Origin of the sequence: Arthrobacter sp. zg-Y916, assembly GCF_020907385.1 — a bacterium.
Taxonomy (GTDB): domain Bacteria; phylum Actinomycetota; class Actinomycetes; order Actinomycetales; family Micrococcaceae; genus Arthrobacter_B; species Arthrobacter_B caoxuetaonis.
In genome coordinates this window covers 169,019-226,689 of the sequence record NZ_JAJJOD010000004.1, presented here as the reverse complement: position 1 = coordinate 226,689, position 57,671 = coordinate 169,019, and the positions used below count along the sequence as shown (strand labels likewise).

Annotated in this window: 48 protein-coding genes, 2 tRNA genes and 2 pseudogenes (2 of these 52 running past the window's edge); 35 read left to right on the top strand and 17 right to left on the bottom strand. The window is 63.2% G+C overall.

Annotated elements, in window-relative coordinates; translation table 11 throughout:
- The 5 genes from LOC59_RS09485 to LOC59_RS09465 all read left to right on the top strand — a co-directional run.
- A protein-coding gene (locus LOC59_RS09485; protein ID WP_229971642.1) for a hypothetical protein crosses the window boundary here: on the top strand, window positions 1-601 show its 3' portion. Its footprint begins 32 nt before the window's first position; 601 of the gene's 633 nt are visible here — the last part of the coding sequence; its start codon lies off the left edge, out of view; its stop codon occupies window positions 599-601.
- 47 nt (window positions 602-648) lie between these two features.
- Complete coding sequence (gltX, locus tag LOC59_RS09480) at window positions 649-2,169, top strand: glutamate--tRNA ligase (RefSeq protein ID WP_227916530.1); 1,521 nt, start codon at window positions 649-651, stop codon at window positions 2,167-2,169.
- 7 nt (window positions 2,170-2,176) lie between these two features.
- A complete protein-coding gene (locus tag LOC59_RS09475; RefSeq protein WP_229971640.1) occupies window positions 2,177-2,917 on the top strand; it encodes an HAD family hydrolase in 741 nt (246 codons plus the stop codon).
- 149 nt (window positions 2,918-3,066) lie between these two features.
- A tRNA-Gln gene (locus LOC59_RS09470) sits at window positions 3,067-3,138 on the top strand.
- A gap of 89 nt (window positions 3,139-3,227) precedes the next feature.
- A tRNA-Glu gene (locus LOC59_RS09465) sits at window positions 3,228-3,300 on the top strand.
- Between the two features lie 52 nt (window positions 3,301-3,352).
- On the opposite strand, the gene LOC59_RS09460 is transcribed toward LOC59_RS09465, so the two are convergent.
- Complete coding sequence (locus LOC59_RS09460) at window positions 3,353-3,889, bottom strand: DUF1697 domain-containing protein (protein WP_229971639.1); 537 nt, start codon at window positions 3,887-3,889, stop codon at window positions 3,353-3,355.
- A gap of 82 nt (window positions 3,890-3,971) precedes the next feature.
- Here LOC59_RS09460 and LOC59_RS09455 point away from each other — a divergent pair, with 82 nt between their 5' ends.
- Window positions 3,972-4,982 carry a thiamine-phosphate kinase gene (locus LOC59_RS09455; protein ID WP_229971637.1) on the top strand — a complete coding sequence of 337 codons (1,011 nt, stop codon included), beginning with the start codon at window positions 3,972-3,974 and terminating at the stop codon, window positions 4,980-4,982.
- Between the two features lie 30 nt (window positions 4,983-5,012).
- Here LOC59_RS09455 and LOC59_RS09450 read toward each other — a convergent pair whose 3' ends face one another.
- Window positions 5,013-5,435, bottom strand: coding sequence for a potassium channel family protein (locus tag LOC59_RS09450; RefSeq protein WP_229971635.1), 423 nt, complete (start codon window positions 5,433-5,435; stop codon window positions 5,013-5,015).
- Window positions 5,436-5,515: 80 nt separating this feature from the next.
- Complete coding sequence (locus tag LOC59_RS09445) at window positions 5,516-6,235, bottom strand: IclR family transcriptional regulator (protein WP_227895483.1); 720 nt, start codon at window positions 6,233-6,235, stop codon at window positions 5,516-5,518.
- 142 nt (window positions 6,236-6,377) lie between these two features.
- Here LOC59_RS09445 and leuC point away from each other — a divergent pair, with 142 nt between their 5' ends.
- The 6 genes from leuC to LOC59_RS09415 all read left to right on the top strand — a co-directional run bounded on the left by leuC (window position 6,378) and on the right by LOC59_RS09415 (window position 12,970).
- Window positions 6,378-7,841 (top strand): 3-isopropylmalate dehydratase large subunit, encoded by a 1,464-nt coding sequence (leuC, locus tag LOC59_RS09440; RefSeq protein WP_227916535.1) that lies wholly within the window; start codon window positions 6,378-6,380, stop codon window positions 7,839-7,841.
- A gap of 9 nt (window positions 7,842-7,850) precedes the next feature.
- Window positions 7,851-8,450 (top strand): 3-isopropylmalate dehydratase small subunit, encoded by a 600-nt coding sequence (leuD, locus tag LOC59_RS09435; RefSeq protein WP_227895485.1) that lies wholly within the window; start codon window positions 7,851-7,853, stop codon window positions 8,448-8,450.
- Between the two features lie 259 nt (window positions 8,451-8,709).
- Complete coding sequence (gene murA, locus LOC59_RS09430) at window positions 8,710-10,035, top strand: UDP-N-acetylglucosamine 1-carboxyvinyltransferase (protein ID WP_227895486.1); 1,326 nt, start codon at window positions 8,710-8,712, stop codon at window positions 10,033-10,035.
- A 12-nt stretch (window positions 10,036-10,047) separates the two neighbouring features.
- Window positions 10,048-10,806: a lysophospholipid acyltransferase family protein gene (locus LOC59_RS09425; RefSeq protein WP_229971633.1), complete on the top strand. Its 759-nt coding sequence runs from the start codon at window positions 10,048-10,050 to the stop codon at window positions 10,804-10,806.
- Complete coding sequence (locus LOC59_RS09420) at window positions 10,806-11,837, top strand: NAD(P)H-dependent glycerol-3-phosphate dehydrogenase (RefSeq protein ID WP_229971663.1); 1,032 nt, start codon at window positions 10,806-10,808, stop codon at window positions 11,835-11,837. Before LOC59_RS09425 ends, LOC59_RS09420 begins: the two co-directional genes overlap by 1 nt.
- The gene (locus LOC59_RS09415; RefSeq protein WP_229971631.1) at window positions 11,834-12,970 is read left to right on the top strand and encodes a D-alanine--D-alanine ligase family protein; all 1,137 of its coding nucleotides are present in this window, start codon (window positions 11,834-11,836) and stop codon (window positions 12,968-12,970) included. The genes LOC59_RS09420 and LOC59_RS09415 overlap by 4 nt, the downstream gene beginning before the upstream one ends.
- A 5-nt stretch (window positions 12,971-12,975) precedes the next feature.
- Here the strand turns inward: LOC59_RS09415 and LOC59_RS09410 are convergent, their stop codons facing one another.
- Window positions 12,976-13,449 (bottom strand): DUF3515 domain-containing protein, encoded by a 474-nt coding sequence (locus tag LOC59_RS09410; protein ID WP_227895489.1) that lies wholly within the window; start codon window positions 13,447-13,449, stop codon window positions 12,976-12,978.
- 104 nt (window positions 13,450-13,553) lie between these two features.
- Between LOC59_RS09410 and LOC59_RS09405 the strand changes: the two genes are divergently transcribed.
- The 11 genes and pseudogenes from LOC59_RS09405 (at window position 13,554) to LOC59_RS09350 (ending at window position 29,818) form a co-directional block, all read left to right on the top strand.
- Complete coding sequence (locus tag LOC59_RS09405; RefSeq protein ID WP_229971629.1) at window positions 13,554-14,567, top strand: LCP family protein; 1,014 nt, start codon at window positions 13,554-13,556, stop codon at window positions 14,565-14,567.
- 786 nt (window positions 14,568-15,353) lie between these two features.
- Complete coding sequence (locus LOC59_RS09400; protein ID WP_229971627.1) at window positions 15,354-16,559, top strand: glycosyltransferase family 4 protein; 1,206 nt, start codon at window positions 15,354-15,356, stop codon at window positions 16,557-16,559.
- Complete coding sequence (locus tag LOC59_RS09395; protein ID WP_229971625.1) at window positions 16,556-18,301, top strand: glycosyltransferase family 4 protein; 1,746 nt, start codon at window positions 16,556-16,558, stop codon at window positions 18,299-18,301. Before LOC59_RS09400 ends, LOC59_RS09395 begins: the two co-directional genes overlap by 4 nt.
- Entirely contained in the window at window positions 18,298-19,173 is an 876-nt protein-coding gene (locus LOC59_RS09390) for an ABC transporter permease (RefSeq protein WP_229971623.1), read from the top strand. Before LOC59_RS09395 ends, LOC59_RS09390 begins: the two co-directional genes overlap by 4 nt.
- Window positions 19,160-20,050 carry an ABC transporter ATP-binding protein gene (locus LOC59_RS09385; protein WP_229971621.1) on the top strand — a complete coding sequence of 297 codons (891 nt, stop codon included), beginning with the start codon at window positions 19,160-19,162 and terminating at the stop codon, window positions 20,048-20,050. Before LOC59_RS09390 ends, LOC59_RS09385 begins: the two co-directional genes overlap by 14 nt.
- Before the next feature lie 281 nt (window positions 20,051-20,331).
- Entirely contained in the window at window positions 20,332-21,957 is a 1,626-nt protein-coding gene (locus LOC59_RS09380) for a glycosyltransferase family protein (protein ID WP_331460433.1), read from the top strand.
- 476 nt (window positions 21,958-22,433) lie between these two features.
- Window positions 22,434-23,387, top strand: a complete 954-nt coding sequence (locus tag LOC59_RS09375; protein WP_229971616.1) for a hypothetical protein — start codon at window positions 22,434-22,436, stop codon at window positions 23,385-23,387.
- Window positions 23,384-25,045, top strand: coding sequence for a glycosyltransferase family protein (locus tag LOC59_RS09370; RefSeq protein WP_229971614.1), 1,662 nt, complete (start codon window positions 23,384-23,386; stop codon window positions 25,043-25,045). The genes LOC59_RS09375 and LOC59_RS09370 overlap by 4 nt, the downstream gene beginning before the upstream one ends.
- Window positions 25,046-27,595, top strand: coding sequence for a glycosyltransferase family protein (locus LOC59_RS09365; RefSeq protein ID WP_229971613.1), 2,550 nt, complete (start codon window positions 25,046-25,048; stop codon window positions 27,593-27,595).
- A 499-nt stretch (window positions 27,596-28,094) separates the two neighbouring features.
- Window positions 28,095-29,382, top strand: a pseudogene (locus tag LOC59_RS16860) (ISL3 family transposase).
- On the top strand, window positions 29,360-29,818 hold the full coding sequence (locus tag LOC59_RS09350) for a transposase (RefSeq protein ID WP_442860580.1): 459 nt from the start codon (window positions 29,360-29,362) through the stop codon (window positions 29,816-29,818). The pseudogene LOC59_RS16860 and the gene LOC59_RS09350 overlap by 23 nt, the downstream one beginning before the upstream one ends.
- A 13-nt stretch (window positions 29,819-29,831) precedes the next feature.
- Here the strand turns inward: LOC59_RS09350 and LOC59_RS09345 are convergent, their stop codons facing one another.
- A complete protein-coding gene (locus tag LOC59_RS09345) occupies window positions 29,832-30,572 on the bottom strand; it encodes a DUF6270 domain-containing protein (RefSeq protein ID WP_229971607.1) in 741 nt (246 codons plus the stop codon).
- Window positions 30,573-30,665: 93 nt separating this feature from the next.
- Between LOC59_RS09345 and LOC59_RS09340 the strand changes: the two genes are divergently transcribed.
- Together LOC59_RS09340 and LOC59_RS09335 are read left to right on the top strand one after the other, a co-directional pair.
- Complete coding sequence (locus LOC59_RS09340) at window positions 30,666-31,526, top strand: hypothetical protein (protein ID WP_229971605.1); 861 nt, start codon at window positions 30,666-30,668, stop codon at window positions 31,524-31,526.
- Window positions 31,527-31,730: 204 nt separating this feature from the next.
- A pseudogene (locus LOC59_RS09335) lies at window positions 31,731-32,021 on the top strand (leucine zipper domain-containing protein); the annotation flags it as partial.
- A 318-nt stretch (window positions 32,022-32,339) separates the two neighbouring features.
- On the opposite strand, the gene wecC reads toward LOC59_RS09335, so the two are convergent.
- From wecC to LOC59_RS09320, 3 genes are all read right to left on the bottom strand, one after another.
- Entirely contained in the window at window positions 32,340-33,596 is a 1,257-nt protein-coding gene (gene wecC / locus LOC59_RS09330) for a UDP-N-acetyl-D-mannosamine dehydrogenase (protein ID WP_229971603.1), read from the bottom strand.
- A 269-nt stretch (window positions 33,597-33,865) separates the two neighbouring features.
- Window positions 33,866-35,008: a non-hydrolyzing UDP-N-acetylglucosamine 2-epimerase gene (wecB, locus tag LOC59_RS09325; RefSeq protein WP_269440064.1), complete on the bottom strand. Its 1,143-nt coding sequence runs from the start codon at window positions 35,006-35,008 to the stop codon at window positions 33,866-33,868.
- A 106-nt stretch (window positions 35,009-35,114) separates the two neighbouring features.
- Window positions 35,115-35,333, bottom strand: coding sequence for a hypothetical protein (locus LOC59_RS09320; protein ID WP_229971598.1), 219 nt, complete (start codon window positions 35,331-35,333; stop codon window positions 35,115-35,117).
- Window positions 35,334-35,507: 174 nt separating this feature from the next.
- Between LOC59_RS09320 and LOC59_RS09315 the strand changes: the two genes are divergently transcribed.
- The 3 genes from LOC59_RS09315 to rsmD are packed head-to-tail and all read left to right on the top strand — an operon-like array spanning window position 35,508 to window position 39,394.
- Complete coding sequence (locus LOC59_RS09315; protein ID WP_423721574.1) at window positions 35,508-36,536, top strand: DAK2 domain-containing protein; 1,029 nt, start codon at window positions 35,508-35,510, stop codon at window positions 36,534-36,536.
- Between the two features lie 6 nt (window positions 36,537-36,542).
- A complete protein-coding gene (gene recG, locus LOC59_RS09310) occupies window positions 36,543-38,765 on the top strand; it encodes an ATP-dependent DNA helicase RecG (protein ID WP_229971597.1) in 2,223 nt (740 codons plus the stop codon).
- A 38-nt stretch (window positions 38,766-38,803) separates the two neighbouring features.
- Window positions 38,804-39,394, top strand: coding sequence for a 16S rRNA (guanine(966)-N(2))-methyltransferase RsmD (gene rsmD / locus LOC59_RS09305; protein WP_227895503.1), 591 nt, complete (start codon window positions 38,804-38,806; stop codon window positions 39,392-39,394).
- A gap of 2 nt (window positions 39,395-39,396) precedes the next feature.
- On the opposite strand, the gene LOC59_RS09300 is transcribed toward rsmD, so the two are convergent.
- The gene (locus tag LOC59_RS09300; protein ID WP_229971595.1) at window positions 39,397-40,182 is read right to left on the bottom strand and encodes a spermidine synthase; all 786 of its coding nucleotides are present in this window, start codon (window positions 40,180-40,182) and stop codon (window positions 39,397-39,399) included.
- Window positions 40,182-41,426: an aminotransferase class I/II-fold pyridoxal phosphate-dependent enzyme gene (locus LOC59_RS09295; RefSeq protein ID WP_227895505.1), complete on the bottom strand. Its 1,245-nt coding sequence runs from the start codon at window positions 41,424-41,426 to the stop codon at window positions 40,182-40,184. Before LOC59_RS09295 ends, LOC59_RS09300 begins: the two co-directional genes overlap by 1 nt.
- A gap of 41 nt (window positions 41,427-41,467) precedes the next feature.
- Here LOC59_RS09295 and coaD point away from each other — a divergent pair, with 41 nt between their 5' ends.
- Complete coding sequence (gene coaD, locus LOC59_RS09290) at window positions 41,468-41,935, top strand: pantetheine-phosphate adenylyltransferase (protein WP_227895506.1); 468 nt, start codon at window positions 41,468-41,470, stop codon at window positions 41,933-41,935.
- A gap of 1 nt (window position 41,936) precedes the next feature.
- On the opposite strand, the gene LOC59_RS09285 is transcribed toward coaD, so the two are convergent.
- The gene (locus tag LOC59_RS09285) at window positions 41,937-42,515 is read right to left on the bottom strand and encodes a YdcF family protein (RefSeq protein ID WP_227895507.1); all 579 of its coding nucleotides are present in this window, start codon (window positions 42,513-42,515) and stop codon (window positions 41,937-41,939) included.
- A gap of 227 nt (window positions 42,516-42,742) precedes the next feature.
- Here LOC59_RS09285 and LOC59_RS09280 point away from each other — a divergent pair, with 227 nt between their 5' ends.
- The 4 genes from LOC59_RS09280 (at window position 42,743) to mutM (ending at window position 45,293) form a co-directional block, all read left to right on the top strand.
- Complete coding sequence (locus tag LOC59_RS09280) at window positions 42,743-43,309, top strand: YceD family protein (protein WP_227895508.1); 567 nt, start codon at window positions 42,743-42,745, stop codon at window positions 43,307-43,309.
- Between the two features lie 2 nt (window positions 43,310-43,311).
- A complete protein-coding gene (gene rpmF, locus LOC59_RS09275) occupies window positions 43,312-43,515 on the top strand; it encodes a 50S ribosomal protein L32 (RefSeq protein WP_055240805.1) in 204 nt (67 codons plus the stop codon).
- Between the two features lie 82 nt (window positions 43,516-43,597).
- Window positions 43,598-44,323 carry a ribonuclease III gene (gene rnc, locus LOC59_RS09270; protein WP_227895509.1) on the top strand — a complete coding sequence of 242 codons (726 nt, stop codon included), beginning with the start codon at window positions 43,598-43,600 and terminating at the stop codon, window positions 44,321-44,323.
- Window positions 44,324-44,330: 7 nt separating this feature from the next.
- Complete coding sequence (gene mutM, locus LOC59_RS09265; protein ID WP_229971594.1) at window positions 44,331-45,293, top strand: bifunctional DNA-formamidopyrimidine glycosylase/DNA-(apurinic or apyrimidinic site) lyase; 963 nt, start codon at window positions 44,331-44,333, stop codon at window positions 45,291-45,293.
- Between the two features lie 7 nt (window positions 45,294-45,300).
- Here the strand turns inward: mutM and LOC59_RS09260 are convergent, their stop codons facing one another.
- Genes LOC59_RS09260 through LOC59_RS09245 form a run of 4 tightly spaced genes read right to left on the bottom strand, consistent with a single transcriptional unit; the run spans window position 45,301 to window position 50,762 of the window.
- A complete protein-coding gene (locus tag LOC59_RS09260) occupies window positions 45,301-46,119 on the bottom strand; it encodes a serine hydrolase domain-containing protein (protein ID WP_227895511.1) in 819 nt (272 codons plus the stop codon).
- A gap of 10 nt (window positions 46,120-46,129) precedes the next feature.
- Window positions 46,130-47,116 carry an NAD-dependent epimerase/dehydratase family protein gene (locus tag LOC59_RS09255; RefSeq protein ID WP_229971593.1) on the bottom strand — a complete coding sequence of 329 codons (987 nt, stop codon included), beginning with the start codon at window positions 47,114-47,116 and terminating at the stop codon, window positions 46,130-46,132.
- Complete coding sequence (locus LOC59_RS09250; RefSeq protein WP_229971591.1) at window positions 47,113-49,743, bottom strand: alpha/beta fold hydrolase; 2,631 nt, start codon at window positions 49,741-49,743, stop codon at window positions 47,113-47,115. The genes LOC59_RS09255 and LOC59_RS09250 overlap by 4 nt, the downstream gene beginning before the upstream one ends.
- Window positions 49,737-50,762, bottom strand: a complete 1,026-nt coding sequence (locus LOC59_RS09245; RefSeq protein WP_227895514.1) for a 3-oxoacyl-ACP synthase III — start codon at window positions 50,760-50,762, stop codon at window positions 49,737-49,739. The genes LOC59_RS09250 and LOC59_RS09245 overlap by 7 nt, the downstream gene beginning before the upstream one ends.
- Window positions 50,763-50,975: 213 nt before the next feature.
- Between LOC59_RS09245 and smc the strand changes: the two genes are divergently transcribed.
- Window positions 50,976-54,584, top strand: coding sequence for a chromosome segregation protein SMC (gene smc / locus LOC59_RS09240; RefSeq protein ID WP_229971589.1), 3,609 nt, complete (start codon window positions 50,976-50,978; stop codon window positions 54,582-54,584).
- 4 nt (window positions 54,585-54,588) lie between these two features.
- Here smc and LOC59_RS09235 read toward each other — a convergent pair whose 3' ends face one another.
- Entirely contained in the window at window positions 54,589-55,320 is a 732-nt protein-coding gene (locus tag LOC59_RS09235) for a glutamine amidotransferase (protein WP_229971588.1), read from the bottom strand.
- On the bottom strand, window positions 55,317-56,555 hold the full coding sequence (locus LOC59_RS09230; RefSeq protein WP_229971586.1) for an MFS transporter: 1,239 nt from the start codon (window positions 56,553-56,555) through the stop codon (window positions 55,317-55,319). The genes LOC59_RS09235 and LOC59_RS09230 overlap by 4 nt, the downstream gene beginning before the upstream one ends.
- Window positions 56,556-56,674: 119 nt before the next feature.
- Here LOC59_RS09230 and ftsY point away from each other — a divergent pair, with 119 nt between their 5' ends.
- Window positions 56,675-57,671, top strand: the 5' portion of a protein-coding gene (gene ftsY, locus LOC59_RS09225; RefSeq protein ID WP_227895518.1) for a signal recognition particle-docking protein FtsY. 194 nt of this gene lie beyond the right edge of the window; only the first 997 of its 1,191 coding nucleotides appear in the window; its start codon is at window positions 56,675-56,677; its stop codon lies beyond the right edge, outside the window.

The following is a 57,671-nucleotide window of genomic DNA, read 5'->3' as shown; positions in this document are numbered from 1 at the left end:
GCAGCCAGCGGGCTTTCCGGCTGCCGCTGCCGTGAGCGTGTGGTCTGCGGCGCTGCTTATCGCGCCCTTCCATGGGGAAGCCGGCGTGAGCGGTGAAGGCACCCCCTGGTTGTGGGGGATAGGCAGTGCCTTGCTGCTGTGCGTCTTCCCCGTGGTCCTGGTGGCCGTGCTCCAGCGACGGAACGATTTGAGCCGCTGGGCAGCAGCTGCACCAACGGGGCCGGTGGTGCTCGGCGCCGTCGCCTTGTGCTTTATTCTGCTGCGGCTGATTCTGTGGCTTGACGGACCCCTGGCGGTTGCCGCCGCCGTCTTTGCCTTTATAGCCTCGGCGGCGGCTGGCCTGCTGCTCCAGCGGGCCGCCGCCCTGGATAACGGACTGCTGGTTTTTTGCGGCGGTGCCGGTGCGGCCGCCATGCTGTTCTCCGGCCTTCCCCCAGTCGGTCCACTGGCGTGGATCGGATGGCTGGCCTTGGCAGCAGCCGCAGCTGCCGGAATGTTCTGGCCGGACCGGAAGTTCTCCAAGAGGAAACTGGCTGCCGCTGCGATTGGTGCCGTACTGGGCGCGGGCATACCTTGGGCGCTTCTGGCAGCCGTGGCGTGAACGCCGCCGCGGTTCCCTGGGTGGACGGCGGCTAGACTTGAAGGATCATGACTACTGAGCCTTCTTCCTTCGCTGATCTCCCCACCGTCGACGACAACACTCCGGTGCGGGTCCGTTTCTGCCCGTCCCCGACCGGCACGCCCCACGTGGGCCTGATCCGCACCGCCCTGTTCAACTGGGCCTACGCCAAGCACACCGGCGGCAAGATGATCTTCCGCATCGAAGACACCGACTCTGCACGGGACAGTGAAGAGAGCTTCCTGCAGCTTCTGGACGCACTCGACTGGCTGGGCATCACCTGGGACGAAGGCGTAAACGTTGGCGGTCCGCACGAACCGTACCGCCAGTCCCAGCGCGGAGAGATCTACCAGGACGTCATCGCCAAGCTCAAGGACGCGGGGCACCTTTACGAGTCCTACTCGACCCCGGAAGAAATCGAGGCCCGGCACCGCGCCGCCGGCCGTGACATCAAGCTCGGCTATGACAACTTTGACCGGAGCCTGACCGAAGAGCAGATCGCCGCCTTCAAGGCCGAGGGCCGCGAGCCCGTGCTCCGGGTGCGGATGCCGGATGAAGACATCACCTTCAACGACCTGGTCCGCGGCGAGATCACGTTCAAGGCCGGCACCGTCCCGGACTTCGTCGTCGTCCGTGCCAACGGTGCTCCCCTGTACACCTTGGTGAATCCGGTGGACGACGCCCTGATGGGGATCACCCATGTTCTCCGCGGCGAAGACCTGCTCTCCTCCACACCTCGGCAGATTGCCCTGTACCGGGCGCTGATCGACGTCGGAGTTGCGCAGTACATGCCGCTCTTCGGGCACCTGCCGTACGTCATGGGCGGCGGCAACAAGAAGCTCTCCAAGCGTGACCCGGAGTCCAGCCTCTTCCTGCACCGTGAACGCGGATTCATCCCCGAAGGCCTGCTCAACTACCTGTCCCTGCTGGGCTGGTCGCTCTCCGCCGATGAGGACATCTTCACGGTCGAGGAACTGGTGCAGAACTTCGACATTCACGATGTGCTCTCCAACCCGGCACGCTTCGACCTGAAGAAAGCCGAAGCAATCAACGGCACCCACGTGCGCCGGCTGGACGCCGCTGACTTCCGCGGCCGGCTGGTGCCCTACCTTCAGCACGCCGGATTGGTGGGGGAGCAGCTCACTGAGCGCCAGGAGGAGATCCTCACTGAAGCTGCGCCCCTGGTGCAGGAACGCATCACGCTGCTGGGTGAAGCTCCGGACATGCTTGGCTTCCTTTTCAAGGCGGACGACGCCATTGACGTGGCGGACGACGCGCGGAAGGGCCTTCCGGCCAACCTCACCGAGGTGCTCGATGCCACGCTCGCGGCGCTCGAGCCCGTGCAGGAGTGGACGGCCGAGAACATCCAGGCAGCCCTTCGCTCAGCACTGGTGGACGAGATGGGCATCAAGCCCCGGCTGGCATTCGGTCCCGTCCGTACGGCCGTCTCCGGCCGCCGGATCTCCCCGCCGCTGTTCGAGTCCATGGTGATCCTGGGCAAGGACTCGTCACTGGCACGGATCCGCGCGTTCCGCGCTGCCGAGGCCTGAGCCGTCCATGAGTGAAGTGCGGAGCAGCAGGCCCATGGGGGTGCTCTTTGATATCGACGAGACCCTCGTGGACCTCCGCACGGCCATGGGCAACACGCTGCGTGAAATCAGCGCCGCGGACCTGGCACACTTCACCGAGGAGGACTGGGCGGCCTACCAGCACCTCTACGCAGCCGATCCGCAGGGCTACTACGACAAGTACCTGACGGGGGAGCTGAGCTTCACCCGCCAGCGCCTGCTGCGCGTGGCACACGCGCAGCAGGCGTACGGCCTCCCGGTGTTCGACGACGACGCAGAGGCTGCCTGGAACGATGCCTATGACCGCGAACTGCCCAGGCATTTCAAGGCATATGACGACGTCGTTCCGGTCCTGGACGAACTGGACGCCCGCGGCATCCCCTACGGGGCCGTGAGCAACAACGTGCACGACTACCAGCGGGCCAAGCTCGACGCCGCCGGCCTGGAGCGGATTCGGATCCTGGTGGGCATTGATGCAGTCGATGCTGCGAAGCCGGATCCGGCGATCTTCCTTGAGGGCGTACGGTTGCTGGGCACTGATCCGGCCCGCACCCTGTACGTCGGCGACAACCCCGAGGTCGATGCCCGCGGGGCCTGCAATGCGGGGCTGCAGGGCATCTGGCTGGACCGCACCGGGATTGGGGAAGGTGCCGCGGCAACCAAGACGCTGGCCAGAATCGGGTCGTTGAATGAACTGGTCGAAGGGTTCCTGCCGCCGGTACTGGCGTGATCCTGACCTGTACAGCGTGCGTTCCTTGCCTCCGGGCCGAGTAAGCGGAGCCGTTTTGTACTCCGCCCCGAACCCGTGTATAGTAATAACTCGTGCTGAGGGGTTGCAGCCGGATGTTCAAGCTTCGGAAGCAGCCCGGATCAACACATTGGGATATGGTGTAATTGGCAACACATCGGTTTCTGGTACCGACATTCTAGGTTCGAGTCCTGGTATCCCAGCGCTAATCAAAGAAGGTTCTCGCCGGATTTGAGAAAGAATCAATGAGTATGGAATACTTATTGAGCTCACTTAGCAAGTGAAGCAAAATGGCCCCATCGTATAGCGGCCTAGTACGTCGCCCTCTCACGGCGATAACGCGGGTTCGAATCCCGCTGGGGTCACTAGGCAACAGCCCTGGACAGAAATGTCCGGGGCTGTTTTCTTTAACTCCGTTTATCCAGCATCCACTATTTTGTGCAGTGTCCGTAAATTGCGGGTCGTCGTCGCAGATTTATAGCGCGGTTTTCCAGTTGCCTTCGAAAGCGTGGAATCCAGCGTCAACCCTTTCCGGGCTGTCCACGCCACTGCCTCGGCCCCGAGCCGAACCTGTTCCTGTCCGGCAGCAGCTCCGAGTCCAACCAGTTCGTCCAGCACCCCCGGATCCGAGGAGAACGTGACGTAGGCGTGGACGGCGGGATCGTCTGCGGCATAGGGAACCGCATCGGCAAGCTCGGCTACGCGGGTCATGGGCAGCACAATCACCCACGCCTCATAGCCGAACTCCGTACGCAGCGCCTGCTCGACGCTGGCCTTGAGCACGACGGGTTCCAGGTCAGAAGTCACGACGGCGTTGCCGCTGGCCAGCAGTGTTCGCACCGCCTGGAGCCCCAGACCTTGGAGGACTGCACGCAGGTCAGCCATCTTGACCGTTATTCCTCCGACGTTCACGCCCCGCAGGAGGATGGCGAACCGTGTTACTGATCCCTTCATAGGGCGAGGGTACTCCGGTGCAGGGAAGCCATGAAGCATAATGAAAGCTCGGCAAGCGTGAGGCAAAGGACAACGGATTTTCGTGGCATACCACCCCCAGCACGTAGCGGAACTCAGTGAAGGGGAACTGCTGGCAAGGATCTTCCCGCGGCTGGGAGCCGGAAAGGCCCTCCTGGGCCCCGGAGACGACGCTGCGATGCTGGCAGCTCCCGATGGGCGGACGGTCATCTCCATAGACACTCTGGTCCAGGATCAGGACTTCCGGCTGCAGTGGCCCGGCGGGTACCGCACAACCGGCTTCGACGTCGGCTGGAAGTGTGCGGCGCAGAACCTTTCGGACATTAATGCCATGGGCGCCGTGGCGACGTCGCTGGTCGTTAGCCTGACGCTGCCGGGGGACACCCGCATTACCTGGGTAGAAGGCCTGGCAGACGGCCTCTCCGCGGCGCTGCGTGCACTGGGTGCCGAACAATGCACCGTGGCCGGCGGCGACCTTGGCCGCGGTCAGTCTCTGGTGGTTACGGCTGCGGTCACGGGCGACTTGCAGGGCCGGGCACCCGTTCTGCGCTCGGGAGCCCGGCCAGGGGACACCCTGGCGGTCTGCGGGGCGCTGGGCCATGCAGCTGCCGGGCTGGCGTTGCTGGACAGCGGCGCGGACTACGCGGCCATGGGCGGCTGGGAGCGGTCACTCGCGGCCTCGCAGTCCCGTCCGTGCCCGCCCTTGGCTGCCGGACCCGCAGCTGCCGGCGCAGGAGCCCGCGCCATGATGGACATTTCTGATGGATTAGTGCGGGATGCCGGCCGGCTGTGCGCTGCATCCGGTGTCCGCATAGACCTCGATCCTGAGGTGCTGCGCAGGGAAGCGGCTCTGCTGGCAGGTGCTGCAGAGAATCTCGGTGCCGATCCGCTGCAGTGGGTCCTGGCTGGGGGAGAAGACCACGGATTGCTTGCGTCATTCGCGGCCGGACAGGAACTGCCCCGGGGTTTCCGCAAGATAGGAAGCGTGCTGTCAGGCGGGGAACCCGGAGCCGGGAACGTCACAGTGGGCTGTAGGGAGCCGCAGGCAGCCGGATGGGATCACTTCGCCGGTTAGGCAGGAACCGCGGCAAATGGACCGAGGAGCTCAGCCCAGGATGTGCCGTTGCCGCACCCTGACCGCAAGATCCTCCAGCTCCTTCCTGGAAAGGTCCGGCAGGTGCTCCAGCTCGCCGATAAACTCGCGCAGGCTGTCCTTGGTGCGGGCACGGAGCAGCTCGTTGTAGAAGCCCACAATCACGCCCGTGGCCAGGGCGACCACCAAGATGCCGTAGAGGGCAACGAATACCGTGATGAGCCGACCGATGAAAGTGACGGCGACGTAGTCTCCGAACCCAATCGTCGTGAAGGACGAGAACAGGTACCACAGGGAATCGCCGAGGCCCGGAATCCCGCGTTCGAACCGGGGCAGAAGCAGGGCAGCGGACGCATAGACAATAAGGAATCCGAAGAGGACGACGTCGGCTCCAGTGAGGCGGATTATGTGCCAGAGCACCCTCATGCGTTTCATGGCCGCTCCTTGGACTCTTCCGGAGGCTCTCCGGACCGCTGGGTCTTCAGGATAGGCCGGGCACGGCCGGCAGGGCAGGGTCAGTCGGCAGCCTGGCGCAGGGTTTCGGTGAGCTGCTGCGCCGCCCGCGTCACGACTTCGGCGTGGATCCGGCCCGGTTGGCGGGTGAGGCGTTCAATCGGCCCGGAGATGGAGACGGCGGCGATGACCCTCCCGGACGGCCCCCGAACGGGAGCGGAGACAGAAGCTACTCCCGGTTCGCGTTCGCCCAGGCTCTGCGCCCAGCCGCGGCGCCGGACACCGGCCAGCACCGTGGGGGTGAAACGGGCATTCTGCAGGCCTTCGAGCAGCCTGTCGTGGTCTTCCCAGGCCAGCAGCACCTGGGCTGCGGACCCTGCCTTCATGGACAGCTGCGTTCCGACCGGGATGGTGTCGCGGAGGCCGATGGGCCGTTCGGCGGAGGCCACGCACACCCGCCATTCACCCTGTCGGCGGAACACCTGCGAGCTTTCACCGGTGGCATCGCGCAGGGCCAGCAGCACGGGTCCGGCTGAGGCGATGAGCCGGTCTTCGCCGGCTGCAGATGCCAGCTCCACGAGGCGGCTCCCGAGCACAAAGCGTCCCTGGATGTCCCGCCCGACCAGGCGGTGGTGAACCAGTGCCAGCGCCAGCCGGTGGACCGTGGGCCTGGCCAGCCCGGTGGCAGCTACAAGCTGGGCGAGGGTTGTCGGTCCCGCTTCCAGTGCGTCGAGCACCATTGCAGCCTTATCAATAACGCCCACGCCGCTTGAGTTGTCCATAGAATGATACTGCCGTCTCATTATCTGAGATGCAAGCTGAAAAACTGGCGCCGGCCGCTGCAATGCTGGTTGTCTTAAATCCATCAGTAATCCGCGGTTCGGCTGCACAGGCCGGAACCACATCGGGCGAGGAGCGCAGGTCATGGGAGAGCACGCAGCGAGCAGGACGCTCGCCGAGAAGGTGTGGGACGAGCACGTTGTCTCCAAAGGCCAGGACGGTGCTCCGGACCTTCTTTACATCGATCTCCACCTCGTCCACGAAGTGACCTCTCCCCAGGCATTCGAGGGGCTGCGTCTTGCCGGTCGGAAGCTGCGGCGGCCGGACCTGACCATCGCCACGGAAGACCACAACACTCCCACGCTGGAGATCGACAAGCCGATCGCCGATCCGGTCAGCCGGACGCAGATCGAAACCCTTCGCGCCAACTGCGCCGAGTTTGGTGTCCGCCTGCACCCGCTGGGCGACGCAGAGCAGGGAATCGTCCACGTCGTCGGTCCGCAGCTGGGACTGACACAGCCGGGTCTCACAGTGGTGTGCGGAGACTCGCATACGTCCACCCATGGAGCTTTCGGAGCGCTGGCGATGGGTATTGGCACCTCCGAAGTGGAGCACGTCATGGCCACCCAGACCCTGTCGCTCAAGCCATTCAAGACCATGGCCATCAACGTTGAGGGCACCCTGCGGCCCGGTGTGACGTCCAAGGACATCATCCTCGCCGTGATCGCGAAGATCGGCACCGGCGGGGGCCAGGGCTACGTCCTGGAATACCGTGGATCAGCCATCAGGTCCTTGTCCATGGAAGCGCGGATGACCATCTGCAACATGTCGATCGAGGCCGGAGCCCGTGCCGGCATGGTGGCACCGGACGAGACCACGTTCGCTTACCTCAAGGACAAGCCGCACGCGCCGCAGGGCGCGGACTGGGACGCCGCCGTCGAGCACTGGAAATCACTGGTTACGGACGAGGACGCCACGTTCGATGCCGAGGTTTACCTGAACGCCGATGAACTGGAGCCCTTCGTGACCTGGGGGACTAACCCGGGCCAGGGTGTCTCACTCTCCGAGAGCGTGCCTTCTCCTGAGGACTTCGGCGATGAGAACGCCAAGGCAGCCGCCGAACGCGCCCTGGAATACATGGACCTGCAGGCAGGCACACCCATGAAGGACATCCGGGTCGACACCGTCTTCCTGGGCTCCTGTACCAACAGCCGCATCGAGGACCTGAGGATCGCGGCAGACATTATCCGCGGACGGCAGAAAGACCCGAACGTGCGGATGATGGTGGTCCCCGGCTCCGCACGCGTTCGGCTGGAAGCGGAAGCCGAGGGTCTGGACCGGGTGTTCAAGGACTTTGGTGCGGAATGGCGTTTCGCCGGCTGCTCCATGTGCCTGGGCATGAATCCCGACCAGCTGGAACCGGGGGAGCGGTGCGCCTCAACCTCCAACCGCAACTTCGAGGGCCGGCAGGGCAAGGGCGGACGCACGCACCTGGTCTCGCCGGTCGTGGCGGCCGCGACGGCGGTGCGCGGCACCCTCAGCTCACCATCGGACCTCGATCCGCTGCCCGGTGCGGCCGCGGGCACCGCCGCTGCTGCGGCAGCCTAGGAGAAGAACATGGAAAAGATCACCACTCACACCGGGATCGGCGTTCCGCTGCGGCAAAGCAACGTGGACACGGACCAGATCATCCCGGCTGTCTACCTCAAGCGCATCACCCGAACCGGGTTTGAAGATGCACTGTTTGCCGGCTGGCGGAAGAATCCCGAGTTCATCCTGAACCAGGAGCCCTACAACGCCGGATCCGTCCTGGTCGCGGGCCCTGATTTCGGTACGGGATCTTCGCGCGAGCACGCAGTCTGGGCCCTGAAGGACTACGGTTTCCGGGCCGTGCTCTCCTCGCGTTTTGCCGATATCTTCCGCGGCAATTCAGGCAAGCAGGGCCTTGTTGCAGCTCAGGTCGCCCAGGACGACATTGAGCTCATCTGGAAGGTGCTCGAAAACTCTCCGGGCACCGAAGTGTCCGTTGACCTCGAAGCCCGGACGGTGATTTGCGGCACGGTCACGGCACCGTTCCAGATCGACGATTACACGCGCTGGCGCCTCCTTGAGGGCCTCGACGACATTGGCCTGACCCTGCGGCACGAAGCAGACATCACGGCCTTCGAAGCGAGGCGTCCAGCTTTCAAACCGACCACGCTTCCGGCCCGGTCCTAGCGGCCCCTGAGCTGACGTTCCGGACTCGGAGGCGCCCCCGGGGGCGGTTTTTGCATACGCAGGTCCCGGCATAGAATTGATAGGCCCTCCCGTCCGGAGGGCCTATCCGCTTTTGGCCCTAAAACCCGCTGCAAACAAGCCACGAACCCGCGCCCCGGCGTGAGTGGCGATATTTCGGTATCAGCGTGCTTGCTCCTATGCTGGGGGAGGCAGTCTCTAGTGGCCTTGGGGGCAAAACAGACGAAAGAAACAGGTGTTCATGGGCAGCGTTCTAACCATCCGTGGTGGTGTACCTCTCACAGGAAAAGTACCGGTCCGCGGGGCCAAGAACCTAGTCCCCAAAGCCATGGTGGCGGCCCTGCTGGGCAACACCCCTTCACTGCTGCGCAATGTTCCGGAAATCAAGGACGTCGACGTCGTCACGTCCCTTCTCCGGCTGCACGGTGTAGAGGTTTCCAAGGACCCGGTAACAGGGGACCTGCTGATGGATCCGCAGAACGCCAAGACGGCCGCTTCCCGGGACATTGACGCCCACGCCGGTGATTCACGCATCCCGATCCTGCTGTGCGGGCCGCTGATGCACAGCATCGGAGAAGCGTTTATTCCTGACCTGGGCGGCTGCAAAATAGGCGACCGGCCGATCGATTACCACCTGCAGATGCTCCGCAATTTCGGTGCGCTGGTGGAGAAGCGTCCCGGCGGCATTTCCATCTCCGCGCCGAAGGGCCTGAAGGGAGCCAAGCTTGAGCTGCCCTACCCCTCCGTTGGAGCGACCGAGCAGGTGCTGCTGACCGCGGTCCGCGCCGAAGGCATCACCGAACTGAGCGGCGCCGCCGTCGAGCCGGAAATCCTGGACCTGATTGCCGTGCTGCAGAAGATGGGCGCAATCATCACAGTCCAGACGGACCGCGTCATCCGCATCGAAGGCGTCCCGGAACTTACCGGGTACAACCACCGCGCGCTGCCGGACCGGAACGAGGCCGCCTCCTGGGCCTCGGCAGCCCTGGTCACCAAGGGCGATATCTACGTTGAGGGTGCCAACCAGCAGGACCTGACGGCTTTCCTGAACATCTACCGCAAGATCGGCGGCGCGTTCGACGTCGACGACGGCGGCATCCGTTTCTACCACCCGGGCGGCAGCCTGAACCCGCTGGTCCTGGAAACTGACGTCCATCCCGGCTTCATGACGGACTGGCAGCAGCCGGTCGTCGTCGCCCTCAGCCAGGCAGAAGGCGTGTCGATCGTGCACGAGACGGTCTATGAGAACCGTTTCGGCTTCACGGACGCGCTGATCCGCATGGGAGCGAATATCCAGGTGCACCGCGAATGCCTGGGCAGCATTCCCTGCCGGTTCGGGCAGCGCAACTTCCTGCACTCGGCTGTCATCTCCGGACCCGTGCAGCTCAAGGGTGCGGAGATCGACATTCCTGACCTCCGCGGCGGCTTCAGCCACCTCATTGCCGCCCTGGCCGCCGAAGGCACCTCCCGTGTCACCGGCGTTGAACTGATCAACCGCGGCTACGAGCACTTCCTGGACAAGCTTGAAGGTCTTGGAGCGGACTTCGACGTTACTGACGGGAAGTAGGGCTCCGGAGCCATGAGTGAATCTGCCAAGTCACGCATCACGTTCACCCTCCTGGCGGCCCTTGTCCGACCGGTCCTGAACCTGATGATGGCGCGGCGCTGGGAGGGGATCGAGAACCTTCCCAAAGGGCAGGGTTTTATTGCCTGTCCGAACCATGTGACCGAGATCGATCCGCTCGTGGTGGGGCACTTTTTCTACAGCCAGGGCTATTTGCCGCGATACCTGGCGAAGGCGTCACTCTTCAAGGCACCAGTGCTGGGGCCAGCACTGCGTGCCACCAAACAGGTCCCGGTTCAGCGCGGCGGCTCCGGGGCAGCAGCTTCCCTGGACAGCGCCCAGGCAGTGATCGACGCCGGCGGAGCACTCATCGTGTATCCGGAGGGAACACTGACGCGGGATCCGGATCTGTGGCCGATGAAGGGCCGCACGGGAGCTGCCCGGCTGGCGCTCCAGACCGGTGCCCCGGTGATACCCCTGGCCCACTGGGGGGCGCAGGACCTGCTTCCGCGCTACGGCAAGATGCTGCACCTGTTTCCGCGCAAGCGGGTCCGGCTCCTCGTAGGAGAACCGGTGGATCTGTCCGATCTGCGTTCCTTGCCGCTGACGAAGGCAGTGCTGGAGGAAGCGACCGCACGGATCATGGCAGAGATGACCGCACTGGTGGCCACGCTGCGCGGTGAAGAACCACCTAAGGAACGCTGGGATCCCTCAAGCAAAGGCCAGAAGCCGGTAGGCAGAGGCTATGAGCAGGACACGGAGAAGAAGAAGTGATACGCCCGCCGCAGACAGTCGCTGTCCTCGGAGCCGGAAGCTGGGGGACGACTTTCGCCAAGATCGCTGCCGATTCCGGCGCCTCCCGGGGAGCGCAGGTCCGCGTGTGGGCCCGCCGGCCGGAAGCCGCCGAAGAGATCAACGCCACCCGCCGCAACTCACGCTACCTCGGGGACATCCAGCTGCCCGCGAACCTGCAGGCCACCTGTGACGTAGTAGAGGCCCTTAACGGGGCGCAGCTGGTAGTCCTTGCTGTACCGGCGCAGACGCTTCGGGCCCAGCTGCGCGAGTTCAAGTCCCTCGTCCCCAAGGACGCGATCATCCTTTCCCTTATGAAGGGCCTGGAAGTAGGGACGGACGCGCGGATGAGCCAGGTGATCGCCGAGGAGCTCGAGTGGCCGCAGGACCGCATCGCTGTCCTCTCCGGCCCGAACCTGGCGATGGAAATCGCCCGTGAAGAACCGACAGCGTCCGTCGTCGCCTGCTCCAGCATCGAAACCGCCGGCTGGATCGCCTCAGCGTGCACCACGCCCTACTTCCGGCCCTATACGAATACTGACGTGATCGGCACGGAGATCGGTGGCATCGTCAAGAACGTCATTGCCCTGGCCGTCGGGATCTGCGAGGGAAAGCAGATGGGGGATAACACCAAGGCCTCCGTCATGACCCGCGGGCTGGCCGAGACCACACGGCTGGCGGTTGCACTGGGCGGCAAATCGGAGACCCTCTTTGGACTCTCCGGCATGGGCGACCTCATTGCCACCTGTTCCTCGTCATTGTCCCGCAACCACACCGCCGGCCGGCTGCTGGCGCAGGGCCTGACCCTCGACGAGGTCACCGGGAAAATGCAGCAGACCGCCGAAGGCATCAAATCAGCCCAGGCCGTGCTGGACCGCGCCATCCAGCTTGGCGTCTACATGCCCATCACCGAAAACGTCGTTGCAGTGCTGCAGGGCGTCATTTCCGTGGACGAACTCGGCCCGCGCCTGCTGGCCCGCGAACTCAAAGCCGAAGGTGTGCACGCCCCATGACGATCGATCCCGCTTCCTCCCAGCCCAGGAAACCGCGTGTCGTTGTCCTGTTCGGCGGCCGTTCCAGTGAGCATTCAGTCAGCTGTGTGACTGCTGCCGGCGTGCTGGAGGCCATCGATCATTCAAAGTACGACGTCGTCCCGGTCGGCATCGCGCGCAACGGCCAGTGGAGCCTGGCCTCCGTTGATCCGGAGCAGTGGTCGCTGAGGAGCGGCTCGCTGCCGGAGGTAGAGTCCGGGCCGGAGACCGTTGTGCTCTCCGGAGAAGGAGGCTCGCGTGAGCTCGTAGCCCACGCCCCGGACAGCCTGCCCAAGTCCATGGGACGTGTTGACGTGGTCCTGCCGCTGCTGCACGGCCCGTTCGGGGAAGACGGCACGCTGCAGGGAATGCTCGAGATGGCGGACATCCGCTATGTGGGGGCAGGTGTCCTGGCGTCCGCCGTCGGGATGGACAAGCACTACATGAAGGTGGTCTTCGCGGCCGCAGGGCTCGCCGTCGGTCCGTATGAGGTCATCACCGACCGGCAGTGGAACCGCAGCCCCGAGGAATGCCTGTCCCGTGTTTCCGGGCTGGCGTTCCCGGTGTTCGTGAAGCCCGCACGAGCAGGTTCCTCCATGGGCATCACCCGGGTCACCGAAGTCTCCGGGCTCCGGCCGGCAATTGAGGCAGCCCGGGAACACGATCCCAAGGTCATTGTCGAGGCGGGCATTTCCGGACGCGAGATTGAAGTGGCCGTCCTTCAGGGACGCGGCAACGAGGACCCGCGGACCAGCCAGCCCGGCGAAATCGCAGTGCGCGACGGCGGGCATGACTGGTACGACTTCGAGGCCAAGTACGTGGACGGCGCCGCTGCCGAGCTCAGCTGCCCCGCGGACCTGCCCGACGACGTGACCACCCGGGTTCGGGAACTGGCAGCTGTGGCCTTTGACGCCGTCGGCGCAGAGGGGCTCTCCCGGGTGGACTTTTTCTACACCGTTGACGGCGAACTGGTTATCAACGAGATCAACACCATGCCGGGCTTTACGCCGATCAGCATGTACCCCCAGATGTGGGCCAAATCCGGGCTGCCGTACACGGAGCTCATTGACGAGCTGATTACGCTGGCGCTGGAGCGCCGCACGGGCCTTCGCTAGAAGTCCTAGCCCGGCAGCTGGACGTCCTTGGTGCTGAGGCATTCACGGGTCTGTTCGATCCGGGATACAGCGTTCTCCAGCTCCACCAGCACGGTTGATGAGGCGACCTGTTCGGTGTCGAAGAGCACTTCAACCGCAGGCTCGCGCCCGTAGGTTGTTGCGGTCCACAGGCTGCCTTCTTCCCGCAGCACCCAATCGACTCCGTTGACCGTGGCACAGGTGTCTGTCGTTGGTCCTGGAACCGGCACACCGCAGCGCAGGATGATCTGGGACGGATTGCCCCATGCCGAGGTGGCCTGTGCGGTGGTCTCGCGCTGCTGCGCGCCCGCGAGGTCTTCCGGCAGTGCGACCATGACTTCCGCGCAGTCGGGGTTGGCTGCGTCGGGAGCAGCCTCCACATCGGCAACGGGGGTACAGCCTGTCAGGAGAGCTGCGAGGGCCAGGGTGCCGGCGGAAACGGCTGCCGGAAAGAACTTCATGGTCCAAGGGTATCCGGCGCGCCGCGCCAGTCTGGAATCGGGCAAGCGGGTGCGGGCGGTAAACTCAGACAGCATCCGCACCGCAAGGACCCCTAAGGATTACCGTGACCGATTTTTTCCCCGACCGTTCCACGGAAACGGAACCGGAGCGTGCACGGCACCCTGTCCGTGCCACACTGCTGGTTTTCCTCTCGCTGGTGCTCGTAGTGGCTCTTGCGGCAGGCGGCTATCTCTGGAACCTGGCCCGTACGTTTGACTCCGGCTCCCAAACCATCGCCAACGCGCTGCCTGCGACGGCCCCGGAGAAGGGTGATGCGGCAGGAGATTCCCGCAACATCCTCCTCATTGGCAGCGATACGCGCGATCCGGGGGCCGATGCGCGGTCGGACACGATGATGCTGGTGCATATTCCGGGTGATCGCTCAGGTGTTTACGTGACGTCCATCATGCGCGACACCTGGACGGACATACCGGGGCATGGAGAGGCCAAAATCAACGCAGCCATGGCTTTGGGCGGCGTGGCACTGACGGTGGAGACCGTGCAAAACCTGTTTGACGTACCGATCGATCACGTTGCCGTGATCGATTTCGAGGGATTCAAGGGCCTCACCACGGCTCTCGGCGGGATCCAGGTTGAGAACGCCGTCGGCTTCCAGTCTTCAGGAGCCGACGGCGAATACTTCGCGGCCGGTCCCATCACGCTGCAGGGTGATTCGGCACTGAAGTTTGTCCGTGAAAGGTACGCCTTCGCGGACGGCGACTATCAGCGGGTGAAGAACCAGCAGGCATTCGTCCGCGGACTGATGACACGCGTTATTTCGGCTGAAACGCTGTCCAACCCGATCAAAATCAACAACGTTGTGGGGGAGATTTCCCCTTTCCTCAGCGTCGACGAGAATCTGGATGCCGCGTCGGCAGGCGGGCTGGCCGTGGAACTGCGTTCCGTGCGCAGCAGCGACATTCAGATGTTCACCCTGCCCAACCTCGGCGTAGGAACCTCTGCCGACGGCCAGTCGATCGTCGTCAAGGACGACGCCGCCATCGCCGGGATCTCCGAGGCCCTGAAAGCCGATAGACTTGCCGCTTATGTCCAAGGCCTGAACGGGGAGAACCAATAGTATGTCCGGCACATTCGGCCAGCGGCTGCGATACGGCCTGCTTGCAGGGTTCCTCTTGGCAACAGTGTCCGCGGCACCCGTGTTTGCCTTGGAGACAGTGAACGAGGAACAGGTGGTCCCGACCACGCCGGCTCCTGAACCAAGTGCTGAGCCGGTCCCAGTGCTTCCCCCCGCTGACCAGATGCCGACTGAGGCACCCATGCCGGATCCTGCTCCAGCTCCGGATCCTCTCCCAGGCTCCTCGCCCGACCCCACTCAGGCAACCATCCAGCTCAACCCGTTTGCCGGCTATGCCGTTCACCCCGGCACGGGGTATTTGATCGAGCCGGGGACAAACAACCTGGTGGATGGCACTACCGGACTTTACACGGACCTTAGGTGGGACCCCGTGACGGACACTGTGAGTAACGTTTTTGACGTGGAGCAGGGGAGTGACGCGCCAAGCCCGTCTCCCACTGAGTCTTCTGATGAGGCAGCTTCGCCGACCGCGACGGCGCCTTCGGCAACAAAATCCCCTGTGCCATCCCCGTCCCCGAGTGCGTCGGAATCCGTTACGACCGCGGACCGCGCAAGTTCCGAGTCGGACACTCAGTGGAGTACGCACTGGCTAACCCGGACGCTTGTCTTTTTGCTGCTCTCAGCGGCAGGCGTTCTCTATTACGTCAGGCTTCAAAAGGGCACTCCCGGTATCGGCAAAACCAAGTAGGCCTAAACGTTAGGTAGACTTACCTCTGTTTGATAAGGGGGCGGCGTCCGGCACGTCTTCGGATTCTGGAGGGACTCGACATGCGTGCACAGTTGCTGACGCATTCATATTCACCGGAGAACAGCCCTCCGCAACGCCGCTGGACACAGCTCATCCGCACCTTTCGGGAACTTGGATGGGACCTTGAAGTTGTTGCTCCTGTTGCCCATTCGTCCGGGCGGAGGACCCTTCCACGCGAGGAAGCAGGTCGCGCGTTTCGCACGGATAAAGGACGTCACGGGGAGACCATTCGCCGGGCCCCGTACCTGTACCACCGGACCACCCGCCTCGGGCGATTCGTGGACCAGTGCTTTTCAGCCGGCTGCAGTGTGATCGCCGCCCTGATGGGCCCCAAACCCGACGTCGTGATTGCCACCGTACCTTCGCTCCCAATTCTGGGCGCGGGATTTGCTGTTGCCAAGCTGCGCGGAGTCCCCTTTGTGGCGGATATGCGTGACGCATGGCCGGACATCGCCCGGGACGCCCGGCTGGTTCATGGCGGTGCCAAAGGCCTTGCCGAACGAGCGATCGTTGCCATTCAGGCGCGCGCAGACCTCGTGGTCACCGTGACATACGGTTTTGCGGAGACTCTTCGGGAACGGGGGCTGCAGAATGTTGCGACAATCAGCAATGGCATAGATACCGCCAGCCGGGAACTATTGCCGCCACCATCTCCGGAAGCGGAACGCCTCGAAGTCCTTTACCTCGGTAACCACGGGGAAAGCCAGCGGCTGGAAACAGTCATCCGGGCAGCTGCGGCGGCCCGGGACGTTGTCCGGCTCACAATGGTGGGCCACGGCGTCCAGCGGCGCAGCCTGATAGCGCTGGCAGAGGCACTTGACGCTCCGGTTGAGTTCCGTGAGCCTGTGCAAGGTGTCGACGCCGTAATGGACTGTTACCGGCGTGCGGACACCTGCGTCATCTCGCTTCGGGATGACTGGAAGTCCTTCGAAACGACCATTCCGTCCAAGACATACGAGGTGCTGGCGGTGGGCAGGCACGTTACCGGAATTGTCCTGGGCGAGGCCCGTGAAATCATCGAAGAATCCAGGGCCGGGGACGTTGTCCGATCTGACCCCGCGCTCATTGCCGCCTTGTGGAAGGAACTGGCACAGGATCGCACCAGGCTGCTGACCGGTTCCCTTGGCCGCGACTGGGTGGAAGCGAATGCGAACGTAGACAGTTTGGGTCGAGCTTACGCCGAGCTACTGACGTCCGTCGTGGCAAAATGCCGGACCGCCCAATGAGCGCAGTGAGTCTGCGGAACTTCCGGCTGGCTGCTTCCACTGCCCTTGAGCATGCCGGAGTTGATCCCACCGTCTTGGCGCTTCAGGCCGCCCGAAGGCTGCCTGCATCAGTAGTGGACCCGGTTGTGCGCGTCTCTGCGAAGCTGCCGGGATTGGTGCTGCCGGCTATGGCAGCAGTCATCCGGGGCGACCACGCGGAGTCTCAGGCGCGGTTGCAGGCTGCCGCCGGCGCCGGGCCCCGTGCACGCACCGCAGTCCGTTTGGCAGATGTGGCGACGGCCGCCGGGTATCCCGAATTGTCCGGTACCCTCCTAAAGTCCGTTCCCGCTGGAACCAGAGGCCGGGCTGCCGCTGATGCCCGCCTCCTCTGGTACCAGGGAGAAATGAGCCGTGCCGTTGACACCCTGGCTGAAGGCAAGGGGGCCGAACACAGAATGCGTCTTCGCCTAGCCAGTGAGCTGGAGGTTTTTAGTGGCTGGCAGCCCGTGCTTGAACCCGTTCCGGATTACCGGCCGCGGAGCAGCACGGTGCTGCACCTGCTGACCAACTCCCTGCCTCACACCGGGAGCGGCTATGCCCAACGTTCGCATTCCCTGCTTAATGCCCAGGCTGAGCAGGGATGGGACGTTCATGCTGTCACGCGGCTGGGCTACCCGGTGCAGGTTGGTGCGTTAACCGCCCGTGTGCGGGACGTAATCGATGCGGTCACATACCACCGGCTGCTGTCCGCCGCACTCCCACGAGGTATGGCTGCCCGGCTGCAGCTCCAGACGGAGCAGCTTCTGGCACTGGCCGTGCGCCTGCGCCCGGCAGTCCTGCACACGACCACACACTTCGTAAACGGAATCGTAGTTCGGGCAGTTGCCCAGGCACTGGGAATTCCCTGGGTCTACGAGGTCCGCGGCCAGCTGGCAGACACTTGGGCCTCAACCCGCGGCCCGCTGGCAAGGAACTCGGAACGGTACCGCCTCTTTACCGCGTGTGAAGCTTCCCTTATGCGTTCCGCGCCGGCGGTTGCCACACTTGGGGAAAACATGCTCCAGGGCATTCTGGCAACCGGCGTCCTGAGGGAGAAAACAGTACTGCTGCCCAACGCCGTCGGTGAGGACTTCTTGAAACCACCCGTCGCTCCGCAGGATGCACGTCGATCACTGGACCTTCCGGTGCCGGGCGTGACCTTGGGAACCGTTAGCAGTTTGGTTGCTTATGAAGGCATTGATGATTTGATTCGTGCGTTCGCGCTGCTGGCTCGCGGTTACCCCGAACTTTCTTGCCTCATAGTCGGTGATGGCGCCGCGGGACCGGGCCTTAAAACGTTGGCAGCGGATCTCGGTGTGGGGGACCGGGTAATTTTCACCGGCAAGGTGCCTCGGCATCGTGCCCATTTGTATCATCAGGCGATCGACATCTTCGTCGTGCCTCGAAAGGATCTTGACGTGACACGTGCGGTAACGCCGCTCAAACCGGTGGAAGCCATGGCCAGCGGCACGCCCGTGGTTGCGAGTTCGCTGCCGGCGCTGGGCGAGCTGGTCCGGGACGGCGAAGACGGTGTGCTTGCACGTCCGGGTGACCCGGTCCATCTGGCGAAACGACTTGAAATGCTGATTGGGGACGCCAGCCTTCGTGAGGAGATGGGCGCCCGTGGGCGGACGAAAGTGCTCTCGGAACGCACCTGGACGGCTGTGGCACAAACGTCTGTGGCACTATACGGCTCCCTGCTAACCGAAGGACGAACCGCATGACGGTCGTACCCCAAGGCAAGCAAGTACAGGCGCTTTCGGTGGACTTCCGGCAACTGCAGCGGGTGGGAGCACGTCCCGGGTTTGTTGACTACCTGGTGAAGGTCTGGGAATACCGCCACTTCATTGCGTACGATGCGCGGGCTCGGGTCAGCAGTGGAAACCGAAGGGACCGGCTGGGCAGCATATGGCTGATCCTGAACCCGGTGCTGAATGGATTGACCTACTATCTGATATTTGGCCTGCTTCTCCAGACCGGTGCGGGCATCGAGAATTTTGTCGGTTACTTGGTGATCGGAATCTTTCTGTTCCAGTTCAGTGCCCGATCCATTACCAACGGAGCGCGCTGCATCCAACAGAACCGTGCGGTTATACAGGCCTTCAGTTTCCCGCGCGCCACACTGCCGATAGCGGTCAACATGCGTGAACTCTTCGCCAACGTCCCGGTGCTGATCGTCATGGTCCTTATTGTGATAGCGCTGCCGCCAACCGAAGAAGTGACCTGGCGCTGGCTGCTGATCCTGCCCGCGCTGGCCCTTCAATGGATCTTCAACCTGGGCGTCGGGCTCCTACTGGCAAGAGTCATTTCCAAGGTCAACGACGTGGTTCACCTGCTCAACTTTGCTCTGCGGGCGCTGATGTACGCCAGCGCCGTTTTCTACAGCTACGAACGCTTTATCGAGCATCCGGTCCTGCTTCAGGTTGTCCAACTGAACCCCCTTTTCAATGTCCTTGACATAGTGCGGGACTGCCTGCTGTATGCGCAGGTTCCTTCCTGGCAGTCTTGGGCCATCCTGGCTTCCTGGGCCTTCGGCGCGCTTGCGATCGGAGCCGTTTATTTCTGGCGGGCGGAGGAATCCTATGGGCGCGACTAATGAGCTGGACTTCCTGGTTGATGACCCGTGTGTAGTCATCGATGAGGTGAGTATGCGCTACCGGGTGGCCTCTAGCGAGACCCCAACCCGACGCGTAGGCCTGCTCGGCCTCGTCAACAGGGTGGCAGGACAGTCCAACATGGTGACGGTCAATGCGCTGAACGCCATGTCACTCGTTGCCATGCGGGGGGAGTCCATCGGTATTGTGGGCCGCAACGGCTCCGGAAAGAGCACCTTGATGAAACTCATCGGAGGGCAGGTCACTCCGGACCGAGGAGGGGTTTATGCTTCCAGCACCCCGATCATGCTGGGTGTGAATGCTGCGCTTGTTCCGGAGCTGCCCGGAGATCACAACGTGGTGCTGGGTTGCCTGGCGATGGGACTGACGCACGAAGAAATCGCTGAGAAGTTCGAATCGATCGTGGAGCTCTCGGGTTTGGAGAAAGCCATTCACCTTCCCATGCGCTCCTACTCCTCGGGAATGTCCTCCCGCCTGAGATTCGCCATTGCAGCGAGTATCGATCCGGAAATCCTCCTGATCGATGAGGCCCTGAACACCGGTGATGCCCAGTTTGCTGACCGCAGCCGGAAACGAATGGATGAACTGCGCGGCAATGCTGGCTGTGTGTTCCTGGTAAGCCACAGCCTCGATACCATCCTCGAAATGTGCTCACGGGTGGTTTGGATGGATAAGGGCGACCTGTTGATGGACGGCGAGCCGCACTCGGTGGTGAAGGCTTACAAGGACTTCACCAGGCAGCTATCCCAAGGCAATAACATCTCCGCGGCCAAGCTACGTAACGAGGCGATGGAATCCCTGGTACAGACGCAGATCATCGAACGTTCCACCGGGCGCCGAAGTGCGAGGGGAAAGTAATGTCGGTCATAAGGGAGCTCAAAACCGGGCTCTGGCACCTTCGGTCCGGAGGACCTGCCCAGCTGCGCGAATGGCAGATACGCCGTCGGGCAGAACTGGGGTTTGCAGACCCGACCAATACCCGGGGAATTGAAGCCGGGTGGATTGGACGAGGCGCCGGACGTCGGCTCTCTTTCCCAGCAGCGGCGCCGGTCAGCCGTCCGCCGCGGCGGAACGACCTTACAGTGGCGGTCATCCTGGATGAGTTTTCAGCGCAGGCCTTCTCTTGCGAGTGGAATACGGTGGCACTGGATCCTGCGGATTGGCAGAATCAGCTGCAGGATTCCAAGGTCGACATGGTCTTCGTTGAGTCGGCGTGGGCGGGGAACAACCGCCTCTGGCGCGGGAAGATTGGCGGCCCCGAAGGGCCCGCGAAACCGCTGCTCGAGCTGGTGTCCTGGTGTCGCGCCAACGGCATACCGACTGTCTTTTGGAACAAGGAAGACCCGCCTCATTACGAGGACTTCCTGCCGGCGGCGAGACTGTTTGACTTTGTTTTCACGTCCGACGAGCGCCGGGTTGAGCACTACCAGCGGGACCTTGGTCATTCGAACGTCGCGGTTCTGCCATTCGCGGCCCAGCCTGCAATCCACAACCCTGTTAGGCCCAGGTACGGCCGGCACGCACGGGATATCGCCTTCGCCGGAATGTTCTTTGAACACAAATATCCCGAACGCCGGGCACAAATGGACCTGCTGCTGGGAGGCGCGTTGGACGCTTCCCGCTCGCTGCCCCTCGGGCTGGAGATCTTTTCCCGCAAGCTCGGTGCCGGCGAGAACTACCAGTTTCCGCGGCCCCTGGACTCGCGCGTAGTCGGGTCGCTGAGCTACGCTCAGATGCTCTCTGCATATAAGGCCTACAAGGTTTTTCTCAATGTGAACTCCGTGGTCGATTCGCCCAGCATGTGTGCCCGGCGCATCTTCGAGATTAGTGCGGCAGGAACGCCCGTAGTAAGCACGCCCAGCGCCGCCGTCACCGCGTTCTTCTCCACTGCGGAGGTGCCCGTGGCCCATGACCGCGCTGAAGCCTCACTCCTGGTCAAGTCTTTGGTTCGCAACCCGGAACTGAACGACCGCACCGTCCATCTGGCCCAGCGGAGAATCTGGGCCGAGCACACTTACGCACATCGGGCGGAGACGGTGCTCGCCGCTGCGGCACCGCATCACAGCCGTCCGCTGCGAAGGCCAACGGTTTCTGCGTTGGTCCCAACCATCCGTCCGCACCAGTTAGAGAGCGTCTTCCGAACCCTTGCTTCCCAAACTGGCGTGGATGTGGAGCTGGTGCTCCTCACACATGGTTTTGAGCTTGACGCGGCGGTGCTGAAGGACCTGAAAGCCGAATCGGGCCTAGACCGAATCCAGCTGTTGACTGCGGGCCGGGACGTGTCCCTGGGAGAGTGCCTGAACAGATGCATCCAGGCAGCAGACGGGGACGTGGTGGCCAAGGTAGACGATGACGACCACTATGGACCGCAGTACCTCAGCGACCAGCTCTTTGCCCTGGACTATTCCGGCGCCGACGTGGTGGGCAAGCAGGCACATTACGTGCATCTGGCCGGATCCGGCGCAACGGTGCTTCGCAACGGCCCGCGCGAGCACCGGTTCACGGACTTTGTGATGGGTCCAACCATCACGACGCAGCGCAGCATTGCCCTGGCAAATCCCTTTCCTGAGGTCGGGATCGGTGAAGACACCGGCTTCCTCAGGAATGCGGCAGCGGGCGGGCTGAGGATCTATTCGGCGGACCGGTTTAACTACTACCAAATCCGGTCACCCGCCGGGCACACCTGGCAAATTGCTGACGCCGAACTACTGGCCGGTGGAGATCTAAAATTTTTCGGGAGCCCGAGCGCTCACACAGATATTTAGCATGGGACTGACCTTACCTGCTTGCAGTCCTGATCCTCCTGATAACGTGTCGCGCTAGCCATTGACGTCATATATAAAATCTCTGTCGGCATAGCAGGTATAGGAAGGGAGCTGTCTAGTGTTCGCCGGCGCATTGCCAAACCTCGTGAAGTTAAAATCCCAGCAATTATGCTACGAACAATGTTTTTGTCGAAGTTGTTGAGCTACGACGCTTCCCTTCCTGTGCTACAATTTACACAAATTGTGGGTGCCGAGTCAGGATGACTTCAGTAAGACGGGCCAGCCTGCAGCTCCATGATGCGGGACAACACCATGTATGCAACGGTCACTGCAAGGCTGCAGAGCTGACGATCACTGCTTTGAGCGAGTTGCTGGGCATGGGAAGAGTGAATCAAGGAATTCGCCTAGCTAATCTCAGTTGCTCCTAGGGGAGGAGTGGTTTGAGGCTTCCACCTATGCCGATTCTAGGACGATGAATGCAATTCTTTACTACCACGCGCCGCGGCCAAGTGGCGCTGGCAGCAGGCCTTGTAGCCGGGGTCTCATCCCTAATGGCCTTATTTGACCTCTGGGCTTTGGCCCTGGCGGGCACCGCCGGAGGATTGATTATTATCAACCTTCTCATCGCGGAGAATGTTCACCGGAGTAGGCTGTCTGCCAAAATATCCGCGACGAGGGGGCGTCAATCAAACAAAGGTTTGAATTCATCGGTCGCTCGTATAGAAGGATCGTTGTCCGAATTAACAGCGTTGCTTTCTTCAAGTACACGCGGTCTTCCGAATTCACACCCGGATGCACGTGGCAGTGTGGCCATTGCTAGTGACAGCCCTATCTTGGAGTCAATCGGACGTGTTCATGACTTCCAGCAATGGTGGTGCCTGCATGAACGTTTACTGGGGGAGGCGCCACAGACCCCGACGGCAGTGGCACTTCCGCCTGCTCTTTCTCGGCTTAGGGAAGGACAGACGGTCCTGTTTGTTGGCACGGCAGCCACCGCTTCTTGGGTTTACGAAAAACTGCTAGGGCAGCTGCCAACTCCCGGCCGGGCATATTTGGGTTTCCTCGCAGCCAGCGAACGGGAAAATTTCGAGGCTTTCGTGGCGGAAAAATTGCACAGACTCGATCATCTGTCATTTGTATTGGATCACGCGCCATTGCCTGCATCTTCGATGGGCGGCCTCCCAGCTATCGCTGTCGACATTATGGTCGTTGACTTTGGAGCATCCGAGTCTCACCAAGAGATTATGACCGCAATCCCGGACCACTATTGGCATTGGCTGCGAGAGGAGACGGAATTGATTGTCCTTGATTCTCGACAGGGTCTGGCGGCTCGCGCGGCCCATGCAGTAATGACTCAGTGCGACGACTTTGTTGTAAAGATTGATTCCCGCGACCCTTACACCCGAAACTTGAAACGAGCTGCACGTTGATCGAGAATACCACCATCACGTTGGCGCTACGGTCGCTCCTTGGCGGCGACCCAAAACGGTTTCTTACGTATTCTGTACCGCCGGCTGATCCAAATAAGCGTTCTGTCGTTGGTGTTCTTGACGAATTTTCCCGTGAGTGTTTTGCGCCGGATCTGCGCTTCTTCCCGGCCGCACCGCAGGACATCGCTTTCGCATTGGACGCTTTGAAACCAGAGTACGTTTTTGTTGAGTCAGCGTGGAACGGTAACAGCGGGTCATGGCTATACCAGATAACTAGCCCAACTGGCCCGAAACAAACTCTCTACAACCTCATCGCGGAATGTCGTAAGCGAGAAATCCCAACGGTCTTCTGGAACAAAGAGGATCCCCCCCATTTCGAGGATTTTCTTGGCGCAGCTAGAGAGTTCGACTACGTATTTACCACCGAAGAGTCTTTGGTTGACCACTACGCCGCCGCTGCTGGCCATAGCAACATAGGAGTCCTCCAGTTCGCCGCGCAGCCCCACATTCATTCCCCATTGCAGGTTGAAGGATTCCGCGGCGGGAACATCGCCTTTGCCGGACAGTATTTTGCCCATAAGTTTAAGGAACGCCGTGAACAGATGGACATATTATTTCCCGCGGCCCAGCAACTGGGCTTCAGTATCTATTCTAGGATGCTTAACGGTGACCCAAATTACGCATTCCCCGAACGCTACGCTGGGAACGTCGTAGATTCGTTACCTTATTCTGCAATGATACGCGCCTACCGTAAATACAAGGTATTCCTCAACGTCAATTCGGTGCCGCAGTCAAAAAGTATGTGCGCTCGGCGCGTGTTTGAGCTCAGCAGTTGCAAGACCTCAACCGTCAGTGCCTACAGTCCCGCGATCGCTAGCGCGTATTCGCCGCAGGAGGTGTTTACCGTGGCCTCTCAGATCGAGGCCAGGGACGTATTGACTTTACTCGTTCGCGACAACCTCTTCCGTGAGCGGTCTGCGCATCTGGCTTGGCGCGAGACCGCTAAACGTCACCTTTACAGTCATCGGCTGCAGCAAATAGCTGAAACAATTGGACTCCCGTCGGTCCCCTCCGAGGAAAAGATTTATGTCATTCTGGCCGGAAAGCACTTAGAGGGAATCCGCGGCCTGATTCGGGATCTCGCTAGTCAAGTGGGCGTCGACGTAGATGGCGTAACAATAATCGCCGATCCAGGAATAATGTCCCAAGCTATGGCAAAAGGACTGCTAAGAGACGCAGGCCTGGAGCTCTCAGTTAGTGTCACAGATGCGGCAGGAGCAGAGCGCACAGTTTTGCCCTCCAGCGCTTATGTGGCCTTCCTCACCGAGAGTCTCAATTACGGACCACATTACTTGGAAGACCTCTGGCTTTATCTGAAGCACTACGCTTCTACTCCGGTGGTGGCCAAGGGGGTAACCATGTCAGACCCGAAGCCTGACTCCGCGTACTCAACGTACGGTTGGCCGGAAGACACGGAGGCAACTGAATTGATCAGCGGAGCATGGCTTGCCGCGCGCGGTTCCGCATGGGCAGAGCTAGTGGCCTTGGGCCTTGCCGCAGAGGGAGGCGAGGTCTCCGTCGACAGTCCGGTCACGTTGACGGACCGATTTAACATCCGATGGGCAAACGGGGCCACTTCAGGGGAATGGACAATCTAGATGAGATTTGGCATTTACGATGGAATCGTTGAAACACACGTTGCTTCTTCGCTTGAACGGGCTATGCAGGCTGCGGGCCACAATGTTTACAATACCGGCAAGATTGGCCACGGTTTTAAGTTTGCAAGCAGCAAAAAGGAGATCCACAAACTTAGTGTGCATCTGGATGAATTATTGGCATGGGAACCGGATGTAATTTTTGTTTTCCGTCCGGCAAGCCTGCCATACGATCTGCTGCGGCGTGCTAAATCTAGCGGGGCCAAACTCGTCGTGTGGCTTTCAGATGATCCGGTCCTCTGGGACTTATCCTACGGCCCAGTTCTCGACGAGTACGACGTTGTTTTACATTGCGGCACCGAGCGGGTCCTGCGGTTCTACGAGGAACAGTTCGGACGACCGACGGGGGTAAATATTCCCTTCTGGACCGACCAAATTTCCTTTCCCTACGTCTTTGGTCGTGAATACCGTGAGACGGACGCGTTATTTCTTGGCAATGTTCACGACACGGTCCGTCGAAATCGTTACTTCGATCTCGGATCTCTGCGCTCCAGTGTCCGCATCCACGGAAGCGTAGCCACGGACTACTTCAACCTGTGGGGTGGCTTCCTGGACAGTGATCAGGAAGTTGTCCAGGCCGGTGCGCGTTCAGCAGTTGCGATCAATATTCCTCAGTTTTTTAAGGACCATTACGGACTCGAGACTTGGTTTCCAGGGCTGGATCGGCTCGGATTCTTTCAATATCCAAGCCGCGTAATTCAGTATGCAGCAATGGGGCTCCCGATAATCTCCCTCGTGCCTACCCCGCAGGATTTGCAGTCATTCCCCGAAATCATCACTGTCAATTCCATGGGGGAATTAGACGAAGCCATCCAATATGTGGCGCATGCCCCGGATCTTGCTGACCTGAGCGTGAGAACTCATCAGCGGTTCCTTGACAACTATTCAGCTGCAGCGCGGGTCATGGCCATCGAGTCCCTGCTGGTCGACGACTCTTGGCGTTCACTAAGTGCGGTTGATCGCGCGGACTGGTTCCTCCAGTTTGTTCCGGCTGCAGAGGATCATGCAAAGATCCTAGGGGCCGCACCGGACAACACCAGAATCGAAACCGCTGAGTCCACGGTAATAGGCGACACCTCTAGAGTTCCGCCGGAGCAAACCATGAATATCATGGTTATCGGAACTGGCTTTCAGCGTGTCACCTCTTCAGCAGCGGTCATATCTCGAGCCATGCGAGCTATCGGACACGAAGTAACTGAATGCGACGCCTGGAATGCTCCGATGCTAGCCCCCGACCCAGACGACGAGTTTAAATATGTTCTAAACACCAGTAAGCTTCAGAAATCTAAGGCCTCAACGCCAGACGTGATCTTTGTTACTGGCATCGATTTTGGACTCACTCAGTCGGGCGCTGATGCGCTGACGAAAATGGGCATCAAGCTTTGTGTAGTCGGTGCGTCGTTCAATATTGTTGACTCAAAACTAGAGCGTCTTTCGGCGCGCGCAGACCTTGTATGCGTCAATAATCCTGACCTGGCTGCAGCTGCTCAGAGTCATGGACTAAGCAATGTGAAACACGTTCCAGCCATGGTCGACCAGGCGTTCATCACGCTTACATCTCTTATGGAGAAACGGCGGTATGAGCCCGTGCGTGTCGCCCGTCGTGCTCTTCATCTGGACCAGCAGGCTCCTGCCTTCAAGGACTTCGATAGCCTGGGCGGTGGAAGGGTAGTCATCGAAGAGTCGCCGAAGGAACTCACATCGTTGCCAAGACTTGCCGAGGCCTTGAACGTGGCAGTGATTTTGGCCGCTCACGATGCCAGCAGGCCGGGACCGCTCCCCTCTGAACTGTTGCCCTTCGCTCTGGCATCGGGAGCACTGGTGGTTACACCTCGGGGAATCGGGCCTATGCAACTCGGAAAGCCTGGAGTTGAGGTTCTCTGCGTTCGTGAGGCGGGTGAGCTGAACCGAAAGGTGGCTAGACTCGCTGCCTCTAAAGGCGGCGAGGCGGAAGAGCTAGTGACTGCAGCGCGCAAACTGGCCACAACCGAGCTCCTGGCAGAACGGCGCCTTAAACAGATTCTGAATACGCTGATGTCGCCAATCACCGAAGCTGGCGTAGCCGAAGAATCAGCACGTCTTGAAATGACGCCGGGATCCGATTTGATCTTGGCATGCAACAGCTCAGTCGATGTCTATGCTGCTCCGGCCCGAGAGTCATATACTGTACTTAGAATTGAGGTCCAGCATTCCTTTGCGGAAGAATTTAGAGGTCGCCTACGGTTCGACGTGACGGCGCTAGCCACCGGCGACACCGTAACTGAAAGTATTCAGTACGACGGTCAGAAATCGATCGCAGAGTTCCATTTTCCGAAAGACCGCGTCGGCGGTAAAATTCGATTCAGTACAAAGTCGACGGGAGACGCTGATCCAGCGTCAGGCTACCAAGGGTGTATTTTGGCCACAAGCTGGCGTGCTGGAAGGGCGCAGAACAGCCTCGCAGTTTTCAGCGGATCTGCAACGGCTCAGCACTACACCTTGATAGAAAATTAGAATAAGCGGGGCAGGCGGAGAACAAATGGATCTAATGCTCGCGTGTTCTTGGTTGGTTGTAGCCAATTAGCAGCTGCCCGGCGGCGGTAACCGTTGGACGCCCTTCAGTACGATGATGCTCGCCTTGCCAGTTTGTTTGAGTCGTCTAGGATCCCTGCGGCCCAGGTGACGAAGGCTCTGGTCATATGAAAGTGGGTTCTTAGTAAGAGGTAGTTGCTCGGATGGTTGCCGCCGGACCTAGACCGTGCCGGCCTTTGCTTGAGCAACCCGATCGCTCAGACGGGACTGCCCCGACTTTTGTTGACTCGGGGTCTTAGGCCGCTAAGAGCGCGGTGCGGTTGATTGTTTCATATTCGATGGGCGTGAGTTTGCCCAGCCGTCTTTGCCGGCTCTTCGCGGTTGATGGTGAAACAGGTTCCGTGTCTTGAAAGCTGAGGGGCTCGTAGCCCTGCTGTGATGGATGTTCTCTACGCATTCATCAACTCAGGAGCTACGAGCCTTGATCGAGCCTACTTCCCCGTGCCCCGGTGCTGCCACCACCCTTTTCAATCTGCCCGACTACCGCGTCACCGGCACGGTGATACTCGCGTGCGGACTGCGTCAGATCAATATCGCGGCCACCGCGGAGACCGGCTGCCCGTCCTGCGCGGTTATCAGCATCGGGTGCATTCCCGCCGGGTGCAACGCCTGCGCGATATCCCTGTCGCCGGCCCTGTTGAAGTGCTCTGGACGAAACGGAGATTTTTCTGCGATGAGTACCTGTGCCCGCGGCAGACATTCACCGAGGAAACCATCCAAGTCCCTCGCCGGGCACGGGCCACAGGCCGGCTCCGCGACGCACTGGTAGCAGCTGTGATCGGATCCGGGCGGGCAGCGGCGGAAGCAGCGGCGGCGTTCGGTGTCTCGTGGTGGCTGGTTCAGCGCGCTCTGGACTCCGCGGCGCTGACCCTGCCTGATGTTGATGCTCTGGCCCCGCGGATGCTCGGCATCGATGAGCACCGCTACCGGTCTGTGCGGTTCTTCCGTGACCCGGTCACCAAAGCCTGGAGACGCTTTGAGCCGTGGATGACTACCATCGTCGATCTTGATACCGGGCAAGTCCTGGGGGCGTGGATGGCCGGGACAGCGAAGGGGTCGGAGACTGGCTGTTCGCCCGGCCGCTGGCGTGGCGTCTGGGCGTGCAGGTCGTAGCGATCGACCCTTCCGCGGCGTTCCGCAAAGCACTGCGGATGTGGCTTCCACGCACCGCTGTCTCAGTCGACGCGTTCCACCTGGTCAAGCTCAGCAACGACATGCTCACCGAAGTCCGCCAGCGCCTCACCCAGCAGGCCCCCGGGCGGCGGGGACGATCCATCGACCCGGTCTGGGCCAACCGGCGGCTGCTCCTGCGCGCCGGTGATACGCTCTCGGACCGGGCCCGGAACCGGCTGGACACGGTGTTTGCTACCGATGATGCCACAGGGACGCTGCAGGCAGCCTGGCAGGTCAAGGAACAACTGCGGACATTGCTGGCCACCGGTTCCCTCGCCGACGCGGCCGCCGCGAAAGACCGGCTGCAACTCCTTGTCGAAAAAGCTGGCCAGCCCGAGACGACCCGCCTCTGGCGGACGGTTTGCCGGTGGTGGAAAGAAATCGAAGTCCTCATCGTCACCGGGGCAACCACCGCGAAAGTCGAAGCCAACAACACCGCGATCAAACACATCAAAAGGACAGGCCGGGGATTCACCAACGCAGGCAACTACAAAGCATGTATCCTTTTGCGCAGTGCCGCTAGAACAGTGGCATGAACACCCGTCGGGCAGAACATTCACCACGAACCGCGAAGAGCCGCTAATCCTCCACAGCGACGCGGGAAGCCAATACACGTCGATCCGTTATACGGAAACCCTGGCCGTGGAGGGGCTGCAGTCGTCAATTGGCAGCGTCGGTGATGCTTATGACAATGCAGCTGCCGAGACCGTGATGGGGCTGTTCAAGAACGAGGCTGTCGCGAAGGATTCACCGTTCCGCAGCGGGGCATTGAGGACCGAAACCGACGTGATGGAAATGGTCTTCGAATGGGCTCACTGGTACAACAGCGAACGCCTGCATTCCGCTCTGGATCACCAGACGCCAGAGGAATACGAGCAGACCTATTATGACCTACAAACCGGCCCATTATCCGGCGACCCCTCCAACAACAGGCGGCATAATTCCCGGGACAGTTCAGCCCGGCGTGGGTGAGAGGTTCGTCCGCCTAGTGGCGGCTTACTAACGCATGCTTCGAGAAAGCCTCTTTTATGGCGTTCTGCATGATTTCGTACACCTCGTCGACGTAGTGGAACGGCGCCAGCCCCCATCGGTGACCTTCGGCAGCCTTGACGGTTTCCTGACCAAGTCGAAACACCTCAACACCGGAGACTTCCAAGTAATCGTAGTACCGCGAGTATTGCGTGTTGTACTCGGATACTGGGAGCTGGCGGTATATCAAGTCCGTCTTTCCGCCGTCTGATTCTTCGGCCCATTCCGGAGCCAATACGATGACAGGCAGACCTGCATTAGAGAAGCGCTGCATGACTTTTAATGCCGCAGGTTTCCACAGCTCGAAATGTTCATCTGTTCCGAATGCGAAGTGCGGGGGCATCTCCGGAAGGTAATGGAGCAGCCTGCTCTCATCTAATTCCCATGTATGTGTGGCGAACGCACCTTCCCCCAGACCGAAGACTCCAAGGCGCTCGTCTACAAGGTCCACCACGACGATGCCCGTCTCATCGGCATGCTCTGCAATCGCCCCGAACAGCGACGACTGCAGGTCGTTCATAAGGCATGTCTGCTGGAATGGCGATGTCAGGTGACTTTCGTGACTAAGATGCGCTGGCGCATTTGCGGCACTTATCATTCCTTGGCGGGCTACGTAGGCCACAATCTCCCACCCCTCGCCGAGGTAGGGGGTGGTGTCCCTGGAGACACAGCTTCCATGGATGAATATTTTTGGCATGCCCTCAGTCTAACCGCGCCCAGTTCTTGCTTCGGCATGCGTGGGATAAGAATATTTGGGCTCCCGCCGAGGTCTGCGTGTATGCTGCCATGAATGGTGCGACGTGAATATGCAATCGATCGATCTGTGCACATGGTTACCGACCATCGCACGCTGTCTAGGTTCCTTGAGTCTGCAACGTTGGCGAACGGTTACCACATCATCGCCGATGGTGAAACACCATTAGTGGTGTTGAACAACTACCGTGGGTACGAAACGACAGTTGTTTTTTTCCACGCCGCGATTGAGCCGTTGTACACTCTGCCTGTCATAACAGGCCTTGGTATTTCGGCAGACGCTCCCGTGAATCGTGTATTCATCTCCGATCCGAGCCTTGCCCTCGATGAGACCCTCAACTTGGCTTGGTTCGCGGGGAGCACCGGCCAGCGCCTGCAGGGAATTATCGAAGACGTTGTTGCCAAGGTGTCTAACTCCCACGGGAGCAGTCGGTTGGTCTTCTTCGGGGCGTCTGGTGGTGGTTTCGCCTCTCTGTACTACTCAGCGCAGTTCCCTGGTTCAATTGCCGTTGTGGCGAATCCACAGACGGACATTCGTCGCTATCACCCGGATGCGGTTGAGAAGTTCTTCGCCACTTGCTTTCCCGTCCATGTCCCGCACAGCCTGACGACAGACGTCACAGAACTATATTCGGCTATCGTGCCCAATACGGTCCTATATATGCAAAACCGAAGCGATGACTCGCATATTCGAGAACATTTCGGTCCGTTCATGGAGCGACTCCATCCGGCAAACGATGTCCGGGTGTTGCAGGGGGACTGGGGAGTGGGGCATGCCGCACCCCCCAAGCAACTCCTAAGTGACATCCTTCACAACCTAGGTGAAGGTAACTGGGATGAGTCACTTTCTCATTTCACCGCCCGCCCAGTCGCCCCCACGCCATCCGCACCCAATTGAAGATGGGTTGAAGATTAAAGATTGGTTGAAGACCGTCTCGTTCATCTAGGCGTAGCGGCTTCCCTGGACGCGCGCTTCTCGAGCTCTAGGTGTAGTTCCCACCGAGGTTGTGAACAGCGTGGCGTGATGTAAACGGCGAGGGCCTCCGGTATCGATTTGGGTTACCACACTCATCTCGATGCCAGGGAGGCCCTAGTGTCCTTCATTACCCATGCCAACCCTGAGCTGACACCCAAGGGCAGGCTAGAACTTGCCCGCGTTGTCGTTAAGCAAGGCTGGACACTGCGCCGGCCGCGGAACGGTTTCGGTGCTCGCCCGCAACGGCGAAAAAATGAGCGGACAGGTACCTAGTCCTGGCCCAGGACGGCATGGCTGATATGTCCTCCAGGCCCCGCCGCAGCCCACACCGGACCGCTGCCCGCACGGAGCGGCGGATCATCGCCTCCGGTTGACACGACGCTGGGACCACACCGGATTACCGGCTCTTCGCGGTTGATGGTGAAACAGGTTCCGTGTCTTGAAAGCTGAAGGGCTCGTAGCCCTGCTGTGATGGATGTTCTCTACGCATTCATCACAGCAGGGCTACGAGCCTTGATCGAGCCTACTTCCCCGTGCCCCGATGCTGCCACCACCCTTTTCAATCTGCCCGACTACCGCGTCACCGGCACGGTGATACTCGCGTGCGGACTGCGTCAGATCAATATCGAGGCCACCGCGGAGACCGGCTGCCCGTCCTGCGCGGTTATCAGCACCCGGGTGCATTCCCGCCGGGTGCAACGCCACGGGATCGGTTCCTCAGCCGGGACCTATAATTTACTTATCCGACGACCAAATACCCCGCGTGTCGACCACGTCCATATCCGTAAGATCGAAGTTCAAATTCTTAAAGTGATCATGATCGACCAACAGTGCAACCACTTTGGACCGACGCATGGCATCATCGAGTTCGGTCAGTGAAATCTGGTCAAGCGCTTGGAGGCTTGGTGGAAGCACATCGATGTGTGGTTCAACTACATTGATGCGGCGTCCGCCAAGGGCCTTTTGCAGGCTTTTGGTGATCTCGATCGCAGGTGATTCGCGCAGGTCGTCGATATTGGCCTTAAAAGCCAGTCCAAGCACGGCGACTTCGGCGTCGGGGCCAGACTTCTCGAGTGCATTGAGAATCTGCTCGAGCACCCACTCAGGCTTCGCGTCGTTCACCTCTCGCGCAGTTCTGATGAGTCTTGCGTTCTCTGGATCTGCGCCGACGATGAACCAGGGATCCACTGCGATGCAGTGGCCCCCTACGCCAGGCCCGGGCTGAAGGATGTTCACACGAGGGTGATGGTTTGCCAAGCGAATCAGTTCCCACACGTCAATACCGAGCCGGTTGCTGATGACGGACAGCTCGTTCGCAAAGGCTATATTTACGTCCCGGTATGAGTTTTCCACGAGCTTAGCCATTTCAGCCGTTACGTCATCCGTAAGAAGGATTTCTCCCCGACAGAAGACGGAATAAAGCTCTTTGGCCATTACTGCAGCATCTGCAGTAATACCCCCCACGACGCGGTCATTGGTGACAAGTTCAATCATGACCCTGCCCGGCAGTACGCGTTCCGGACAGTGCGCGAAGTGAATTACCGCAGTGCCGTCAGTGCCGTCGAGGGACAAATCAGGGCGCAGCGCCAAGATGACGTCGGCCATGTGGCGGGTCGCCCGAGGCGGGGACGTCGATTCAAGGATCACGAGCTCGCCGCCCTGCAGCTTCGGCGCTATTCCACGGGCCGCCGCTTCGATGTAGCTCAAATCGGCAGAACGGTCCTCGTGGAACGGAGTAGGAACGGCCACTATATAGGCCTGCGCTGTAGGTGTGTCGGTGGTGGCTTTCAGATACCCCTTATTCACGGCCTCAGCAACATGGAAGCCCAAGTCTGGCTCGACGAAGGGGACTTCGCCTCGGTTTACAGCATCCACCGTGTTCTCATTGACATCAACGCCGATTACGTTGATGCCGTTCGTTGCAAGAATGGCTGCGGTGGGCAAGCCTATGTAGCCCAGCCCGATGACCGCGACAGTCTCAATAGATGTCAACTTCAAATCCTCTTTTCAAAAAGCTTCTATTCTTTGGGAGTAAAGAACCACTTCGTCCGATGCCGACAGTTTCGTCCGTAAAGCGCTCAGTGCGGTGCTTCACCTCATACTCGGGATGCAACCTGCTGGGTGGGGCAGGAGGGGGATCGTGAATCACCTTTGAACCCGTCTGCCTGATATGGGGCTCCCGGGGACGTTGGCGCTTTCCAGGCTCCAACCCCGCCCGATAGTCGAAACCGTACAGACCATCAACCTTTGTACCCTGCTAGCTATCGTTCCTGCACGAATGAAAAATCGGCCTGCCGATGTCCTGTGCCCAACAATTGTTCTATAGCGGCCACGGTACGGGAAGCAGCCTTTCCGTCGCCGTAGGGGTTCACAGCATTGGCCATGGAATCGAAATGTGCTTGGTCGTTCAGCAGCTGGTCAACTTCGGCGACGATCCTGTCTTCGTCGGTGCCGATCAGCTTGACCGTGCCGGCGACAACGGCTTCCGGGCGCTCGGTGTTTTCCCGCATAACGAGCACCGGCTTACCCAAGCTGGGTGCTTCTTCCTGGACTCCGCCGGAGTCAGTGAGGACTACATGGGACATCGCCAGCATCCGGGTGAATTCACCGTAGGCAAGGGGCTCCACCACGAGGACGTTTTCCTTTCCTTCGATAAAGGGCATCACAGCTGCCCGGACCACCGGGTTCTTGTGAAGCGGAACAACGATGGTGAGGTCCGGCTCTGCATCGGCGATCCTGGCCAGTGCCCGGCCGACGCCGCGCATGGCCTCACCCTGGTTTTCGCGGCGGTGCGTGGTGACCAGCAGGATGCGTCCGCCGTCCTGCGCCAGCTTTTCAAGTGCGGGATCGGAGAACGGAACCTTCTTGTCAACGGTCATGAACAGGGCATCAATGACCGTATTGCCGGTAACAACAATGTCCGAGGCGGGAATGTTCTCTTTGAGCAGGTTGTCCCGGCTTGTGGTGGTGGGCGCCAGATGCAGGCTGGCAATTTGGGACGTCATTTTGCGGTTGGCTTCCTCCGGGAATGGTGAGAAGAGATCGCCGCTGCGCAGGCCCGCTTCAACATGGACGACGGGAATGCTGTGATAGAACGCAGCGATGGCGCCGGCAGTGGACGTCGTAGTGTCGCCCTGAACCACAACCGCATCGGGACGGCTGACGCTGAAGAGCTTGTCCAGGCCGTCAATAGTCTTCGTCAGAATGCCGTTAAGGGTCTGTCCCGGAGAGAAAATATTGAGGTCGTGGTCCGGAACAATTCCGAAGAGGCCGTTCACCTGGTCGAGCATGGACCGGTGCTGGCCGGTGACTGTGGTGAACTGCTCCAGCGTGGTGGATTCATGCAGCGCAGCCACAATTGGCGCCATTTTGATGGCTTCAGGACGAGTGCCGTAGATAGGCATAATAAGTGGCAAAACGGTACCCCATGGTTCGTGCGAGTGTGTGCGTAGTCCGCTGATTCTATCCGCTTTGCGGATTTCCTGGGTTAAGGCAGCTTTCGAACGGGGTCTAGCCGAAAAGCACCAGCAGGACTATCAGGGCCGGAACCGACGTGGAAACCAGGACCGACAGGGCGATCACAACGGCGCGCTTCCGCCGATACGAGCGTGCCGGCTCCGCTCTCACGGCACCCGACGGCCGGACGGTACCGTCTTCTCCAGCCACCCCGGCGTTCCAGGAACCCATGTGCCGCGCAGCCGCGGCCTCCATATGCAGCCGTTTACCCATGGGCACCACTTTCGCACAGATTCACCCTGCGTTCTCGGCCGCTGTCAGGGCCCTGCGGTAGGCTTCCTTGAGGACAGGCTGCTTCGGGTCAGCGGTGCCTTGGAGGACTAACAGTGCACCAGGCGCAAACCCTCCGGAGCAGCAGCATGAGCATCAGCAAGGAACGGGACTACTTTGCAGACTAAGATCACCGCCAACGCGCAGGCGCTGAAGCGATGGTTGAGCAAGGCAGAAATCTCGCTGGGAAACCACAGCGACCGGCTGAACGCCATCAACATCTTCCCCGTGGCCGACGGCGACACAGGCACCAACCTGTACCTCACCATGAGGGCCGCTTCCGCTGCGGCCGCGGAACTTGAGACCCAGGACATCGGCGAACTGCTCTCAGTGGCAGGCCGCTCCGCCATGGAACAGGCGCGGGGAAATTCCGGAACCCTGCTATCGGTCTTCCTCACCGCGATGGCCGAGCCGCTGGCGGGCGACACCCGGCTTTCAGCTCCGCTGCTGGCCAGGGCTCTGGAAAGGGCACAGCTGCGTTCCTGGTCCGTGCTCAGCGATCCCGTACCCGGGACCATGCTCTCAGTCCTGGAGGAAGCAGCCCGGGCCGCTTCCCGCGTTGAAGCCGCCCAGAGCGGGGACGATTCCAACGCCGGGCTGGCCGAGACGCTGCGGGCGGTGATGACAGCCGCGCTTGCAGCCGTCATCCGCACTGAAGAGCAGCTGAAAACGCTCACCGATGCCCGCGTGGTGGACGCCGGCGGCGTCGGCTTCCTGCTGGTGCTGGACGCGCTCCGCGCCGCAGCCCTCGGCGAGGAACTGCAGGGCGAGCTCCTCGACGGCCTGCACGGCTATGACGTCCAGGACCCGCACATCCACAGCACCCAGCCCCAGCTGGAGGGCGTGGAAGTTATGTGCACCATCATCCTTTCCCCGCTCGACGCCGCCACCATGAGGCTGCAGCTGGACGAACTGGGGGAGTCCGTCATCATGAGTGCCGTCAGCCCGGTTGGGGACGGGTACCGCTGGCGCGTCCATGTGCACACGCCGGACGCCGGGGCAGCGCTGGAGCTTCTGCGCACTGTTGGGGAACCAACCAACGTCACGATTACCGAGCTCTCCGCCGACGGGCACCAGACCAGCGAAATCCCGCAGGTTCCCGTCCCCGGTGCCACCGCCGGCGGCGGTCTGGCCCGCGAAGCCTAAGCCTCCATGCAGGACAGGATCCCCGGCGAACTCGACTATCCGCTCGACCGCCGGATCGGCAAGAAGTCTGCGGACAAGATCGAGAAGCAGCTCGGCATCACGACCGTGGGGGAGCTGCTCTTCCACTTTCCCCGCCGCTATCTTGAACGCGGCGAGCTGACCCGTATTTCGGAGATACCCTTCGACGAAGAAGTGACCCTTGTGGCGCGGGTGCAGTCGAACAACTCGCGGCGCATGCAGACGCGCAAGGGCATGATCGTGGAGATCACAGTCACGGACGACGCCGACGGGTCCCTGGGCCTGCTGCACCTCACCTTCTTCAACGGCTACAACGCCCAGAAAGAGCTGCAGGTGGGAACGAGGGCGATGTTCTCGGGCAAGGTGGGCGTGTACAAGGGCCAGCTAACGTTGACCAACCCCAACTACGTTCTGCTGGGCGACGAAGCCGACGACGAGGAAGAGGCCCGCCGGCCCATCCCGGTCTACCCGGCAACGGCGAAGCTCACCAGCTGGGACATCAAAAAGACCATCGATGTGCTGCTCGACAGTCTCCAGGCCGATCGCCTGGGTGATCCGGTTCCGCAGGCCATCCGAGCCAGGGAGAAGCTGATGGCGCTGCCGGCGGCTTTCGAAGCGATTCACCGGCCCGCGGAAATTGAACAGGCGTACAAAGCCAGGCACCGCTTCCGCTACCAGGAAGCGCTGGTCCTCCAAACCGCACTGGCACGCCGCCATGCCCAAACCGCCCGGCAGGACGCGACAGCGCGCCCTCCGGCGGAAGGAGGGCTCCTGGAATCCTTCGATGCCGCACTGCCGTTCACCCTCACGGCGGGCCAGTCCCGCATCGGCGGCGAACTGGCCGCCGACCTTGCCAAGCCGCACCCCATGAACCGTTTGCTCCAAGGAGAAGTCGGCTCCGGCAAGACCCTGGTGGCCCTGCGCGCCATGCTCCAGGTCATCGACGCCGGGGGACAGGCAGCCCTCCTGGCGCCGACCGAAGTTCTCGCCGCCCAGCACTACGCCTCCATCACCCGGACCCTGGGTCCGCTGGCGGAGGGCGGCATGCTTGGCGGCAGCGAACTCGGAACCCGGGTCACCCTGCTGACCGGCTCCATGTCCGCCTCCCAGCGCAAAGCTGCCCTTCTGGACGCAGCGTCCGGCGAGGCCGGGATTGTCATCGGAACCCACGCCCTGCTCTCCGAGAACGTGCAGTTCGCGGACCTGGGCCTGGTGGTGGTGGACGAACAGCACCGCTTCGGCGTTGAACAGCGCGACATCCTGCGGACCAAGGGCCGCAACGGCACGCCCCACCTGCTCGTGATGACAGCGACGCCCATACCCCGAACCGTTGCCATGACGGTGTTCGGCGACCTGGATGTCTCCACTCTTGACGAACTTCCGGCCGGACGGGCCCCGATCTCCACCTACCTGGCACCCCTGGCGGACAAGCCGGCCTGGGGACCGCGGATCTGGGCCCGGGCACGGGAGGAGGTCGACGCCGGGCGCCAGGTCTACGTGGTCTGCCCCAAAATCGGGGACCAGGACGAAGAGCCCGGCACGGAACTGGCCCCCGTCGAAGATGCTCCCCGGCAGACAGCCCAGCGGAACCAGCGGCCGCTGGCCGCTGTCACGGAGGTGGTGGAACGGCTGCAGGAACTGCCTGTCCTTGCCGGGATTCGTCTGGGCATGCTGCACGGCCGGATGGACCCGGCCGACAAGTCAGCAGCCATGGACGCCTTCAACCGGGGGGAGACGGACCTGCTGGTCTCCACCACCGTCATCGAGGTGGGTGTGGACGTGCACAACGCCACCATGATGGTGATTCTCGACGCCGAACGCTTCGGAATCTCCCAGCTGCACCAGCTGCGCGGCCGGGTGGGCCGAGGCGGCCTTCCCGGCACCTGCCTGCTGGTGACGAACCTGGAGGCAGGGCACCCCAGCCGGGAGCGGCTGGACGCCGTCGCAGCCACGACCGACGGCTTCGAGCTCTCCCGCCGCGACCTGGAGCTGCGCCGCGAAGGCGACATCCTGGGCGCCTCGCAGTCCGGAGGCCGGTCCACCCTGAAGCTGCTGCGGGCCATCCAGGATGAGCCGCTCATCGAGAAGGCGCGTACCGATGCCTACGGCCTGGTGGGTGAGGATCCGGACCTGCTGGAACATCCGGCCCTGAACGAGGCCATCGAGGCCTACCTCAACCCGGAGAAGGAAGCCTTCCTCGAAAGAGGCTGATTCCGGGCCCAACGCTCCGGCTGGCTAGAGTGGAACCCATGAGCCGCATCATTGCCGGGGCCGCCGGCGGATCCCCCCTTTCCAGCGTTCCGGGATCAGGAACCCGCCCCACCACGGACCGCGTCAAGGAAGCGCTCTTCTCGAGGCTGGAGTCCTACGAAATCCTCTCCGGCGCCTACGTCCTGGACCTGTTTGCCGGATCGGGCTCCCTCGGCGTCGAAAGCGCGAGCAGGGGCGCAGCCCGGGTGGACCTGGTGGAACTCGCCGAAAAGGCAGCCGCCGTCTGCCACCGCAATGCCGCCCTGGTCAACAAGGTCCTGGGCCGCGAAGCCGTCCGTGTGCACCGGGCCAAAGTGGAGACGTACCTGCTGCGGGTGCCGGAAGCCCTGAAATGGGACCTGGTCTTCCTGGACCCGCCCTACACCCTGGACGAAGAAGGCCTCGCTGGCGTCCTCAAAACGCTGGAAAGCCACCTTGCCGACGGTGCCGTCGTCGTCGTGGAACGCTCCACCCGTTCCCCGGAACCGTCCTGGCCTGCCGGCCTGGAGCGCTTCAGTGAAAGGGTTTACGGCGAGACAACACTGTGGTTCGCCGAGCCCGCGGGGGAGCCGGAAGAAAAGGACTCCTGATTTCAGCGAACGAAGGCGTCCACGTCTGTTCCGGTCAGCACTGCTGCCGGATGCGGTCCGGCCGCCAGAAGGGCCGTGGTCCATTCCGCCGGCCAGCGGAACGGAACTCCAGCCAGCACAATGTTCCCGGGGTGACGGCCGGTGAACATGCTGGTTTCGGCGAGGGCCGCCACATCGCCGTCGTTCCCGAAGACCTGCTGCATCGCTGCCGCCTGGCGGCGCGCGAACGCCAGGGGCGGGTCGTCGCCCACGTTGACCAGCAGTACGCCGGACGGAGCCAGCAGGTCTTTGAGCTCCGCGTAGAAGCCTGCCGAAGCCAGGTGTTCCGGAGCATCGGCTCCGGCAAAGACATCGAGCACCACCGCATCAAAGGAACCGGATTCGAACCTGTGCAGCTCCGCGCGGGCGTCACCGATCACGGTTTCAAGAATGGTTCCTTCGGGCAGCGGCAGATACGCCAGCACATAGTCGAGCAGTTCCCGTTCCAGTTCCACAGCCGTCTGTTCCGAGCCTGGCCGCGTGGCCTGAAGGTAGCGCGCCAGCGTGAGGGCCCCGGCGCCAAGGTGCAGGGTCCGCAGCGGGCGGCCGGGCTCGGCGGCCAAATCCAGCACATTGCCGATGCGGCGGAGGTATTCGTAGAAGATCTCCTCCGGCCGGGCGAGGTTCACGTGCGACTGCTGTGCCCCGCCGATCGAAAGTATCCAGGCGCCTTCCGTGTAAGCGTCTTCGTCAAGTTCGGCGTGCGCTCCGATGCCCCGCAGCAGGCGCGACGGCGGCCGGCCGGTCATCAAAGCACCTCGCCCAGGCGGGCGATGCGCTCAGCGGCTTCCTGGAGCACGTCAAAACGCTTGCAAAAAGCGAACCGCAGCAGGGTCTTTGTCCGCTCCGCGCCCTCGGGATGGCAGAACGGGGCCACCGGGATGGCCGCGACTCCCACGAGTCCCGGCAGGCGCCGGGAAAGATCGGTGGCGTCGTCGATGCCCAGGGGAGCGACGTCGGCAACGACGAAGTAGGTTCCCTGAGGCTGGAACACGTCCAGGCCGGCTGCCCGCAGGCCGGTGGACAGGACGTTCCGCTTGGCGCGGAGGGTGCCGGCGGCCTCGGCAAAGAAGGAATCATCCATCCGCAGTCCACCGGCGATCGCCGCCTGGAACGGGGCGCCCGAGCTGTAGGTGAGGAAGCTCTTCACCGTGCGCACGGCAGCGACCAGTTCAGCGGGGCCGGTCAGCCAGCCGATCTTCCATCCGGTCAGGGAGAAGGTTTTCCCGGCCGAGGACAGCGTGATGGTCCGTTCTGCTGCCCCGGGGAGGGTGGCCACAGGGATGTGCTGCGGGCCAAACGTGAGGTGCTCATACACTTCATCCGTGACGATGACGGCGTCGTGCTTCACGGCCAGGTCCACGATGCGCTGCAGGACCGGGAGGGGGAAGACCGTTCCCGTAGGATTGTGCGGATTGTTCACCAGCACTACGCGGGTCCGGTCGGTGAACGCTGCTTCCAATGCGTCCAGGTCCGGCAGGAAGTCCGGGGCCAGCAGGGGAGCGGTAGTGTGCGTGGCGCCGCTGAGGCCGATCATGGCCCCGTAGGAGTCATAGAACGGTTCGAAGGTCAGCACCTCGTCGCCCGGGCCGGTCAGCGCCAGCAGTGTGGCAGCGATGCCTTCGGTGGCTCCGGTGGTCACCATGACCTCGGTTTCCGGATCCGGAGTCAGTCCGTAGAACCGCTCCTGATGCTCGGCGATGGCTTCCCGGAGCACGGGCAGTCCCATGCCCGGGGCATACTGGTTGGCTCCGGCGAGTATTGCCTTGCGGGCCGCGTTACGGATGTCTGCCGGTCCGTCCTCGTCAGGGAATCCCTGGCCGAGGTTGATCGCCTCGTACCGGCCCGCCAGTGCAGTGATCTCTTCGAAGATAGTGATGCCGAGGTTGCCGTCGTCTCCGAGCAGGTTTGCCCCCGCCGCTGTCCGCTGCCAGGGAGCCGGAGATCCGTCCCGTGAGTCTCTGAGCATGTGCGTACGGGGTGTTGAGGTCATGCCTTCAAGTATTACCCCACCGCACCCGGTAGATTCGACGTATGCGACGCGCGGTATGCCCCGGATCCTTCGACCCCATCCACAACGGACACCTGGAAGTCATCGCCAGGGCCACGAACCTCTTCGACGAGGTGATCGTGGCGGTTTCAACGAACTACGCCAAGAAGTACCGGTTCTCCGAGAAGGAACGCCTCGAGATCGCCTCCGAGACGCTGGGGTCGCTGGCGGGGGTGTCGGTTGTACCCATGGGGCAGGGCCTGCTTGCGGAGTTCTGCCGGGAGCACGGCGCCAGCGCCGTCGTGAAAGGCCTGCGGTCGGTCCAGGACTACCAGTACGAACTGCCGATGGCCGTGATGAACCGTCAGCTCACCGGCGTCGAGACCGTCTTCCTCGCTGCGGAGAGTTCCTACACGCATCTGTCCTCGAGCCTGATCAAGGAAGTTGCCGCGCTGGGCGGAGACATCACCAACTACGTCCCGCGGGCTGTCCTCAAACGCCTGTTCGCCTGACCTAGCCGATAGGGGAGGCGCACGCCGGGCGAACAAACGCTGCGGCCACGCCTCCGGTTTCCTCCGTGAAGCGTCCCAGCCACTGGACGGGGCCGAGGTTAGGTTCTGACCCGACCATCGTTACGTTCGCGTTGGTGCACTGCCTGATGTTCGCCTGCGCACGGACGACGTGGTATTTCGATGTCACCACGACAATGTCCTCCCAGCCGTTGTCAGCAGCCAGGCGCGCAATGGACCGGGCTTCTGCCCGCGTGGACAGCGGGTTCGGCGCGAAGCACTTGATCGCGGGGTTCGTTGAGTAATCGCAAACCAGATCCATGTTGGCGTTGCCCGGCGTGTCGGTGGTGGAGAGCACCAGGACGGGTGCCTGCCCTTCGCGCACCAGGGCCTGCCCCACGGGAAGGCGCTCCGAAGCCGCACCGGCCAGGACGATCACTGCATCGGCGCGGGCCGGCGGGTCTTCTGTGTACGGAAAGTAGAAAAGGTTCACCGCGACCAGGAGCCACACCAGGAGTGCGGAGAGCGCAGCACCGGCAAGGGCAGCTATGAGTCGCAGGGACCTGGCACGTCGAAAGAACACCACCCAAGACTAGGCGAGAGCAGCCGCAGGCCATGAATCCGCCGTCGCACCGTTCCTGCCTTAGACTGGTAACAGATGTCCGCGCCGGGCACTGCCTGCCGCGCGGCGAAGTGGCCTTGAAGGGCCGGTTTGAGAGATTCCCCCCGGTCAGGCTAAGATGATATGTCGGTCTATGTTCTACAGGAGTTCTCATTAGCGTTTCATCGCGGTCACAACCGAGTTCCCCCTTGGCAGAAAATGTCAAGGATCTCGGGCGCAGCCCGGGAACCATGCGGACCATGCATGAGCATGTGCCGGCACCGAAAGACTTCGGTGTTGCGCTGATCGGCGTACCTGATGGATCGGACATTGAGCTCGATCTGCGGTTTGAGGCCGTGCACGAAGGGATTTTGGTATCCGGAACCGCTGTTGTTCCCGTGAGGGGAGAATGCGGACGGTGCCTGACGCCCATCGCGTACGACCAAGACGTCGATGTGCAGGAACTCTTCTACTACGAGGACGCTGAGTCCTTCGGAGAAGAAGAGGAAGAAGAGCAACGCCGGATCGAGCGAGATGTCATCGATCTTGAACCGGTTTTGCGGGACGCAGTGGTAACTTCCCTGCCGTTCCAGCCGGTGTGCCGGGAGGACTGCGAAGGCCTTTGCCCCGAATGCGGGGTGCGCCTTGAGGAGGATCCGGGTCACCATCATGAAGTCGTGGATCCTCGCTGGGCAGCCCTCGCCGGGTTGACTGGCACCGCCGCTGACAACGAAGCGGCAAAAAGTACAGAGTCAGACGAGAGAGAAGAGAGTTAGTCGTGGCTGTTCCCAAGCGGAAAATGTCCCGCTCGAATACGCGTGCACGCCGGTCCCAGTGGAAGGCAACTGCGCCCAACCTGGTGAAGACCGTTGAGAACGGCCGCGTTACCTACAGCCTGCCTCACCAGGCCAAGGTCGTAACCGACTCTGCAGGTACCGCGCTGTTCCTTGAATACAAGGGCCGCAAGGTAGCGGACGTCTAAGACCAGTGTTTGCCCCTTTTGCCGCATGCCTTTTGAGGCAGGCAGCGGAGGGGCGCACTGCTTTTCGGGGCAAAATCACCAAGTGAAAAACACTGAAGAGCTTCTGAAGCGTCTCGGCGTCGATATCGATGCCGAGACGCTTCGTCTTGCGCTCACCCACAGGTCCTACGCTTACGAGCACGGCGGAATCCCCACGAATGAGAGGCTGGAGTTCCTAGGCGACTCCATCCTCGGCTTTTCCGTGACGGATACCCTGTACCGGGACAACCCAGACCTCTCCGAAGGCGAGCTCGCCAAACGGCGTTCCGCCGTCGTGAGCACCAAGGCCCTTGCCTCCGTAGCGCGCCAGCTGAACGTGGGCGACTACATCCTTCTTGGCCAGGGCGAGAAACTTACCAACGGCAAGGACAAGTCCTCCATCCTTGCCGACACCACTGAAGCCCTGATCGGGGCCGTGTACCTGTGCCATGGCATGGAAACCGCGCGTTCCATGGTCATGCGCCTGATCGGTCCGCTGCTCCATGATGCCGAAGCCCTCGGAGCCGGCACCGACTGGAAGACCAGCATCCAGGAAATCGCCGCCGCCCGGAAACTGGGCGATATCGAATACCGCGTTACCGGCTCCGGTCCGGACCATTCCCGCAGCTTCGTGGCAGTCCTGCACATCGGCGGCCGCGCGTACGGCACCGGAACAGGGCGCTCCAAGAAGGATGCCGAACAGGAAGCCGCTGCAGATACCTGCAGGCTTTTGCGCGAAGCAGGCACGTTGCCCGTGCCTGGCGGATCTGCCTCACCCGCAGGCGCCTAGCCCTGCCGTGCCCGAGCTGCCCGAAGTCGAGGTAGTCCGCCGCGGCCTCGCCCGCTGGGTGCGCGGCCGCACCATCCTTCGCGTTGAGGTCCTGGACCCGCGCTCGGTACGCCGGCACGCCCCGGGTCCTGAGGACCTTCGCGGGAACCTGGAAGGTGCCCGGGTCCATGACGTAGCGCGGCGCGGGAAGTTCCTGTGGATGCCGCTCGTGGAAGCCTCGGCCCCCGACGCCGCTCCGCCGTTTGCGCTCATGGCGCACCTTGGCATGAGCGGACAGCTCCTGATGGAGGATTCTGCCCTGCCGGATGAAAAACATCTCAAGGTCAAGTTCACCCTGAGTCCTGCAGAAGATGCGGACGGCGCTCCCATGCCCGCAGAACTGCGCTTTGTGGACCAGCGGATCTTCGGCGGAGTGTTCCTGGCCGATCTGCTGCCCACTCCTGACGGGGAACCCGGCGGGCTGTCCGAAACCGGACTGGCCCTGGTTCCCTCCGAGGCAGCCCACATTGCCCGCGATCCGCTGGACCCGGCGTTCTCCTTCGAGGATTTCTACCGCAGGCTGAAGGCACGGCGCACCGGCATCAAGCGGGCACTGCTGGACCAGGGACTGGTCTCCGGCGTCGGCAACATCTACGCGGATGAGGCGCTGTGGGCGGCGAAGCTGCACTTTGCCCGGCCCACCGACACCATGCGCCGGGCAGATGCGCTGCGCCTGGTGGAAGCAGCCCGGGACGTGATGCTCCGTGCACTTGAAGCCGGCGGCACCAGCTTCGATTCGCTCTACGTCAACGTCAACGGCGCCTCGGGCTACTTTGCCCGGTCGCTGAACGCTTACGGCCGGGAAGGCCAGCCGTGTCCGCGGTGCGAGGCAGAGGGACTTCCCACTCTCATCCGCCGCGATTCGTTCATGAACCGCTCGTCCTACTCCTGCCCGGTCTGCCAGAAGCGTCCGCGCAGCGGCCGCTGGTAGCGCCGGTTTAGCTGCTGCGCAGCTCGGCAACCAAGGCGTCGTTGTACACCGGCCACACTTCGGCAGCCCACGGCCCGAAGTCCCGGTCGGTAAGCACGACTGCAGCGGCTTTCAGCTCCGGATCCACCCACAGGAACGTCCCGGACTGGCCGAAGTGCCCAAAGGTGCGCGGGGAGTTGGACTGTCCCGTCCAGTGCGGAGACTTCCCGTTGCGGATCTCGAAGCCCAGGCCCCAGTCGTTTTCCTTCTGCCGGCCGAAGCCGGGCAGCACACCGGCCAGGCCGGGAAACACCACGGAGGTGGCAGCGGCCATTGAGTTCGCGGAGACCAGGCGGGGATTCTGCAGCTCGGCAGCGAACCGGGACAGGTCCGCCGCGGTAGAGACCGCGCCGGCAGCCGGGGAGCCGTCCAGGGATGTGTCCTTCATGCCCAGCGGCGTCAGGACTGCCTCGGAGAGGTAGTCCTTGAAAGCGATGCCCGTGGCCTCTTCCAGATGCTCACCCAGCACCTCGAAGCCGGCATTGGAGTACAGGCGCCGGGTTCCGGGCTCGTAGCGGACCGTACGGTCGCCAAAGTCGTAGCCGCCGGTGTGGGCCAGCAGATGCCGGATGGTGGACCCTTCCGGACCTGCCGGATCGTCCAGGGCAACGGCCTCTTCTTCCAGGGCCACCTGGAACGCGTACGCGGTCAGCAGCTTGGTGACGGAGGCCAGCGGATAGCGCTTGTCCTGGTGACCGGCGCTTGCCAGCACTGTGCCGTCGGCAGTGACGACGGCGGCGGAAACGTTCCCTGCGGGCCAGGACTGGGTCTGTTCGAGAGTCTTCATCCCTGCCATCCTATGCGGCGTAGTGCTTGGCCAGGCGGGCCATGCCCTCCTCGACGGACACCTCCGGCTGCCAGTCGAGCACCTGACGGGTGTGCCGTTGGTCAAACCAGTGCGAGGTGGACAGCTGCTCGGCCAGGAACCTGGTCATGGGAGGTTCGTCCTCCACCAGTCCACGGGTCCCGGCAGCGAGCCAGGCCTTTTCAAGAACGCTGCCGGCGCCGCGGGCCAGCCAGCCGGGCACACTGAACGACGGCGCCGGGATGCCGGCGGCAGCGCAGATTCCGGAGATCATCTCCCGGACCATGCGCGGCTGGCCGTTGGTGACCACCAGCGCCTGTCCGCGGGCGTATTCCATCCGGTCCAGTGCACGCGCAATGGCGGCGGAGGCATTGTCCAGGTACGTGGTGTCGATCAGGGCAGCGCCGCCGTCGAGCAGGGGCAGCCGTCCGGAGCGCGCCCGGTCCATCACCCGTTCCACCAGCTGGGTGTCACCAGGCCCCCAGACAATGTGCGGCCGGATGGCGGCAACCCGGAAACCCGGGGAATCCTCAGCCAGCGCGAGGAGTTCCGCGGCGGCCTTGGACCGGGCATAGTGGCCGCGGGCCCGTTCAGGATCCGCGGTGCCCGCGCCCGCACCGGCAATGGGCTCACCGAAGTGGGCGACCGAGGGGGAGGACACAAACACGACGTCGCGTACCCCTGCAGCCCGGGCAGCGTCCAGGACGTTGCGGGTGCCTTCGATGTTGGTGGCCTGGAACTCGGACCACTCGCCGGTGAAGGACACCTTTGCAGCGAGGTGCACGACGGCGTCCATTCCCGCCATGGCTGCGTCCACCGCCGTGCGGTTCGTGATGGACCCGGCGACGAACTCCAGGCCGGGAACGGACGCGGGGCGCCGCTGCAGGGTGCGCACAAAGTGTCCCTGCCCGGCCAGGACGCCGGCGACGGCGCCGCCGAGCAGGCCGCTGGCGCCGGTGACGAGGATCCGGCGGCTCATCGGCGCGCCCCCGGTGCCGTGGTCCGTCCGCCGGCCAGGACCTGGGCGGCCCAGACTCCCAGAGCGGAGCGGTCAATCTTGGAATTGTGCCGGATGTCCGTGGGCATCTGCGGAAGCACCAGCACGGCGGCCAGGTCCAGTCCGCAGCGGTCGGCGACGGCGGTGCGGACGCCGGCGGCCAGGGAATCTTCGGCCGGCCCGGGCCTGCGGACGCCGTCGGCGGTTTCCACCACGGCCACCGGCACCTGCGTTCCGGCCGGACCCACGCCCACGAGGGCCGCCAGACGGACTGCGGGGACTGACTCGGCGGCCTGCTCCGCGGCGACCGGGGTGACCGGTCCGGCCGGGGTGGTGAGCACATGGCCAAGCCGGCCCTCTACCCACAGCCGGCCGTCGGCGTCGAAATGGCCCACGTCCCCTGTCCGGTGCCAGCCCGGCAGCGAACTGCTCTGGGCCTCGGTGATCCAGAGCCGGTCGTACCGGTCCTTCACATGCGGTGCGCTGACCAGGATTTCCCCGGTGATTCCGGGGGCCTCGGAGATCTCGCTGCCGGCGGTGCCGTCTGCGGAAAGAGGTGCAAGGGCCACGCGGGCGCCGGCTACTGCCGTGCCAACGCAGACGCCGTTTCCGGTACCTGCCTTGCGGATCTGTTCCAGGCTGATGTCCGTGACCGGCAGTGCCTCGGTCATTCCGTAGGGAGTGTGCAGGGCAGCAGCCGGGACGAGGTCCTGCACCCGGGCCAGCAGCGCTTCCGGGATGGGAGCCCCGGCGGAGAGCAGCAGGTCCACCTGTGACAGTGCGGTGCGCTGAGCGGCGTCGAGGTCCCCGGCTGTGGCCAGCACGTTGGTCAGTGCAGCCGGGGAGGCGAACACCGTGGTGGCCTGGACGGCCGCAGCGGCGTCAGCCAAGGCTGCGGCGGTCAGTGTCCGGGGAGCAGTGACATCCATGTCCGGTGTGACGCTGGTGGCACCCAGTGCCGGACCCAGCAGGGCGAACGGCGCGAAACCTGCCACCAGGGAGGACCCGGCCTTGAGGTTGTACGTCCGGCGCAGCGTGTCCCGCATCGCGGCAAGCCGGCGGTGGGTATAGACGGCGCCCTTGGCCGGGCCGGTGGAGCCTGAGGTGAAGAGGACCGCGGCGTCGGCGTCGGGCTCAACCTGCCAGTCGGGGACGGGCTGTCCGGTGCCTGCTGCGGTCAGTTCCGCCACCGTGTGCGCTGCACCCAGCAGGCGGCGCCTGGCCGGGGAAGCTTCGCCGGCCAGGACGCGGGTGCCGGGCCAGCCGAAGAGCCGCGCGCCGGTCAGGCCGCGTTCGATTCCCACGATGAAGTCCGGCCCAGCGCCCTTGATGGCACGGCTCAGGCCCTTGGTGCCCAGTCCGGCGTCGGCCACCACCACTACCGCGCCGAGGCGCAGGCAGGCGTAGATGAGGGTGGTGAGCTCGCTGCCGGGCGGAACCAGCAGGTTCACCCGGCTGCCCGGGCGGACTCCGATGCCGGCCAGCCCGGCGGCAAGCGCGTTAACCCGGGTGCCGAGTTCGGCCCAGGACAGCACTGCCGGAGCTTTCCCGGACGCAGCCGGGGCCATGTCGACGACGGCGGGTGAATTGTCTTCGTTGCGCTCGAGCAGCTCGGCGAGCATCGGACGGAACTCGTCCGCGCTTTCGGCAGGCGTCCCGGTCTGCGGCGTTTCCGCCGCCTGGCCGGCAACGGACTCCAGCCAGGCCAGGATCGGGCCTGCAATATCCCGGTCCTCCCCGACGAGATGCCCTGCGCCTTCGAAGCGGTGGACATCCAGGTGCGGCATCCTGCTGATCAGGTCCCGCAGGTACCGGTCGGAGAAGACCGGGTCCTTCGGCCCCCAGAGTGCCAGCGCCGGGATCTTGAGCCGGCGGATGCCTTCGGCGACCTGCTCCAGGGCCCGGTAGCTGGGGTGCGTTTCATCGGCGGGGATGTCGGCCACGAAGTTTCCGACGCCGGCCCGGCGGCCTGCCCCGCGGTACGGTGCCGCAAAGGCAGCACGCACCTCCGGTGCCAGGGCGGGCTGGGCGAGGGAATGGGTGACGCGGATAAAGGCATCCGTGCTCACGGTGCCCCACCCGTGGACCGCCGGATGCAGGGCCAGCCGGAGGGCAGGCGGCAGGGAGAACCCGGCAGGGTGCACGGCGGTGTTCGTGAGGACCACCCCGGCAAGCTGTTCCTGGTGCTGCAGCGCCCAGCCGAGGGAAATGATCCCGCCCCAGTCGTGCCCAACCGTGACCACCGGTCCGGTGAGCCCGAGAGCAGAAGTGAGGTTGCCCAGGTCGGTGATGCGGTCGGCCAGACGGCGGAACGTTCCGGTCCGGGCAGAGAAACCCATGTCCAGCTGGTCGACGGCGATGACCCGCCAGGGCTTTTCAGCCGAGCTTCCGGCGGCCGCCAGGGCCCGCCACAGATAGGACCAGGTGGGGTTGCCATGGACGCAGAGCAGGGTCCCGGCAGGTTCCGCGCCCCTGGACTCAAGGTCCGCAGCGTTATCGAGGAGATGCCACTCATGGACGGTTCCCGGACGGTCGACAGCCGCGGTGGAGGGCACCTGGACATAGCGGGACCAGGCGGCCGGAACACCGGGCCAAAGCTCAGCTACCACGCGATTTCCATCATGGTGGTGTTCAGGCCTGATCCCACGCCCATGCACAGCACCCGGTCCCCGGGATGCAGGGTGCGGGCTTCCTGGGCAAGGGTCATAGGCAGCGATGCGGGGCCAACATTGCCCCACCGGGGGAAGGTGATCGGAACGCGTTCCTTCTCCAGCTCCACGGCCTTGATGATGGCGTTCGTGTAGGAGTTTGAAACCTGGTGGGTGACGTAGCGGTCCATGCCCTTCCAGTCCCAGCCGTTCTCCTGCGCTTCGTGCCAGGCGGTGACCACCAGGTCCAGGCCGCCTTCCAGCAGTCCCTTGGTGTCGGTATACATTCCGCCTTCGCCGCCCACGCAGAGCTCGTGGTGCTCGGTGCCGGCCCGCGAGACCCCGCCCAGGATGCGGTGCGAACCGGGGTGGTCCCCGGCCCGGCCGATTACGGCAGCCGCGGCCCCGCTGCCCAGCGTCAGGGTCGCGAACTCGCGCAGGTAGTCCTGCCGTGTGGAGTCTTCACGGTTCAGGCGGCCGAACGTGGCTTCCTGGACGCCCTGCGAGTCTTCGCCGGCGACGATCAGGGCGTAATCGATCTGGCCCGACTCGATCATGTTGGAGGCCATGGTGATGCCGTTGACGAACCCGAGGCAGGCATTGGCGAGGTCAAAGTTCAGGCAAGAGGACGGCAGGCCAAGGCTGTGGTGGATTTTCACGGCAACGGACGGCTCGAGGTTCTTGCGGGTCACTGAGGTATTGATCAACAGGCCGATCTGCGAAGGCTCGACGCCGGCTTCGGCCATCGCCTTGGCCCCTGCCTCGATCGCCCCGTCCTCGAAAGTCGACCCGGGTGCCCACCACCGCCGTTCGCTGACGCCGGCTACCCGTTCCAGGAGGCCCTTGGAAAGCCTCAGCCGTTTCAAGGACGGCGAGAGCCGTTCGTCGAACTCCTGAGAACTGACAACAACGGGCGCTTCTACGCTCTTGACGCTCAGGAGCGCGGTGTTGGTGTGATGGAAGTTGAAGTTCCCGCTCAAAATGCCTGCCTTGTCTGCTGCCAAAAAAGATCGAGGTCCGGGCCCGGTCAAGCCCGTAACGGCGCCGTCGAACCATATGATTCTCTTAGAAGCCTACTTTCCTGCCCGGCCTGGAACGCGCGAAATCCCGGATTACGCTCTGCGAGTACTGCGCTTAAGTGTGGGGCACCGCCCGGCTTTAGGGAATCTTCCACAAAAGAGAGACAGAGGCCAGTGCACTTAAAAACCCTCACGATGCGGGGCTTCAAGTCCTTCGCGTCGGCCACCACCTTCGAGTTTGAGCCGGGAGTGACCGCCGTAGTCGGTCCCAACGGCTCAGGCAAGTCCAATGTGGTGGACGCCCTTGCCTGGGTGATGGGGGAACAGGGAGCGAAGACCCTGCGCGGCGGAAAAATGGAAGATGTCATCTTCGCCGGCACGTCGGGGCGACCTCCGCTGGGCCGTGCCCAGGTGTCCCTCACCATTGACAATGCCGACGGCGCCCTGCCGATCGAGTACTCCGAAGTCACCATCTCCCGCACGCTGTTCCGTGCCGGGGGATCCGAGTATGCGATCAACGGGGCCCCCTGCCGCCTGCTGGACATCCAGGAGCTGCTTTCCGACTCCGGCCTGGGCCGGGAAATGCACGTGATCGTCGGCCAGGGGCAGCTGGACAAAGTGCTGCACGCCTCTCCCGAGGACCGGCGCGGGTTCATCGAGGAAGCCGCAGGAATCCTCAAACACCGCCGCCGCCGGGAAAAGACGGTCCGCAAACTCGACGCGATGCAGGCCAACCTGGCCCGCTTGACCGACCTGACCTCGGAACTGCGGCGCCAGCTCGGCCCGCTGGGCAAGCAGGCCGACGTCGCGCGGCGCGCGAAGACGGTCCAGCAGGACGTCCGGGATGCCCGTGCCCGCCTGCTCGCCGACGACATCGTGACCCTCACCGCCGCCGTCGAACAGGACACCGCTGCCGAGAATGCGCTTCGGGAACGCCGGAAGGAAATCGAACAGGCCGTCCAGGCCCAGGGTGCCCGGCTGGCAGAGCTGGAACGGCTGGCAGCCGTTGCGACTCCGCGCCTGAACACGGCCCGCGACACCTGGTACTCCCTGTCCACGGTGGCTGAGCGGCTGCGTGCCCTGGCAGCGCTTGCCCAGGAACGCCGCCGCCTGCTTGGATCGGACGAACCGGCGCCGGATCCGGGCCGGGACCCGGAGAAGCTGCAGGCGCAGGCCGCCCGGGTACGCGCGGAAGCCGAAGAACTATCCCGCGAAGTCGAAGACCGTGAAGGCGCGCTCGAAGACACCATGGAGATCCGGGCCGCCGCGGAGGAGGACGCCGCCGCCGAGGAGCGCCGGCTCACCTCCCTGCTCCGGGCCGCCGCTGACCGCCGGGAGGGACTGGCACGGCTGTCCGGCTCCGTAGCGGCAGCACGCTCCCGCGTGGAAGCGGCGGAGGCGGAACTGGGCAGGCTCCGCGCCTCCATCGCCCAGGGCGAGGAGCGGCGGCGCAAGGCCGAGGAAGACTTCACGGCACTCGAACACCAGGCCGCAGGAGCCGAAGCCGGGGAAGAAAGCCTGGATGCGGAGTATGAAGAAGCCGCCGCCGTCCTCGAATCGATCGAGGAACGGGTCCGGAAGCTGCAGGACGAGGAACACGCTGCAGTCCGCGACCGGGACACCCTGACCGCACGGCGGGATGCGCTCGCGGTCGGCCTGGACCGGAAGGACGGCACCCAGGAACTGCAGGAGGCAGGGCTCGACGGCGTCCTGGCGCCGCTGGCTGACCTGCTCACCGTACGCCCGGGCTATGAACGCGCCGTCAGTGCGGCCCTCGGTCCAGCGGCTGAGGCGCTCGCAGTATCCGGGACGGAACCGGCGCTGGCTGCCCTGAGCCTGCTCAAGCAGTCCGGTGGGGGCCAGGTATCGCTGGTCCTGGCCGGAGGGGACGCCGCGTCGCTGCCCACAGCCGGCGACGGCGGGATGCCGGTGCTGCCTGAGGGCTGCCTCCATGTTCTGGAGGTAGTGCAGGCGGTACCCGGTGCGGACGCTGCCGTGCGCGCTTTGCTGCGCGACGCCGTCGTCGTGAACACCTTGGAGGAAGCTGCCGCGGTGCTGGCCGAGGCCCCGGAGCTGACGGCCGTCACCATGGAAGGCGACCTGCTGTCCTCATTCAGTGCCCGCGGCGGCTCCGCGTCTGCTCCGGGGCTGATCGAAGTCCAGGCTGCCGTCGAGGAGACGGAGGCCCGCCTGGCCGAAGCAACGGCGAGGGCGGAAGCGGCGAGGTTCGCAATTGCCGGCGCTGCGGCTGAGCGGGAAGCTGCCCAGGCGCGCGTGAACGCAGCACTGGCCGGACTGCATGATTCGGATGCACGGCTGGCCGCTGTTGGTGAACGGCTCGGCGCACTCGGTTCCGTGCTGCGCGCGGCGTCGGGGGAGGCCGAACGGCTCACCCGCCTCGCCGCTGATGCGGAAGAGAACCTCTCCCGGGAACAGCAGGCCCTCGCAGCTGTTACTGAACGGCTTGCTGCGGCCCAGGGGGTGCCTGCGGACGCGGAAGAGCCATCGACGGAGCGCCGGGATGCACTGGCACTGGCCGCTGCGCAGGCACGGCAGGCCGAAATGGATGCCAGGCTCTCTCTGAGGTCGGCCCAGGAGCAATTAGCGGCAGTGTCGGGCCGTGCAGAATCGCTGGAACGCGCGGCAGCGGCAGAGCGGAAGGCTCGCGAAGCTGCGGCTGAACGGGCCCGAATTCGGGCTGCGCAGGCCAGCCGTGCCGCCGCCGTGGCCGAGGCAGCTGCCCTGGCTGCGCGCTGGGCCGGGGTTTCGCTCGAAGCCGCAGCCGCCGAGCGGGACCGGGCCGAAGCCGTCCGGGCCGAATGGGACGCTGAACTCACGACAGTGCGGAGTGCCAACGCTGAAGCCGCCGCGGAGCTGGCGAAGCTCACGGATTCGGTGCACCGCGATGAGCTGCTGCGGGCTGAAAAGCGGCTGCGGATCGAGGCGTTGGAAACGCGGTCGATTGAGGAACTGGGTATCACTGCCGATCGGCTGGTCGCCGAGTACGGGCCGGACCAGCTGGTGCCCGTGCCCGCCGGGACCACGGAGGCCGCCGGCAAATGGGCAGCGCTGCATGTGGCGGTGGACGACGACGGCAATCCGGTCACCGAGGGGGTGCCCTATGTTCGTGCCGAGCAGGAAAAACGCCTCAAGCGTGCCCAGCGGGACCTCAGCTCGCTCGGCAAGGTCAATCCGCTGGCGCTGGAAGAATTCGCGGCGCTGGAGGAACGCCACAAGTTCCTGAGTACCCAGCTCCAGGACCTGAAAGCCACCCGCAAGGACCTGATGGACATCATCCGGGAAGTGGACCAGCGGGTGGAGGAAGTCTTCACTGAGGCGTTCCGGGACACAGCCGTACAGTTCGAGCGGGTCTTCGGGCGCCTCTTTCCCGGGGGTGAGGGCCGTCTGGTGCTGACGGACCCCCAGGACATGCTGACTACGGGCATCGAGGTGGAGGCCCGGCCGGCCGGGAAGAAGATCAAACGCCTCTCGCTGCTCTCCGGCGGTGAGCGCTCGCTGACCGCCGTCGCGCTGCTCGTGGCGATTTTCAAGGCGCGCCCGTCGCCGTTCTACGTGATGGACGAGGTCGAAGCAGCCCTGGACGACACCAACCTCGGCCGGCTCATCACGATCTTCGAGGAACTGCGGGAATCGAGCCAGCTGATCGTCATCACGCACCAGAAACGGACCATGGAAGTCGCAGATGCCCTGTACGGCGTCTCGATGCGCGGGGACGGGGTATCAGCGGTCATCAGCCAGCGGCTGGACAAAGCAGGGGTCTGACCGGCTACCGGGCGTAGCGGGCGGTGAAATTGCGCAGGATCGCCCCGGGAGCGTCGACCTTGGCGGGCCGCACCGAATCCATTACTGCCTCGGCCTCTTCGGGAGGGAAATATCCTGCATTCCGGTAGACGGAAATGCGCGTCAGCAGTCCGGCGACGTCCAGCTCGGGATGGAACTGGGTTGCGTAGAGGTTCGTACGGACACGGAACATCTGCACCGGGCAGGTGGGGGAGCCCGCCAGGTTGACGGCGTGGGCCGGCAGCTTGGACACCGCTTCCTTGTGTCCCACGAAGGCATCGAACGTCTCGGGCAGCCCGGCCAGGAGCGGATCAGCCCGGCCATCGGCCGTGAGCGTGACGGGAACCGCCCCGATGGCTTCACCAAACTGCCGGTCGACGACGGCGCCCTGGTGGCGGCCCAGCGTCCCTACCCCGTAGCAGGCCCCCAGGAAGGGAAAATCCTGTGCGACTACCTGGTCCAGCAGGGCACTGAGCTCCTTTTCGACCCGGTGCTGAAGGGGCGTCTTGGACTCTTCCGGATCCGAGGAATTGAACGGGCTCCCGCCGATGATGATGCCGCTGTAGCGGTCCAGGTCAATGTCCGGCAGGGGAGCGGCCTCCAGCCGGACGCGGTGCAGCTCCGCGGGCATCAGGCCGCCGAACCGGAGATAGGACTCGTACTCTTCCTCCGCGGCGTCGTCTTCAGCGCGGGAGGCCAGCAACAGGAAGGGCTTCATTCCTCGATGGTAGTGCGGCTTCCGCGGGTCCGGGCCAACCGCTGCTCCGGAGCCAGTGTTTCGCGTGCCGAGAGCCAAATCAGCAGGGCCAGTGCGGCCACCGCACCGGTGACGGCGAAGGCCCAGGTGTAGCCCAGCTGGTCGGCGAGCACGCCTGCAATGATGGGGCCGATGATGGCACCGGTGTCAGCGGACATTTGGAAGGCGGCCAGCACCTTGCCGCCGCTGCGTCCGCTGCCAACGACGTCGGCTACGGCAGCCTGCTGCGCAGGGTTCAGCAGCCCGGTGCCGAGCCCGGCGACGGCGGAGACGACCAGGAACATTGCCACGCTCCCGGAGAAGCCGATCGCCGCCGTCGCCGCTGCGTTGACGGCCAGGCCGGTGATGACCAGCGGCTTGCGTCCCCAGCTGTCCGCCAGCCGGCCGGAGAACGTCAGCGCCAGCGCGGTCCCGGCGGCGAACGCCGTCAGGGAGATGCCGGCGATTTCCGGGCCGGCGGAAAGCACCGCGGCGGCGAAAAGGGGCAGCAGCGAGTTGCGCACGCCGAAGGATGACCAGCCGTTCGCAAAACTGGAGACCATCGCCGCCCGGTAAGCGGAGTCGGACAGGGCCTCCCGTACGGAGAGGTGGACGCGTTCGGGAGCGGTCCCGCCGGGGGCCCCGGTCCCGCTGGCATCCCGGAGCAGGAACGCCACGACCACGGCTGCAACCAGCAGTGCCGCTGCATAGACCAGGAATGGAACCCGCAGGCCGAAACCGGCCAGCAGGCCGCCCAGGAGGGGACCGCCGATGTTGCCCAGGAGGAAAGACGAGGCATAGGCGCCGGAGATGCGGCCGCGGATGGCCGGTGGTGCCAGCCGGATGATGAGTGCCATGGCAGAGATCGTGAACATGGTCGAACCGATCCCGCCCAGCCCCCGGAAAATCAGGAGCTGCCAGTAACTGCCGGCGAAGGCACACGCCGCGGTGGACAGCGCAACGATGAGGAGCCCCATCACGTAGACCGGGCGCTCGCCGATCTTTTCCAGAAGTGCGCCGCCGGCCGGCGCGAACACCAGCCGGGTGAAAGCGAAGGCGCTGACGACAACGGAGGATGCAGCGACGCCGACGTTGAAGCTCTGAGCAAACTGCGGCAGCACCGGCGCCACCAGGCCGAAGCCGAGGGCAATGAGGAAGGCCGCAGCGATGAGGACCTTGATTTCGCGGGGAATGGGAATACGGGGTGTGCTCGCCATGATGTTTTGATTCTCGCAGAGTCTGCGGGGTTTGTGCCTGTCCGCTTGAGGCGTATCCGAGCCGCTGCCAGCGGCTGGACGGGTGCCGGGGTGCGGTGCCGTATGACATGCTGGAAAGCGTGAATGAGACTCTTTCGATTGTGATCTATGTGGTCATTGGGCTTGCCGTGATCGGTTCCCTGGCGGCCCTGCTGGTACGAACCAGGCGTACGCCGAAGGGGATGTATCCCACGACGCGTGACGCTGACGACCAGCCAGGAGGCAGCACCGCCGTCCTGGACAGGCCGGGAACCGCCGAAGCGGGACCCGATTCGCCGGTGATCGTCCCGGATGACCTCCGGGACCTCGAAGAGGCGGAAACGCCCGCGCCGGTGGTGGAGACCCCCGAACCCGTACAGGGACGCCTGGCCCGGCTCCGCGCCAGGTTGGCCAAATCGAACAACGCTCTCGGCAAGGCCCTGCTGACCCTGCTGTCCAGCGACAAGATCGATGAGGACGTCTGGGACGAGATCGAGGAAACGCTGCTCCTGGCGGACCTTGGCACCGAACCGACCATGGAACTGGTCGATGCCCTGCGCGAGCGGGTCAAGATTTCCGGCAGCCGCGACCCCGAAGAGGTCCACGCGATGCTGCGCGAAGAGCTGGTCAAGCTCGTGGATCCGTCCATGGACCGCTCCCTGGCCGTCGACCGCCATGCCGATAAGCCCGCCGTCGTGATGGTCGTGGGCGTGAACGGCGTCGGCAAGACCACCACCGTGGGCAAGCTGGCCCGCGTGCTCGTGGCGGAGGACAAAGACGTCCTGCTCGGTGCAGCTGACACCTTCCGGGCCGCCGCCGCCGAACAGCTCGCCACCTGGGGCCAGCGCGTGGGCGTGCCCACCGTTCGCTCCGAGGTCGACGGGGCCGATCCGGCGTCCGTCGCCTTTGAGGCCGTCAAGGCCGGGATCGACGGCGAAGTCGACACAGTGCTGATCGACACCGCCGGCCGCCTGCAAAACAAGGTCGGCCTCATGGACGAGCTGGGCAAAGTCAAGCGCGTTATCGAGAAGCAGGCCGAGGTAGACGAGGTCCTGCTGGTCCTTGACGCGACCACCGGCCAGAACGGACTCACCCAGG

Excerpts from the sequence above, each read along its gene's own strand:
- gltX (WP_227916530.1), top strand. The coding sequence starts at position 649 with ATGACTACTGAGCCTTCTTCCTTCGCTGATCTCCCCACCGTCGACGAC.
- LOC59_RS09475 (WP_229971640.1), top strand. The coding sequence starts at position 2,177 with ATGAGTGAAGTGCGGAGCAGCAGGCCCATGGGGGTGCTCTTTGATATC.
- LOC59_RS09460 (WP_229971639.1), bottom strand. The coding sequence starts at position 3,889 with ATGAAGGGATCAGTAACACGGTTCGCCATCCTCCTGCGGGGCGTGAAC.
- LOC59_RS09450 (WP_229971635.1), bottom strand. The coding sequence starts at position 5,435 with ATGAAACGCATGAGGGTGCTCTGGCACATAATCCGCCTCACTGGAGCC.
- LOC59_RS09445 (WP_227895483.1), bottom strand. The coding sequence starts at position 6,235 with ATGGACAACTCAAGCGGCGTGGGCGTTATTGATAAGGCTGCAATGGTG.
- leuC (WP_227916535.1), top strand. The coding sequence starts at position 6,378 with ATGGGAGAGCACGCAGCGAGCAGGACGCTCGCCGAGAAGGTGTGGGAC.
- leuD (WP_227895485.1), top strand. The coding sequence starts at position 7,851 with ATGGAAAAGATCACCACTCACACCGGGATCGGCGTTCCGCTGCGGCAA.
- murA (WP_227895486.1), top strand. The coding sequence starts at position 8,710 with ATGGGCAGCGTTCTAACCATCCGTGGTGGTGTACCTCTCACAGGAAAA.
- LOC59_RS09425 (WP_229971633.1), top strand. The coding sequence starts at position 10,048 with ATGAGTGAATCTGCCAAGTCACGCATCACGTTCACCCTCCTGGCGGCC.
- LOC59_RS09415 (WP_229971631.1), top strand. The coding sequence starts at position 11,834 with ATGACGATCGATCCCGCTTCCTCCCAGCCCAGGAAACCGCGTGTCGTT.
- LOC59_RS09410 (WP_227895489.1), bottom strand. The coding sequence starts at position 13,449 with ATGAAGTTCTTTCCGGCAGCCGTTTCCGCCGGCACCCTGGCCCTCGCA.
- LOC59_RS09400 (WP_229971627.1), top strand. The coding sequence starts at position 15,354 with ATGCGTGCACAGTTGCTGACGCATTCATATTCACCGGAGAACAGCCCT.
- LOC59_RS09395 (WP_229971625.1), top strand. The coding sequence starts at position 16,556 with ATGAGCGCAGTGAGTCTGCGGAACTTCCGGCTGGCTGCTTCCACTGCC.
- LOC59_RS09390 (WP_229971623.1), top strand. The coding sequence starts at position 18,298 with ATGACGGTCGTACCCCAAGGCAAGCAAGTACAGGCGCTTTCGGTGGAC.
- LOC59_RS09385 (WP_229971621.1), top strand. The coding sequence starts at position 19,160 with ATGGGCGCGACTAATGAGCTGGACTTCCTGGTTGATGACCCGTGTGTA.
- LOC59_RS09375 (WP_229971616.1), top strand. The coding sequence starts at position 22,434 with ATGCAATTCTTTACTACCACGCGCCGCGGCCAAGTGGCGCTGGCAGCA.
- LOC59_RS09365 (WP_229971613.1), top strand. The coding sequence starts at position 25,046 with ATGAGATTTGGCATTTACGATGGAATCGTTGAAACACACGTTGCTTCT.
- LOC59_RS09345 (WP_229971607.1), bottom strand. The coding sequence starts at position 30,572 with ATGCCAAAAATATTCATCCATGGAAGCTGTGTCTCCAGGGACACCACC.
- LOC59_RS09340 (WP_229971605.1), top strand. The coding sequence starts at position 30,666 with ATGGTGCGACGTGAATATGCAATCGATCGATCTGTGCACATGGTTACC.
- wecB (WP_269440064.1), bottom strand. The coding sequence starts at position 35,008 with ATGCCTATCTACGGCACTCGTCCTGAAGCCATCAAAATGGCGCCAATT.
- LOC59_RS09320 (WP_229971598.1), bottom strand. The coding sequence starts at position 35,333 with ATGGGTAAACGGCTGCATATGGAGGCCGCGGCTGCGCGGCACATGGGT.
- recG (WP_229971597.1), top strand. The coding sequence starts at position 36,543 with ATGCAGGACAGGATCCCCGGCGAACTCGACTATCCGCTCGACCGCCGG.
- rsmD (WP_227895503.1), top strand. The coding sequence starts at position 38,804 with ATGAGCCGCATCATTGCCGGGGCCGCCGGCGGATCCCCCCTTTCCAGC.
- LOC59_RS09300 (WP_229971595.1), bottom strand. The coding sequence starts at position 40,182 with ATGACCGGCCGGCCGCCGTCGCGCCTGCTGCGGGGCATCGGAGCGCAC.
- LOC59_RS09295 (WP_227895505.1), bottom strand. The coding sequence starts at position 41,426 with ATGACCTCAACACCCCGTACGCACATGCTCAGAGACTCACGGGACGGA.
- coaD (WP_227895506.1), top strand. The coding sequence starts at position 41,468 with ATGCGACGCGCGGTATGCCCCGGATCCTTCGACCCCATCCACAACGGA.
- LOC59_RS09260 (WP_227895511.1), bottom strand. The coding sequence starts at position 46,119 with ATGAAGACTCTCGAACAGACCCAGTCCTGGCCCGCAGGGAACGTTTCC.
- LOC59_RS09255 (WP_229971593.1), bottom strand. The coding sequence starts at position 47,116 with ATGAGCCGCCGGATCCTCGTCACCGGCGCCAGCGGCCTGCTCGGCGGC.
- LOC59_RS09235 (WP_229971588.1), bottom strand. The coding sequence starts at position 55,320 with ATGAAGCCCTTCCTGTTGCTGGCCTCCCGCGCTGAAGACGACGCCGCG.
- LOC59_RS09230 (WP_229971586.1), bottom strand. The coding sequence starts at position 56,555 with ATGGCGAGCACACCCCGTATTCCCATTCCCCGCGAAATCAAGGTCCTC.